This is a genomic window from Streptomyces liliiviolaceus (assembly GCF_018070025.1).
GTDB lineage: Bacteria > Actinomycetota > Actinomycetes > Streptomycetales > Streptomycetaceae > Streptomyces > Streptomyces liliiviolaceus.
In genome coordinates this window covers 344,224-401,894 of the sequence record NZ_JAGPYQ010000002.1, presented here as the reverse complement: position 1 = coordinate 401,894, position 57,671 = coordinate 344,224, and the positions used below count along the sequence as shown (strand labels likewise).

Below are 57,671 nucleotides of genomic sequence, written 5' to 3'. Positions count from 1 at the left end.
ACGGGGAGATCCTCACCCAGCTCGGTGTCCTCCAGCGGGGCCAGCTGATCGAGGCGGCCCGCGCGGATCTCGTCGGCCGCTACATCGGCCACACCGCCCAGCTCACCCGCGAGGTCTTCGAGAAGGCCCGCGGCGGTGTGCTGTTCATCGACGAGGCGTACACCCTCACCCCGCGCGGCAACGGCGCCGACTTCGGGCAGGAGGCGGTGGACACCCTGCTGAAGCTGATGGAGGACCACCGCGACGAGGTCGTGGTCATCGTCGCCGGCTACACCGACGAGATGGAACGCTTCCTCGCCTCCAACCCGGGCCTGTCCTCGCGCTTCCCGCGCCGGATCGCCTTCGCCGACTACTCCTCGGAGGAACTGGTCACCATCGTCCGCACCCAGGCCGCGAACATGGGCTACGAGTGCGGGCCCGGCACCGGTCCGCTGCTCAAGGAGTACTTCGAATCGCTGCCCCGGGACCGGTCCTTCGGCAACGCCCGCCTGGCCCGCCAGGTGGTCGAGTCGATGGTCACCCGGCAGGCGGGACGGCTCAGTTCGCTGGCCGCGCCCACCCTGGACGATCTGCGCATCCTGCTTCCCGGCGACGTCGTGGCCGTGACACCGAAGGCGGCACCCCGATGAAGACGTCCGCCCGCGGGGCCGCCCGCATGCTGTCCGGGGTCGGCTGCGTCGCCGCCCTGCTGCTGCCCACGGCCGTCACGGCCCAGGCGGCGCCCCTGGCGCGCGTTCCGGCGGCCGACGGGAAGAAGGGCCAGGAACTGCCCGGCATGCCCTCCGCGCTCGACTCGGACGCGCCCTGCACCCCCGCCTCCCGCGAGAAGGCGAAGAAGCAGGACTGGTCGCGCCAGCGCCTCGACCTGGACCGGCTGCACGGGTACAGCACCGGTGCGGGTGTGACGGTCGCCCTGATCGACACCGGTGTGGACACCGGGGCCGAGGGGCTCGACGGCCGGGTCACCTCCCAGGGCACGGCCGGTGACGACTGCGTCGGGCACGGCACCTTCCTGGCCGGGCTGATCGCCGGGGCCGGCGGGGGCGATGCGCGGCTGACCGGTGTCGCCCCCGGCGCGAAGATCCTGGCCCTGCGCGGCACCGACCAGCGCGGGCAGGCGAGTTCCGCCCTGGTCGTGGCGGCGCTGCGCGCGGCGACCGAGGCCGATGCCGACGTCATCGCGGTTTCGGTGGCTCTGCCACGCCGTGACAAGGAGCTGACGCGTGCGGTCGCCGACGCGCGGCGCGCGGGGGCGGTGGTGGTGGCCGCGGCCACGCCGGACCCGCCACGCGGGGCCGGAGCCTCCGAGGAGATCCCGCCTCGCAGCTACTGGCCGGCCGCCGAACCCGGCGTCCTGTCGGTCGCCGACATGCTTCCCGCCGGGGTCCGGCCGGACAACGCCCTGGCCACCACCGGTGTCGATCTGGTGGCGCCCGGCGCCGGGGTGGTCTCCGGCGGGCCGCGCGGCGACGGGCACTACCTCGGTGCGGGTGCGTCGGTGGCTGCCGCCTACGCGGCCGGGGCCGCCGCGGCGGTCCGCGCCGCCCGGCCCGACGACTCGGCCGACGACGTCGCCCGTCGGCTGACCGCGACCGCGTATCCGGCGGACATCCCGCAGCTCGACGCCTACGCCGCCGTCACCACGGTCCTCAGTGACTCCGCCGGGGCCGGTGGGGCGGAGCGGGCCGCCGATCCCGTGACCGTCCGCGACACGACCGCGGCGGACCGGGCGACCGACCGGGCCACGCTCTTCGTGGTCCTCGGCACGGCCGGCGTGCTTGCCGTTCTATGGGGAGCCTTCGCCCTTCCCAGGGCCCGGGCACGGGGGTGGCGGCCGGCCTCTGCTTCCGCCTCCGCGCGGCCGGTTGCCGCTGAAGCGGACGGGGACTGACGGCCGCTCGTCGTCTGCGGGCCGGTGGGGGCCGGCCGCTTAGGGCAAAAGATTGCGCCGTTCCCCGCGCCCCTGAAAAGGGGCGCGGGGAACGGCGCAATCTTTTGCCCTCAGTCCGTCTGGGGCGCAGGCTCGTCCACCAGCGCCGTCTGCATCAGACGCTCGCGACGGCGGGCGATGTGCAGCGCCCGCCCCGGCGGCAGGTTACGCGGCTTCGCGTTGCCGAAGAGGCGGCCTTCCGTGGGCGGGCAGGACAGCAGGACCGCCGGGTTGTTGGCCTCGTCCAGGCGGCGGATGAGACCGTCGCTGAGACCGCGTCCCGCGCCCATGGCACTGCGCGCGACCACCAGGTGCAGCCCCATCTCGAAGCCGAGCGTCAGATACTCGAACAGCGGCTCCATGGGGCTCTGGAAGGAGCTGCCGGACACCATGTCGTAGTCGTCGACCAGGATGAACAGGCGCGGGCCCGTCCACCAGTCGCACTTGCGCATCCGGCCCGGGGCGATGTCGGCCCCCGGCACGCGGGTCTTCATGGCCCGCGCCGCGCCCTCGATCGTCTCCTTGAGGTTGTCCAGGGAGATGACGTGCCCGATGCGGTACTCCTCCGGGACGGTGTCGATCAGGGTGCGCCGGTAGTCGACCACGATGATCTTCGCCTCGGTGGGCGAGTACCGCGTGGTGATGCCGTCCACGATGCGGCGCAGCAGGTTGGTCTTGCCGCTCTCGGTGTCGCCGACCACCACCAGGTGCGGGGTGCGGCTGAAGTCGTGCCAGACCGGTTCCAGGGCGTCCTGGTCGATACCGAGAGGCAGTCGCATGCCGTCGCCCTCGGTGGACTCGGGCGCCGGGAGTTCGGCGAGCGGGAGCCGGTGCGGCAGCATCCGGACCTGCGGGGCGGCCGCGCCGGGCCAGTGCTTGGCGACCTCGGACACCAGATGGCCGACGCCGTCCCCGAGGTCTTCGAGGGAGCCGCTGCCGTCCAGGCGGGGCAGCCCGGCCAGGAAGTGCATCTTGGTGTCCGCGGTGATGCCGCGACCACCGCTGCGCGGCACCGAACGGGCCTTGCGGGTGTCGATCTCGGAGTCCATCGGGTCACCCATCCGCAGTTCGAGACGGGTGGCGGCCTGGTCGCGGACCTGGGCGGACAGCTCCACCCAGCGGGTGGTGGTGATGAGCAGGTGGATGCCGTAGTTGAGACCGCGGGCGGCCAGCTCGTTGAACTTCTGGATCAGGTCGTCGTAGTCCTGGCGGACCGTCGACCAGCCGTCGACCACCATGAACACATCGCCGAAGGGCTCGTCGGGGAACTCCCCGGCGGCCCGGCGACGGCGGTAGGACTGCATGGAGTCGATGGTGTGGTCCACGAAGAACTGCTCGCGCCGGGCGAGGAGCGTCATGACCTCGGCGACCGCCCGGTGCACCCGCTCCGGGTTGAGCCGCGCCGCGACACCGCCGACGTGGGGGAGCGCGGCGAGCTGCGAGAGACCACCGCCACCGAAGTCGAGGCAGTAGAACTGGATCTCGGCGGGCGTGTGGGTGAGGGCGAGCGCACCGATCAGCGTGCGCATGAGGGTGGACTTGCCGCTCTGCGAGCCACCCGCGATGGCGACGTGGCCGCCGGCCCCTGAGAGGTCCACGACGAGGGGGTCGCGGCGCTGGTCGAAGGGCTTGTCCACCAGGCCGACCGGGACCCGGAGCTTGCCCGTGCCGGACCAGTTGGTCGCGGTGAGACCGCGTACCGGGTCGGGTGCGATGCCGGACAGCAGCGCGTCCAGCGGAGTGGGCTCGTCCAGCGGCGGCAGCCACACCTGGTGGGCGGCGGGGCCGGAGTCGCGCAGCCGGTCGAGGGCCACGGCGAGCAGGGTCTCCTCGTCCTCCTCGCTCTCCTCGTTCTCCGGCTCCGGTTCGGGCGCGGCCTCCAGCGTGCGGGGCACCACCCAGCCGCTGGTCCACGGCACCACCTGGCTGGCCACCCGCGCCTGGACCACCGCGCCGGTACGACGCCGGTAGGTGCCCGAGGAGTAGCCGGCCCGGAACCGGGTCAGGGCCTCCACACCGGACTTGAGGTAGCCGTTGCCGGGCGAGGCGGGGAGCTGGTAGGCGTCCGGTACACCCAGCACGCCGCGGCTCTCCATGGCGGAGAACGTACGCAGACCGATGCGGTACGAGAGATGGCTCTCCAACTGGTGCATACGGCCCTCGTCCAGACGCTGCGAGGCGAGCAGCAGATGGACTCCGAGTGAACGGCCGAGGCGGCCGATCATCACGAACAGGTCCATGAACTCGCGGTGCGTGGAGAGCAGCTCACTGAACTCGTCGACCACCACGAACAGGCTGGGCAGCGGCGCGAGGTCGGTCCCGGCGGCGCGGGCCCGCTCGTACTCCAGCGCGGAGGTGTAGTTGCCCGCGGAGCGCAGCAGCTCCTGGCGGCGCATGAGTTCGCCGTGCAGGGCGTCCTGCATACGTTCCACCAGGGCGACCTCGTCGGCGAGGTTGGTGATGACGGCGGACGTGTGCGGGAGTTCCTCCAGGCCCAGGAAGGTGGCGCCGCCCTTGAAGTCGACCAGGACGAAGTTGAGGGTCTCTGAGGAGTTGGTCAGGGCGAGGCCGAGGACCAGGGTGCGCAGCAGCTCGCTCTTGCCGGAGCCGGTGGCGCCGATGAGCATGCCGTGCGGGCCCATGCCGCCCTGCGCGGACTCCTTGATGTCGAGCTCCACCGGGCGCCCGTCCACACCGACCGCGACCGGCACACGCAGCCGGGCGGCGCCGATGTGCTTGCTGAAGAGGGTCTGCGGGTCGTGCCGGTGCAGGTCGGGGATGCCGAGCAGGGTGGTCAGCTCGACGTCAGTCTCCAGCGGCTGCGAGATGTCGGTGCCCAGGCTGATCCGGCGGGCGGTGAGCAGCCGGGCCAGCGACTCCGCGCCGAGCGGCCCGAGCCGGTCGGGACGGCCGAGCGCCACGGAACGCTCCTTGCGGCTGCGGTCGGTGCGTACCAGGCTCACCTGCTCCGGTCCGACCGTCAGCCGCAGCGTGTTGCGGCCGGGCCGCCAGCGCAGCGCCCCGGAGACGTCGAGGACCACGGCGTTGCGATAGCCCTGCCCCTCCCAGCGATGACCCTCGGGGACACTGACACCGTCCAGGACGACGACGGTGTACGGCTCGTCACGGCCGGGGCGGGCGTCCGCGTCGAAGCCGGGCCGCTCGGCGAACTCGGCGCCGAGCAGGTCGTCCAGCTCGGTGAGTTCGGCGGTGATCCGGCGGACCTGGCCCGCGCCGTCCTCCTCGTGCGGGTGCAGCGCGTGCGGCAGCCACTTGACCCATTCCCAGTCGGGCCGCCGGTCGTCACTGACACAGACCGCGATCCACAGCTCCTCCGGCGCGTGGAACACCGCGAGCTGGGCGAGCGCGGCACGCACGAGAGCACGTACGGCCTCGGCGCCGGGGCCCTCGGCCGGGGTGCCACCCTCGGCCGTGCCGTTCTCCCCCTGCGGGGGCACACCGGGTTCGGTGGGCGCCGGCTGGCCGGGAGCCTCCGCCGGGCGCACCAGCACACGGGCCGAGGAGCGCAGATAGAGACCGAGGGGCTGCTCGGGGATGGTGGAGTACGCGCGGATGAACCGGCGCAGGGCGTGCGCGCACAGCGGTTCCAGGTCCTCCACCGGCCGGGTGGAGACCGGCTGCAGGGTCAGCGCGAGCTGCTGCTCGCCGACCGCGAGCCGTGCCTCGCCGAAGTCCTCGTCGGCCGGACGCCGTTCCCACAGCCGGGAGGTGCGGGCCAGCGAGCGCAGCGAGGCCGGGTCGGGGTGGCGCCAGGCGAGCGCCCGCTGCTGCTCCGTGATGGTGGACCGGACCCGCTTGCGGGTCTGCGCCAGATAGCGGAGGTAGTCGCGGCGCTCGCCCTTCAGGCGCTGCTTGCGCTCGCTGGAGCGGCGCATCAGCTGCCCCAGCAGCATCGCACCGGCGGAGAGCGCCATGACGCCCATCGCCAGATACATGAAGACGCCGTTGCCTCCGCCGGGGCGCAGGAACATCAGCATCATCGACACCGACATCAGCGCCATCGGCAAATAGGTCCATATCGCCGAGGTGTCGGGCACGGTCTCGGCAAGGACCGGTGGCTCCTGAAGGGTCAATTGCCCCTCGGGCATCTGCGGTCCGCGTCTGCGGGCCGGCCGGCGAAACAGCACGACACTCAAGGAACAGAACCTCCGGTTTTACTGGCTTTCCGACCCGCACCGAATACCGGCGCACCCGGCAGTGGGAAAGACCGCACCGAGCCCATTCTCCGGGTTCCACGTGATCCGGGGAACGCCGGGTGAATGTTTCGAGCGGATAGCGAGGACGGTCAACTCCCGTGTTGGACAACTCCGTACCGGACAATGAGTCCGGTCCGCAGCGCGATCCGGCGGGCGTAGGCAGTAGTCTGCATTCACGGAACGCGACCTGTCCACGCGGGAGGGGCGGTCGCCGGCCGCGCGGACGAAATTCACGGGCCCGGCACCCCCCGTTCCCGACCGTGCGCGGGCCTTCCGTACTCTTCGCACATCCCTCTCCCGGGGAGGCCCTCCCACTGCCCCGGGGAAGTCCTCCTGTCAAAGCCCCCACGGAAGACGAGAGTTACGCTGATGACCGACAGCGCTGTGGCCGAACTGTGCCGCCTGACCGTACGTGCGCCGAGCGTCTCCGTCGATCTGGCCGTCCCGGCCGACGTGCCGGTCGCCGATCTGCTGCCCACGCTGCTGCGATACGTCGGCGAAGAGGCGGAGGAAGCCGGTCTCGACCACGCCGGCTGGGTCCTCCAGCAACTCGGAGACGCACCGCTCGACGAGGAGACCACCCTCGCCCACGCGGGGCTCTCCGACGGCGCCGTGCTCTATCTGCGCCCGCACACCGAGGCCCTGCCCGAGGCCCGCCTCGACGACCTCGTGGACGGCATAGCCGACACCGCCGGCCGGCGCCTGAACACCTGGCACCCCGAAGCGGCCCGCGCGCTCCTGGTGGGCACCACCGCCGCCACCGTGGTGGCCGCCCTCGCGCTGGTACTGTGGCCCGGCACACCCAACACCGGGTTCTCCCGGGTCGCCTACGCGGCCGTCACCGGCCTGCTGCTGCTCGCGGGCGCCGGCTCGGCCAGCCGCGCCGTCGGCGACCGCCTCTCCGCGACCGCGCTCGGCCTGCTGGTCGCGCCCTGCCTGGCCCTGGCCGGCTGGCTGCTGCCCGGCGGCGACCTGACCGGCGCGGACGCACGGCAGGTCATCGGCGCGCGGCTGCTCGCCGCGGGCGCCGCGGGAGCGGGCGGCGCGGTCCTCGCGCTCGCCGCCACCGCGGTCGGCGCCCCGGCCCTGTTCGCGACGGCGCTGGTCTCGGTGGCCACCGCGATCGCCGGCGGCCTCATCGGCTACACCGGCCTGGCCGTGCAGGCCTCGGTGGCGCTGGTCGCCACCGTGGTCGCGCTCGCCGCCGGAGCGGTCGCGCCGTTCGCCTTCAAACTCGCCGGCATGCGGCTGCCCTCGCTGCCCTCCTCCGCCGCCCAGCTCCAGGAGGGCATCGAGCCCTACGCGGGCGACGAGGTCGCCGAGCGCACCCTGCTCGCCGGGCGCTGGGTCACCGCGCTCTTCGCCGCCACCGGCGTCATCGCCTCGGCCGCCCTGATCGTCCTCACCCAGCACCCGAACCTGCCCGAGACGCTGACCGCCCTCGGACTGACCCTGCTGCTGCTCCTGCACTGCCGCGGCCTGGTGCACATCTCGCAGCGGCTGACCCTCGCCGTGCCCGGCGTCCTCGGCCTGCTGCTGCTCGCCCGCGCCTGGGCGGCGGACCACGACGGCACCGGACGCGCGGTCGTCTTCGCGGTGCTCCTCGGCGCCGCGGCCGCACTCGTGATCGCCGCCTGGACGGTGCCCGGCCGCCGGGTGCTGCCGTACTGGGGCCGCGCGGCCGAACTGGCGCACACCGGCTTCGCGGTGGCACTGCTGCCGCTCGCCCTCTGGGCCGCGGGGCTCTTCGGCTGGCTGCGCGGCCTGTTCGGCTGAGCACACCCGCTGAGCACACCCGCACGCCCGGCACGCAGAAGGAGTTGAGGAGAGGCCGTGCAGTCCAAAAGAGACCAGGTACACGCCCACAGTTTCATGATGGGCAGGCTCAGCTCGGGCCTGCTGATGGCCGACCCGGACGCCCCGGAGAGCCCGCTGGGGCGCACCACCCGCGGTGTGGTCTTCGGCGTCCTGGTGACCGTCCTGATCGGCGCGGGCGCCACGGTGTACGGCCTGCTGCGCCCCGGCGGGAACGACGGCTGGCGCGACGGTGAGCACCTGGTGGTCAACCGAGACACCGGCGCCCGGTATCTGTGGACCGGCACCGACGGCGTACTGCACCCGGTGCGCAACTACGCCTCGGCGAAGCTGATCGGCGGCTCCGACCTGGCGACCGCCGACGTGCACACCCCCTCCCTCCAGGGCGTCCCGGTGGGCTCCCCGGTCGGCATCCCCGGCGCCCCCGACGCCGTACCGGCCTCCGGGCAGCTCGACGACGACGCCTGGCACATGTGCGTCACCGGGCCGGACGGGGCGCTGCCCAACACCTCCGGCGTCGTGGCCACCACCGGCGTCGACAAGCCCGGAGCCACCACCGTGGCGGCCGGGATGCCGCTGGACTCGCGCGGCATCGGCCGCGACCGCGGGGTGCTGGTGAGCGGCCCGGACGACACCCAGTACCTGGTGTGGCGGGGCAGCAGGCTGCCGCTCGACCGCGCCTCCGACGCCCGCACCGCCCTCGGTTACGGCTCCGAGGAGCCGATGCCCGTCTCGGCGGCCTTCCTCGACGCGCTGGCTCCCGGCCCCGCCCTCAAGCCGCCCGCGGTGCCGGGGCGCGGTGAGAAGGGCCCCGAACTCGGCGGCGAGGCCAGTCGTATCGGCCAGCTGTTCAAGGTCAGCGTGGTCGGCGGCGGCAGCACCTACCACCTGCTGCGCAAGGACGGCCTGGTGCCGCTGACCCGGCTCGGCGCCGCCCTCGTACTGGGCGACCCGGCCACCCAGAAGGACGCCTACGAGGGGCAGTCGCCCGACGTGCGCACGGTCGGCGCGGACGCGCTGCGCGAGCACGCGGCGAAGGACGCGGACGCCGCCGCCTCCGCCGAACTGCCGGACGCGCCGCCCCTGCCGCAGTCCGCGGAGCGGGGCAGCGCGCTCTGCGCCCAGGTGGACGGCGACAACGGTGGCGTACGGATCAGGTCGGTCCTGGTCCCGCTGACCGAGCTGAGCCCGGTCGCCGTGTCGGCGGGCACCGCGCAGCCGCTGGAACCGGCCTGTGTGCCCACGGAGGCCACGGTGGTACGTCCCGGGCACGGCGCCCTGGTCCGGGCCCTGCACGCGAGTGGTGCCGCGCACGCCGGGACCACCTACCTGGTGGCGGAGAACGGTGTGAAGTACCGCGTCTCCGCGAAGGAGTCGCTGGCGGCGCTCGGGTACGAGGCCTCCGACATCGGCTCGGTCCCGGCCCCGCTGCTCGCGGCCTTCCCGACCGGTGCGGACCTCGATCCGGCCGCCGCTGCGGGCGTCACGGAACCCAAGGCCACGGCCCCCGAGTGCGGAGCCGGCGCGGAGCCGGAGAAGCGCGAGGGCGGCGGCAAGGCGGAGGCGGTGGGCGCGGCGGACGCGGTGGGTGCCGCCGCCGCTTCGCGGGGCTGACGGCGCCCTCGGTTCCGGCAGGCAACGCGCGTCACGCGGGGGAAAAGGAAAAGAAAAGGGACAGGCGCAGGGAAAAATTCGGGCCGAACTCGGCGCCGATGAAGGGAGGCAGGGAGGTCCAGGGCGTTCGGATACGAATGGGTAACCTCAAAAGAAGCTCAAATATTTCGGCGGCCCGCACGCGAAGAATCTCATGGGAACGTGCACATTGCCGAGGGCGATGCTTCTCCGTGACCGTTCGGACTCTGCGTGTGCCCGCTTTTCGCCCGCTTCGCAGGTGTCCGGGGGGCGGTTCGCGTGCTGTATCCCCGGAAGTACGGGCCCCTGTGTTCATCCGGCTGCAACGTTCGCACAACTCCGTTGCCATACAGGCGAATTCTACCGAACCGGCTGTTACTCACATCTTGCCTGCACGCGTTGCGCGGAACCCTGTTTTCTCTTTAGCCTCAGCGGGCAACGGTGCGTGAGACGCGCCTGAACGAAGGGAGCGTGACATGGCGGACAGCGCCGCAAGGAAAGCGGACTATGCCAAGGGCTTGGGGGGCGTCTCCTCTCTGGAGTCGGCCCGCAACGCGGTCGAGAAGACCCAGAACAACGTCGCCGAGATCGCGGCGCGTTCGGGAGTCGGCGGTGACGAGGGCCAGGCACTGCTGAAGCTCTTCCGCAGCTGGAACGCCGAGGCGCAGAAGGTCGTCATCCAGATCAGCACGATGATCGACGCGCTGCAGGAGAACGTGACCTCCGCCAACCGTCTGGCGAAGGAGAACCAGGACCTGACCGAGGTTCTCAACAGCAAGACCAGCCAGGGCGTCTTCGAAGCGCTGAGCTGACCCACCCGCGGTACCGGCTTCCTTCTGTGGAGCCGGACTTCGTGAGCTTCCCGGGCCAGGCGCCCGGCCTTCGAGAGGAGACGTCATGGCCGACGGCATCATCGATGTGCAATACCCCAAGGTCCAGCAGGCCATTGAAGAACTGCTGGAGCAGACCCAGGTGATCATCAACACCCTCAACAACCTGGAGGACGAGCTCAAGCCGCTCGTCAGCACCTGGGAGGGCGCGGACCAGGAGCAGTACCGCGTGGTCCAGGCGGAGTGGGACAACGCCACCAAGAACATGGCCAGGCTCCTCGGCGACAACGGCGAGCTGATCCGCACCATCCACGACAACCACTCCCGTGACGAGCGCAAGAGCGCCGACAACTGGGGCAACGTCCGGGCCCGCTAGGGTCCGAACGGCGTCCGGCCGGAGCATCCCCTCGTCGGTCCTGAGGGTGTGTGCGAGGGCCGGGCGTCGTACGCGTGCGATCGATGGCCGGTCCTGCGGACCCGGGCTCCGGGCCCGCAGGACCGGCCGCCGGCCGCACGCACCGCACCACCCGGCCCCCAGGGCCGTCCGTACCCCCGTCCGGCACCCAGCAGCAGGAGATCGTCCCATGGCCGGTGAAAAGGCCGACGTCAAGCATTTCGACCTCAAGCAGATGGAGAACTTCCGGGACAACGAGGTACAGCCGGTCTACACGGCGGCCAAGAAGCACCGCGAAGAGGGCGACGGGTCCACCATCCGCCCGCTCGGCCACCTCGTCGACGGGCACACCACCCCGGACAACCTCGACCAGAACCAGCAGCTCCTGCGCATCGGCAAGATGGCCACCGAGCCCCTGGTCTCTGGACCGAAGCTGATCGAGGGCGTCCGCACCACCGCGGAGGCCATCGACAAGCTGCTGGGCGACCAGATGGAACTCTTCAAAGAGCTGAAGGAAGCCCTCTCGGACACCATCGAGGAGGCCAACAAGACCAAGAACAAGAACCTGGACGCGATCGACGCCCAGACCCTGCTGCAGACGTTCGAAGAGGTCGACACCCTCACGGCCGGCGGCACGGAAGAAGAAGAGGACTGACCCCGCCCGTGCCGGCGGTGGCCACGACCGGCCGGCGCGCTCCGTAAGACACCCACGCTCGCGCACCCGTACTGAGACACGGTGTGCCGGTGCGGACGACAACCGACCAGAAAGGGCGCCCGGTGGCCGATCGCTACGACCCCAACTCCGGCACCAACCTGGACAAGTTCGACAATGCCGGCGACCCGTCGAGTGACGTCTGGGCCACCCTGGTCAAGCACATCACCGGTTATCCCGTGCCGGACCGCAGCACCATCTTCGACACGCTCCGCTCCGACCACGGCGGCAAGCTCTTCCGGATGGACATCAAGGAGCGCAGCCTCAGCCTGATGGTCAAGGACTCCGGGTTCCTGACCAACACCGGCGAGGACTACGACATCTTCTTCTTCGACGGCGGCAAGAAGACGAAGATCATGCAGGCCCGGATCGTGTTCGAGGGCCGCGTGAAGGCCGGCGAGGAGATCATCTTCGCCGGTCCCGGCTCCGACAACGTCAATGACGCGCAGGTCCGTGAGGGCAACGAGTTCACGGACTACAACAAGGACAAGATGTCCACCATCCCGCTCGCCCGGTACATGAACGGGCCGCGGACGGCGCTCCTGGAGCTGCTGAGGGGCGGCACCCAGAACGCCCGGTTCAGCAACCTGAGCGTGGGCGGCAGCGACGCGGTGGACCTGAGTTCCTTCAACCGGACGGGCGAGTCCTTCGACTACGCCGCCAAGTTCTTCCGGGACCACCAGGTGGTCCTGAAGGACTGGGAGGACCGTTTCAGCAAGGACGACGCCAGCTGGAAGGGCGAGGCCGCGGAAGTCTTCCGCAGCCTGCTGAAGAAGATCCGCGAGAACTACGACGCCTACATCGAGACCTTCGACTCCTCGGCCGGCACCGGCGACGAGACCGGCACCGGCAACACGGTGTACTCGCGCGCCCTGTCGCTCGGCCGCAAGTACCTGGAGGACTCCGCCAGCAAGCTGCTGGATGCCTGGCTGGCCTGGGCGAAGTCCCCGTACTACGACCCGCACCAGGTGCTGCGCTACGTCCTGGACGACCTCGCCCAGTGGGTGGACGCGAACAACGTCGCCAAGACGAACATCACGTCCACCACCACCCGCTACTCCACCACCGTCCGGCACAGCCCGCAGGGCGGCTTCACCCAGACGCACCCCGAGTACGGCGACCTGACCGACATCGCCAACTGGGCCAAGGTCGGTGACAAGGCGGTCAAGGTCTGGAGCCAGGGCGTCGAGGACTACCTGAGCAAGCCCGCCGCCACGGTGCAGTCGAACCTGAACAACCACTTCCTCGAACTCGGCGAGGACTTCGCGGACAACGTGCCCAAGCCGAAGTCGACCAGCACCGCCTCGGAGGAGTACGAGGAGAAGAAGGCGAAGGAGGAGGAAGAGGAGCTCAGGAAGCAGCGCGAGGAGGACAAGAAGTACCAGGACGAGCTGCGGGAGGAGCAGAACCGGCAGCGCGAGGAGGACAAGAAGTACCAGGAGGAACTCCGCAAGGAGCAGGAGGAGCAGCGCGAGGAGGACAAGAAGTACCAGGACGAGCTGCGGGAGGAGCAGAACCGGCAGCGCGAGGAGGACAAGAAGTACCAGGACGAACTCCGCAACGAGCAGAAGGCGGAGCAGGAGGAGGCCAAGCGCGAGGCCGAGGAACTGCGCAACGAGCAGAACCAGCAGCGCGACGAGGACAAGAAGTACGCGGACGAACTCCGCGAGGAGCAGAAGCGCGAGCAGGAAGAGGCCAAGCGCGAGGCCGAGGAGCAGGCCAAGGCCGTGCAGGAGAGCCTCGGAGGCATCAACGACCCCAACGCGGTCAACGAGCAGAACCTCGACGGCCTCGACGACCTGCTGAACCAGAAGAACGACATCACCACCGAGAGCCTCGGCGACCTCGGCGACGTGAACGGCCAGGGCAACGGCAACGGCGAGACCGACCTGGGGCCGGTCACCTCGAACCTCGGCAACCTCGGCTCGCTGAACTCCCTCAAGACCCCGACCGGCGGCAACACCCAGGCCGACGGCGGCAAGCTCACCACCGACTTCCCGGACGGCACCACCACCTCGTTCGACCCCGACACGGGGACGCTGACCACCACCTCGCCGGACGGCAATGTCACCACGCAGGATCTCGGTGACGGTCTGAAGGTGACGAACCCGGACGGTTCGGTGACGTCGCTGGGTGACGACGGGAAGCTGACGACCACGTTCCCGGACGGCACGACCCAGACCGTCGACCCGTCGACCGGCCAGGCGATCACCACCAACCCGGACGGCACCACCACCACGACCGACCTGGGCAGTCTGACCGACCTCAACGGCAGCGCCAACGGCGACGGGGTGCTCGACGGCCCGACCGGCTCCAACACCCAGCTGAACAACGCGGGCGACCTGACGACCGACTTCCCGGACGGCAGCACCAGCTCGTTCGACCCGGACACGGGGACGCTGACCAGCACCTCGCCGGACGGCAATGTCACCACGCAGGATCTGGGTGACGGTCTGAAGGTGACGAACCCGGACGGTTCGGTGACGTCGCTGGGTGACGACGGGAAGCTGACGACCACCTTCCCGGACGGCACGACCCAGACCGTCGACCCGTCGACGGGCCAGGCGACCACCGTCGACCCGGACGGCAAGACGACCACCGAGAACCTCGGCAACCTGGGCGACCTCAACAGCCAGAACAGCCTCAACGACCTGAACGATCTCAATGACCTGAACGATCTGAACGACATCACCACCGAGTCGATCGACGACCTGGGCAACCTCGGGGACCTCAACGGCGATCAGAACGGGCTGGACACCCCGACCGGCGGCAACGTCGAACTCGACGACTCGGGCGACTTCGTCACCACGTTCGCGGACGGCGGCGAGAGCTCCTTCGACCCGGACAACGGGCTGCTGACCACCACGAACGCGGACGGCACCACCACGACCACCGACCTGACCCACGGTGCGAGTTTCACCAACCCGGACGGTTCGGTCACCAGCCTGGACAACGGCCAGCTGACCACCACCTTCCCGGACGGCAGCAAGCAGGTCATCGACCCGGACACCGGTATCGCCACGGTCACCGACGCGCAGGGCAACACCGAGCGGGTCGACCTGCACGACCTCAACACGAATGCCAACAACGACAGGTCGAGCGTCCTCGACGGCCTCGGCGACCTCAACGGCATCGGCGGCGGAGGGGGTGGCGACGGCACCACCTCTCGTGACGTGCCGCTCTCCGAACTGAACCTCGGCGGCGGCGGTGGGAGCCTCGGCTCCTCCGGCGGCGGCCTCTCCGGGTCGGACGGCCTGTCCTCGGACTTCAACTCGTCCGGCAGTGTCGACCCCCTCTCGGACAGCACGTCCTCCCCGCTCGGCGCGAGCACCGCCGCGGCCGCGGCCGGGACCCCCGGCGCCCCGGGGACACCGGGCAGCCCCGGTATGCCGATGGGCGGTGGCATGGGCGGTATGGGCGCCGGTGGCGAGAAGGGCAACGGCGAGCGGGTGCGTTCCGTCCTGGTCGACGCGGCCGAGGAGAGCGAGCGCCGCAACCGCCGCAGGCGCACCCCGTGGAACCGGCAGGAGGACAGCGACACCTTCCTGGCCCCGGCCTCCCGGGTCAACACCACCGGCGGCGGTGGCGAGTCCACCGAGGAGGAGTCGGAGCCGGGCCGCAGGGCCACCAGCTCCGACTACCTGGAGGAGGACGCGGACGTGTGGGGCACCGAGGAGGGCGGTACGCCGGCCGTGATCGGGCGGTGAGCACGGTGAGGGTCCGCTGCGACGTACGCGGGGACCGGTCCGGCGCCCGTGGGGGCCGGACCGGCCGCCACGGGAACGGGGGAGAGACGAACACCACCCTTCCCGGACTTCCGCGAAGGGGCCCTCACCAGGCAAGATCAGCAGGTCAGTTGCCGACGAGAAGGGCGGGGCGGGCGTGACGGAACCGCTGGAGAAGCGGCTGGAGAAGGCCATGGCCGAACTCCAGGCTGCCCAGGAGGCGGTCGCGCGCACCGAGCGCGAGCTGCGCCAGGCGTCGTTCGCGGTGCTCTCCTCCGACCGCGCGGTCCGCGCCACGGTGGGACCGCAGGGTGAACTGACCGGGATCGAGTTCCTGGAGAACAAGTACCGCGACATGTCCCACCAGGAGCTGGCCGCGAGCGTCCTGGAGGCGGCGAACGCGGCGCGCCTGAAGATGAACAAGCACGTGATGAAGGCGATGGCACCCTTCGCCGAGCCCAGCAGTGACGTGCCGGAGCTGAAGGGCTTCGAGCTGGACTGGGAGCGCATCTTCGGTCCCGAGGTGCTGCAGGACGACGACGAGGACACCGCACGCGACGCCGAGACAGCCCCCGGCTGGCGGGACGCGCTCGGCGACGACGGGGAGGACTGACGATGGGACAGCGGTACTACGTAGACCCGCAGCGCATCGAGGCCCTGGCGGGGCAGCTGGAGGAGATCGGCACTCTGGCGAGGAGCATGACCGAGGAGTTCCTCGACGAGCTGGCCCCCACCGTCAAGTGGCCCGGCACGGAGGGCGAGTTCGCCGAGAAGGCCAAGCCGCAGGAGCAGAAGGAGCGGCAGACCACCAAGGAGACGATGATGTCCATCCGTGACGCCCTGGTGGGCATCACGGACGCCACGGTGAGCCAGGTCCGGCTGATGAAGACCACCCGTGACGGCAACATCGAGGCGATCGAGCAGAACAACCGTGAGCTCGACACCAACGGGCTGGACGGCAACGGCGGCCCGGGCGGGCATGGCCGCCGCTGATCCGCGCGCCGTCGGCCGCTCCCGCCTCGTGCCGGGAGCGGCCGTCCCGTCATGCCCGCATGACGTCCGGGGTGGCGCCCGATGAGCATGATGGCCTCGCCCGAGGTCAACGCGATGCTCTTCATCCTCACCGGTGAGAAGCTCATCGACGCCGACGAGGACCTCGCCTACGACAGCCGCCAGCCGTACTCCGGCCTGGGCCGCAAGCTCAACAGGATGTCCTCGCTGATCGAGAAGTCGATCCACGACATCGCCCAGGTCATGCCCGACGACCTCTCGAAGTCGTACGGCAAGGCGATGGGCATGCTCATCGACGACGGCGGCAAGAACTACCTGCGCGAGTTCTCCGAGCAGCTCGACAAGATCGCCGAGGGCCGGCGCAAGACCTCCATGGACATCATGGAGTCCAAGTGGCAGGTCATCGCCGAGGTCATCCGGCTGCTCATCGAGATCGCCATCTATCTGGCGATGTCCTTCTTCACCGGCGGCGCCTCCGCCAGCCAGATCATGATGGCCAAGCTGCGCAGCCGGTTCATGATCCTCACCACGCTCACGCATCTGCTCCAGCGGCTGCACCTGGCGCCCTCGCTGACCGAGGCGTTCGCCGAGGCGTTCACCACCTTCGCGGTGCGCCTCGCGATGATGAACTTCGCCCCGAACGGCCGCCGCCCCGACGGCTTCGACTGGAACGACATCCTCAAGTCCGCCGCGTTCGGCGCCGCGGCCGGCTTTTTCACCAGCATCTTCGACAAGTTCGCGAAGGACATCGTCAAGGCCTTCGACAGCAACTTCCTGAAGAAAGGACCGGATCTCGACTTCAAGAACGGTCCCAACTTCAAGAACCCCCCGAAGCTCGACTTCGACAACACGCCGAGCCCCAAGCCGAAGCCCGACCCCGGTCCCGGCCCCGGCTCCAAGAACGACAATCCGCCGAGCAACAGCCCCGGTCCCAACCCGAACCTGAACAGTCCCAACCTCACGAACAAGAACTCGTTCTCGTTCCGGTTCAACCCGAACTCCTTCAAGAACAACACCAGCCTGTGGCGCAACAACCAGATCCTGAAGCACAACGCCGACCGTCCGGGCGCGCTCGCCGGGCACTACGGCCTCAAGGGCACCGCCGACTTCATCGCCGCCGGAGCAGGTGAGGGGCTCGGGGAGATCCTGATCAAGGGCGCCTTCGACGGCGACTGGTCCACCAGCTGGTCGACGTTCGTCGGCGCGGGCGTCAGCAGCGCGGTCGAGGGCGGCCTGTCGTCCACCGCCATCAACAGCGGCGCCGAACTGCGCAACAGCATCGAGAAGTTGCGCAACCAGCCGCCCCCCACCATCTCCAGCGGCAACACCGACACCGACACACGGGACTCCGGCGACTCCACGCGCTCCCGCGGCGACTCCGACAGCGCCGACGGCCCCTCGGACACGGACACCTCGGGTCCCTCGGGCTCGTCCAACTCCACGGGCGGCGGGTCCACCCGCAACTCGCCCCCGCCTTACTCCCAGCAGAACACCGGTACGGGAGACTTCACCGGGGACTACACCGGGACCGACCTGCCTCCGCCCTACTCGGTCGGCGAGCCGCCCCCGTACATCGGTGTGAACCCGCCGGCGTACACGCCGGGTCCGATGCCCGTGACCGCCGCGGAGAACGAGCTGTGGCAGCAGGTCCACAACGGACCCGCCGAGGTCCGCGCGCAGGCACTGCAGGACCTCGCCGCGCTGCGCGGCTCCCAGCAGCCCGGCAGCACCGAGATCGGCGTACGCGACAACCTGCACGGCAATCTGTCGCAGCTGCCCGAGGTCAGGGTGGTCCCGGCCGGGAACAGCCCCGCCGCCCAGATCGACGCCGACGAGGTCCGCCGCGCCCTCGACAGCTTCGGCACCCCGGTCACGGTGGACACCCCGCTCGGCACGGACGGGTTCGGCAACGACATCTCCGGCAACTCCGTTGTCGAGCAGGGCGGTTCCAACGCTGCGCAGGGCAATCCGGACGTGGGCTCCGAGCAGGCGAACGGCGGTCCCGTCCCGTCCAACGGCCTGACCAACTCGACTGCGACGAACACCGGTACGGGGACCAATACCGGCACGGGCACGGGGACGAACACCGGCACGGGTACCGGTACGAACACAGGTGCTCGGACGGGTGGCACCCCCGCCGCCGGAACGAACCAGTCTTCCTCGAACTCCTCGAACTCCTCGAATTCCTCGAACTCTTCGACCTCCTCGGAGACGCAGTCCCAGGAATCCAGCGACCTGGATCTCACGAACCCGGCGGACGGTTCGCAGACCACGACGGATGACGCCGCGCAGACCGCGGAGACGACGACAGACCCGCAGACCACTGTCTCCCCGGACAGCACCATCTCCCCGGAGACGGTCAACTCCACTGACACGTCCGTCACTTCGGACCCCGCCGAGAGCACCCCCGCGCCGGACACCGACGTCGCCGCGGCGCCCCCGAAGGTGAACACCACCGGCTCGTACGCCGACACCGGTGACGTCCGTGACACCGGTGACGTAGGCGATACTGGCGACGTACGTGACACCGACGACGTACGTAACATCACCGGCCCGAGTGACGTGAAGGCAGGGCCCACCGCCCTCGCGAGCCCCGAGGTCACCAAGGCGCCGCCGCTGACGATCGTGGTCTCGGAGGCGCCGCCGCCGGGAGAGGGGTCGCCGGAGGCGGCCGAGCTGCTGGACGGTGCCGGCGTCGACCGGGCCGTGGTGCTCGGTCCCGCGGTCACGCCGGACGGATCGAGCCGTCCGGTACGCGCCGCCGTCGAGCTGACCCGTGAGGGGCCGGGCGCCCCGGTCCGGGTCCGCACGCTCGCCGGGCCCCCGCCCGCCATGACGACGGACGGCACCTCGGACACCGCGGTCACTTCGGATACCTCGGACGTCTCGAACACCTCGGACACCGACTTCCCCGGCGCGAACGTGCTGCTGCCGCTCGCCGACGCCTTCGGTTACACCCCCTCCACGACCTCGGACCCCGCCCCGCAGGCCGACGTGACGACCGACAGCGACCCGGCCGACGCCCCGGCCCCGCGCCCGAAGCTGGTGTCGGACGTGACGACGGGCCTGAACGGCACCGGAGTCGCTCCGACCTCCACCGACATCGGCGCCCCTGTCACGGCCAAGCTCGCCGACCTGTCCCGTCCCTGGACCGAGACGGCCACCGAGCTGCACCTGGAGTCGGGCGACAGCGTCGCGACCGGCGGCCGGACCTCCGACCTCGGCGGCGGACGCGGGCCCGGCGACGGCGGCACCCCGCCGCCGCTTTCCCCCACCACGTCCCCGGACACCTCGTCCGACACGTCACCCGAAACATCGGACAGCACCCCCGCGCCACCCCCGGTGACGCCCCCGCCCACCGGACGGATCGTCGTCCGGCCCACGGGCGGTCCGGTCGTCACCACCCTGGACGGCCACACCGTGCCCGTCGCACAGCTGCGGCGCCTCGTGCCGGACTCGACGGTGAAGCCCCAACCGGGCCGTGCAATACAGACGTTGACCATCTCGCAGGGCCCGGCCGAGGACGGCACGGCGCACAGCGCGGGGCGGCGCGCGCTGCTCGGCCAGGACACCTTCCGTGGCGTGCGCACCACCTCCGTCTCCCCGACTCCGGAGACCGCAGGGGATCCGCCGGTCCGCCGTACCGTGTTCACCGGCCCGCCGACCGCGCTGCCCGGCTCGGGCACCGAGCGCGGCGCCGACTACTTCGCGGGACACGGCACCCCCCGTACCGTCACCCTCGGCACCGACGACGCGGCCCACCCCACCGTGAAGGTCAGCGGTGTGCAGCTCGGTGAAGTGCTCAACTCCTGGGCGCAGGACGGCGATCAGGACCGGCCGCTGGTGCTGTTCTCCTGCGAGACCGGACGGCAGCCGGAGATCGCAGGACTGCCGGTGGCCCAGCACGTGGCGAACCGCACCGGGCGACAGGTGTACGCGCCGACCACCGAGGTGGGCACGGCCCGGGACGGGGACGGCAACGTCCGCGCGGTGCTCACCGAGGGCCCGGACGGGCCGGGAGGGTGGCGGCTCTTCACCCCGGAGCCCAGCGGCACCGATCTGGACGGGCTGGCCCGCGACGCCGGACTGCACGCGGGCCCGGGACCGGCCGACGCCTTCGCCAGGGCCCGTACCCTTCAGCAGATCCGCACCCTGCGCGGCGCTCTCGGCCCGGACGCCGAACAGCAGCCGGAGAACAGGGAGTTGCTCGCCGGACTCGCCTTCGTGGACAACCTGCGCTGGGCCGGCCAGGACACCGCGGCCCGCTACGGCGACGGCCGGATGACTCCGGACCTGCTGCGCCGGATGACCGTCGACCGGCGCGGTGCGACAGGCGACACGGGCACCGATCCCGCGGCCGACCCCACGGTCGAGCAGTACACCGAATTCCTGCGTGCCGCGGCCGAGTTGCGTGCCACCGCCGGGCCCGACACCACGCTCGACACCCTGCTGCCCCCGCCGCCGCCCGCGCTCCCGCCCACCACCATGGTCTCGCCGGAGGACGTACGCGGGCTGTCCTACGCGCCCGCCGCGCAGATCACCTGGTCGCTCGCCGGCACTCCGCTGCCGCTGTCCGAGCTGAAGCTGAGTGCCGAGGACACCGCCGAACTCGCCCGCCGCAGACCCGATCTGGTGCCCACACCGAGCCGGCCGGAGAGCCTCGCCGAGGACCTGGCCCTCCTCAGCAAGAGCAAGTCCGGTTCGGTGGGCATCGTGCGCGCGAGCGGCCGGGTCTTCCGGCGGCTGGACACCCCGGGCGGCGGGAACTGCCTCTTCCGGTCGGCGCTCGACAGCGCCCGCAGCCAGACCGTCCCGCCCGCGTGGGCCTCGCGGAACGTCGCCGGACTGCGTACCCAGTTGCGTGACCGGATCACCGGTACCGAACTGGGCGACAACATGCACCTCGCGATCCCGGACCCGGTGCTCGCCGTGGTGGACGATCTGCGGATGCGCGCCCTCGCCGGGGTGCAGAACACGGCGCGGCGGGACCGGATCACCCGGCGGTGGAACCGGATCGCGCAGGACGTCGTCACCAATGCCGACCCCGCCGAGTGGCAGCGGATCATCGGGGGGAGCGACTACGCGCAGCTCGCCGTCGTGGCCCCGACCCCCGCCGCCGCGCGGCTCCTCGGAGCCAGGGGGCTGGTCGCCGCGGCGGCCGAGCACTCCGACCTGTGGGCCTCTCCCTTCGCCGACCTGCTCCCGGAGGCGCTGGCGCACACCCTCGACCTGGACCTGCGGCTCGTCCAGCCCGACCCGAGGGCCTCGGGGACCACCTTCGTCAACACCCTCAACCCGGGCGGCAAGGGCGGCACCCTGCACCTCTCCTACAACGGCACCGACCACTTCGACGCGCTGATTCCGGCCTCGGCGCCGCTCACCCCCGTACCGGACCTGACCACGCCCAAGCCGGACCCGAACGCGACCAAGGACCCGGCCACGCAGGATCCCGTCACCGAGGATCCGGGTGCCGAGGGGGTCTTCGGGGAGTGGCTGCGCAGCATGGGCGGGGTCACCGACCTCGACAGCCCCGCCTCCGAGACCCCCGACCGGGGCGACCCGGTACCGCTGGAGACCCAGCTCGAACGGTACCGCCCGGCACGGCTGCTGACCGGCGTGGACGCCCGTCTGCCGGGTCCCGCGCCGCGGACCGTCACCTTCGAGGACGGCAGCAGGCTGCCCACGGTCCTGATCGACCCGGACGCCGATCCCGGCGACGACCCGGGGGACGGCACGCCGCCCGGCGGCAAGACCGGGAAGACCGGGAAGAGTGGCAAGGGCGGGAAGACTCCGCCCCGTCCCCGGACCGGGCTCTTCACCGGCCTGGGCAAGACCACCCTGCGCTCGCCCGAGCAGGTGGCCGAGGAGATCCTGAGCAAGCTTCCGCCGAAGCTGCGCTCCCAGTTCGACGAGGCGGAGCTGCTACGGCTGCTGACCCAGCAGCCGGACGCCTTCACCGCCCCGCGCGGTGCGCGCTTCGTCGGCCGCGAGAAGTCCGGGGTCGGCCACGAGATGACGGTCGAGGCCATCCCGTACCACCGCTGGGAGCGCTTCTCCAACGTGGGCGACGCCACCGTCAGGGTGGACACCATGCGGCGCGGCCAGGCCGGTACGGGCGGCGGGCGCAGTGTCGGCTTCGGGCGGCGGATCGCCGGCGGTCTGAGCATGGGGCCCCCGCTCAACTGGCTGCTGAAGATCGGCTTCTCGCTGGGCTGGACGCGCCGGACCGACTACGCGCAGGGCACCCAGGCGTACAACCAGTCCGAGTGGCGCAACTGGGAGGGCTCGCACCTTCACCTGGACGACGTCCATTACCGGGTACGGGTGGACCGCGTCACGGAGGGGCCGAAGACACCCCCGACCACCAGCGCCCCCACGACCACCGCCACGACGACGACCACCCCGAGCACCACCACCACGACCGCCGCCCCGGCCGCTCGGCCGACTCCGCCGCCGCCGACGTCGGGCTGGCAGCGCACCCAGGTGCACAGCGCGCAGTTCGCGATGCGCGACGGACTGAGCTGGCGGCTGCCGGACGACCTCACCGTGCCCTACAAGGGGCCCCAGCGGGCACCGAAGACGCTCACCTTCCCGGACGGCATCGAGCCGCGGATGACCGACACCACCGGGTTGCATCTGACGGACTCGCCGGAGGACATGGCGATCGCCATCTCCGGTGCCAGGCCCGGGAGTTCGGCGCACCGCACCCTGGTCTCGTACGTCCGGCCGGGGCGGCTGCTCGCGCTCTTCGGCCGGTTCTCCGGGTCGGTCACGGGGCCCGAGCTGACCCGGGGCAGCGGACAGCACCCGCTGGGGCACCTGATCGTGGAGCGGTCGGTGCCGCACCGGGCCACCCTGGTCACCGAGTCGGTCAAGGCGGAGCTGCGCGACCTCACCCAGACCACGTACCAGAACGAGCGCGGGCACGTCCGTGACACCCGCCTGGGCATCCAGGTCACCGCGGGGCCCAACTACACTCTCGCCGGTCTGGAGACCGACGTACGCCTCCAGGGCGGCCCCCTCGTCCGCGCGGACCTCTCCACCGGGCGCGGCCACTACCTCGGCGTCGACGCGGCCCGCAAGACCACCGGCCGGATCCGTAACCAACCCGTCGCGCTCTACCGGGTCGAGCGCACCCTGATGGTGCGCAAGCCCGGCGAACCGCCGTCCGCCGCCCGGCCGGTGCGGGTGGTCAGCCTGGACTGGATCTCCACCCAGGACGCGCGCCGCCTCGCGGGCTGGGACAGCCGTACGCCCGGCCAGGCGGGCCCCAACCCGGACGCCGAGCCGCCGGTGCCGTGGTACCTCACCCGGGAGGACCCGGTCCACCTCAGCGGCCAGGTCCGCGCCGAGGGGTTCCGCCCGGTCGCGCCCCCGCCGACCCAGACGCCGCCCCCGCCGCCCCCGGTACAGACCCAGACCCAGCCCTCGACCCAGCCTCAGACCCAGCCCTCGACCCAGACGCCGCCGCCCGCCCCCCAGGACCCCATGCACGCGTTCACGGACGCGGTCCTGGACACGCTGCACCAGTCGTATCCGTCGCTGTTCGTGCCGCCGTTCATGCTGCGGCATCCGCGACTGGCCAAGTTCTGGTACGGCGACGGGCGGATGCGGACCGCGCTGCACAACGACCGCCAGGTGCGCGAGGCGCTGAACAGGCCCAGCCTGGCGCAGAGCCTGGACGACCTGTCCACCACGGGTGTGCCCGTCACCCTCACCGAGGACGGCAAGGTACGCCGCGGCCACCACACGCTCGTCCTCAAGGCACGCCTGACCGACCGGCGGTTCGAGACCACCATGAGCGAGCGCTCGCTGCGCAACGCGGTGATCGGCACCGAGGTCTCCGGCCAGGGACAGCAGGCGGCCGTCACCCTGTCCGGCGGTGTCGAGATGGGTGTCGGGCCACGCGACCACGACAAGGTGCCCGAGGTCGGACTGCCCCGCCAGGCGGGCAGCGTGGCCGTCGGACTCCGGCACGCGCGCACCGCCCAGAAGGCCACCAGGAACACGGTCGCGGTCGTCCACGACCACCTGATGTTCCAGACCGGCGCCGACCTCTACAGCTACCAGGTGGAACTCGGCGCCACCTTCGAGGGCCACCGCCGCCCCCGCGGCTGGGCGAGGCTCGCCTCCGTCGGCCTCCTCGGCGCCGGCGTCTTCGTCAGCAAGGTCGAGGAGCGGCCCCTGTTCACCCGGGGCAACGAGACCGTCGGCCGGGTCGAACTGGCCGTACCGGCCGCACACGGCTCCGACCGGCACGCCCCGGCCGACCCGCCCCCGACCGGCACGGTGACCGCGCCCGCGACCACACCCGCCCCGACACAGCTCTCCGCCGACGCGGCCGACCAACTCCTCGACGGCACGCGCCCGTCGCCCGCCACGGAGACGCCCGACCAGCAGCTCACCAAGAAGCTGCTGCGCGCCCCGCACGTGGTGCTCAGCGCCGAGGGCGGCCCGCAGCGCCAGCAGCTCATGCAGGACACCGCCGACCGCGCCTCGGGCGCCTCCTGGCACGTCAGCGCCCCCGGCGCCCCGGTGCGCACCGCACTGCGCCGCGCCATGGCGAACCTCAGCGTGGCCGGCCAACTCGGCCAGTACCTCGGCCCGTTCGGCTCCCGTATCGCCGGACTGAACGGCGCCGGACCCTTCAGGACCCACTACCTCAAGGGAGCCGTCCGCGGCGAACTGAGCAACTTCCGGGTCAGGAGCGATCCGAAACCGGCCAGCTCCGAGACGACCGTCGGCAACGAACACCGCGTCAACGGCAGCGCGAGCACCGGCTCGCGCACCACCCTCGGCCTCCAGGGCGCCGACACCCCCGTGCAGCAGGCCCCGGGCGGGCCGCCGGTGGTCGGCTCCTACTCGGCCGCCCTCCAGTACGCCTGGGGCAAGGGCCGCAGCGTCTCGCAGACCCTCACCCGGGGGCGCAACACCACCCTCACCTACGCCGGCCGGATGTACCTGGTCGTCGCCGACACCGCCGAGACCATCGCCGTACGGGACCGGTGGACGGCCGCGATGGGCGCGATCGGCACCCGCGCCGGGGCGGGCATCAGCTCCGCCGCCGGACTCGTCTCCGACCGCCTCGGCAACAGCCTCGCCCCGCGCAGGGCCGCCGCCGCCCTCCAGCGCATCCGCGACGCCGTGATGTTCCACCTGCCGATGCAGGACGTCATCGAGGCGGGCCTCGCCCCGGACGGCCTGGGCGACAAGACCCCGCACAACCTCGGCCGCGGCTACCGGGTGCCCCCCTACCTGCGGTTCCGCCGCTTCCCCACTCACCCCAGCGGCCAGCTCGACGCAAGCCCCGTGGCACGCCAGCTGCTCCAGCAACTGGCCCGGATGGGAGTGCCCTCGCACGACCGGGAGCAGGTCCTCCAGCGGCTCTCCCCGGACTTCCTCGCCGCGCACCTGCACGAGCTGACGACCGACGGGATGACCCTGCCGGTCCGCTACCGCACCTGGTCGAACATGTTCCACCTGCCCGTCAACGGCAGCCCCGGACAGCTCAAGTTCACCCTGACACCGATCACCACCACCGTGGACCGGCTGCGCACCGGTTACGAGCTGGAGGACTACCGCACCACCGCCCGCGACGAGGCCGGCGGCACCTCACAGGACCGCGGCGCCGACGTGACGCTCAGCGGCGGCCAGCGCGCCGCCGAGGACGGCATCCTCATCGCCAACCCCTCGCTCCAGGGCACCGCGGCCAAGCAGCGGGCCAGCGTCCGGACCCAGACCGCCGGCACCACCGCGATGCCGAACATCGCCACCACCCAGGCCCACGCCGAGGTGATCACCAGCTACGCCCTCACCGTCACCATGACGGACTCGACCGGGGACGCCCTCGCCCCCGGCGTCTCCGCCGTCCCTGTCGGCACGCTCAACGAAGTACTCCCCGCCAGCCTGCTCACCCCGGACGGCGAAGGCTCCGACGGCGCGCTCACCGAGCAGGACGTACCGGACCCCGAGCGCGCGGTACGCGTACTGACGGCCGCCCAGGCCCGCCCCGAGGGCATCGCCGCCTGGCGCACCTCCGCCGCCGGTGACCCCGGCGGCAGCCCCGACCCGGACGTACTGCCCTTCGACGACACCATCGGCTCCGGCATCCTCGCCGTGGACATCCGCGGCGCCGGCAACGTCCACGACGCCCTCACCATCGCCACCGCCCGCGCCGACGGCCTCGGCGACGGAGACCTCGGCCGCCGGCACACCGGCGTCCACCTCGCGAGCCGCGTACGCATGGCCCACCTCACCTCGCTCACGGGCGTCGGCACCGCGCCCGCCCAGGCGCAACAGGAGGCCACCACACAGGTCGGCCTGACCGGCGGCTTTCGCGAGGCGCTCGGCGCGAACGGCGCGGCCCTGCCCACCCAGGCGTCCTCCCACCTCCTCGGCCAGTCGCACACCGCCGACTCCCGCCTCTACGCGAAGATGCACCGCCGCGGCGCGCGGCTCCTCGCCGTGGAGAACAAGCCCCGCATGGAGGCCATGCAGCGGGCGAAGACCTCCGACGCGCTGGAAGCGGGCATCACCGACAACGTCGAGGGCGCCGTGGGCACCGCGCCGCTGGCCGGAACCAGCAACGCCGGTGTCACCAACCCGGGCGCCACGGTCCCCATCGGCGGCACGAACGACGGCACCACCCTCAAGGGCACCGCGGACACCACCCTCGGCACCCACCTCAAGGTCGTCACCGACCGGAGCATGCTCTTCGCGATCCCGGTGAGCTGGCTCTCGGTGGCCGAGGTGGACCACAAGTTCACCGACAGCCGCCCGCTGCACGCCCTCGGCAAGGCCAAGCGCGGGCCGCGCGCCGCCGAGGCCGAGACCACCGCCCTCGTTTGGCTGCGCGAGGACCTCGCCCGCGACTACGGACTCCTCGACGAGACCTCGTACACCGACGACGTCGCCGCGGCCTGGGACGCCCAGGCCAAGGCCGCCGCCGACCTCGCCACGGCCGAGAAGAACTACTACGACGCCCGCGCGCGGGCCCGGGAGACCTGGCTCGACCTGAGCGACGAGGACCGGGCCGCACTCGGCGACGACAACTCCGGAGAGCCGACCGACCTGCCGCCGGACGTCTTCTACTCCCCGCCCGTCGCCGCCTGGCAGGCCGCCCGCGAGGAGGTCCACCGCTGGCAGCTGCGCACCGACGCCGCCGCCGACGACCACCACCGGCTGCAACTCGCCGCCTCCCGCCTCACCGCCCACCACCAGGGCTCGGCCACGGTCACGGCGCCGGACGCGCCGCAGACGTACACCGCGCCCGACTGGCGTTCCGAGGCACCCGAGCCGTACACCGTCACCGACGCCACCGACTCCGCGCCGCGCACCATCACCTCGCCGGACGGCGTCACGGTGCGCGAAGTGCACGACATGCCGCACGACGGCGCCTCGTTCTTCCACGCGCTGCTCGCCACCGCCGACACCTCGGGCCGCCTGCCGTACCTCCTCGGCGACGACCTCGCCGACCGGTTCACCGCCGACCCGGGCGATCCGGCGGTCACCGCGGAGGCCGTCGAGGCCGCCCGCCACCGTCTCGCCTGGGCACTGGGCGCGGACGGCAACCAGGACCTGCTCGACGCCCTCGCCCTGGACGCCGCGGACACCTTCACCCAGGCCGAACTCGACGCGGCCGGCGTGGTGCTCACCCCCGCGCAACAGGCCGAGTTCGACGCCTTCGGCCGCCTCCCGCAGACCTACTGGCCCACCCCCGACCAGCGGGTGGCGCTCGCTTCGCTGGCCCTGTCCCGCCCGTTCGCGAGCGAGCCGCTGCCGGACGCCGGCACGGGGACCGCCGACGGCGCACCGAAACCGCCCGAGCGCCGCGCCGGTGACCACGGCGGAGCCGACCTGCTGCCCGCCCTCGCCGCCCGGGTCCTGGGCACCCCGCTCACGGTGGTGACCGGCGAGGGCCGCGACCAGCTGTTCCTCCCGCACGGCGTCGACCCGGCGTCCGTCGACCCGGCCGCCGACCCCGTCCTCTTCGCCACCGACGGCTTCTTCCACGCCGCGCTCCCCACCGGCACCCCGGCCCCGGTCGCCACCGCCCTGCCGCCGAGCACGACCGGTTCGGGTACGACGACCGACACCTCCGCCGCCGGCACCACGCGCCCCACCCCCGAGCAGCCGCCCGCGCACCGCAGCCACACCACCGCGCCCTGGCTGCCGCCCGCCGACAGCACCGGCCCCCGCTACCGCATGGACCGCGACGGCGTCCTCACCGCGCCCGACGGCGCCACCTACACCCAGGGCACGCCCACCGGCCGCGGCAACGGCTTCTTCGGCGCGCTCTCCACGGCCGTGCTCCAGGCCTCGCGACAGCCCGGACTCGCCGGCCCGGAGGCGACACGCCTGCGCAGGCGCGCCGCGGCGCCGGCCACCGAACTGATGCGCCGGTACGGCCTCCCCGGCGACCGGACGACGCGCGACACGCTCTTCACGCCCCCGCCGCTCCCTGCCGGCCGCCGCGGCGATCCGGAGCCGAGCCGGCTCACGCTCGACGGCAATCTGCGCCGCCATCTCGCCGAGGCCCCGTGGGGTCCCGACGCCGACCGCGCGCTGGCCGAGTGGGCCGCCGCGGCGACCGGCACGACCGTCACCCTGATCGAGGAGAACGGCACCGCCCACACCTACGCGGGCCCGTCTGGCGACAGAGGCTCGCACATCCGGCTCCGCCGCCGGGGTGGGGACTTCGTCCCGCTGACCCTGCACACGCCGGCGCCGGCGCCCGCGCCGAAGACTCCGGATCCGAAGGACTCGAAGGACCCGAAGGATCCGAAGACGTCCGAGTCCCCCAAGGACACGAAGGCTCCCGCACCCAAGGACACGAAGGGTACGAAGACGGAGGTCCTCACGGGGGCCGATGTGGAGGGCTCGACGCCGGTCGACACGGTGCCGCCGGTTCCGCCGGTGCCACCGGTCCTGCTGGTTCCGCCGGTGCCGGATCCCGCGCTGACGACCCCGGTCCCGCAGGATGCGATCACCGCTCCGCTGCCCCCGTCGCCGACCGGCAGCGACCTCCCGGGCGTCGTGGAGGAGGAGGCGTACGAGCTGCACACGTTGTCCGGCACCGACGACGGCACCGGCACCGACGCCCCGACGAACCCTGCCCCCGCGCCGGAGCCGACCCTCCGTCCCTTCAAGCTGGGGAACTTCGAGTTCACCAACCTGAACCAGACGGAGAGGTACGTCGACAAGGCGGTCCGGATCATCGAACTGCTCGACGAGCACCGCACCATCAAGAGCTACGTCGGCGACCGTCCCGTACGGATCACGCTGCACCTGCGTACGACGGAAACCCCCGCCGACGTACGCGACCTGGGCGACGACGGTGTCCAGATCAACCTCGCGAGCTACTACTTCGAGAAGTACGACACCGGCTACATCATGGGCATGCTGGCCCACGAGATCGGCCTGCACCCCCTCGCCTCCCGCAACGCGGAGATTCCCGAGCAGGAGGAGGCGTACCGGGGGATGCCCCTGACGGTGCCGGGGCTGAGCGACCTCCGGACTCCGCGCACCATGAACACCGAGGGCGCGGGCCAGGCCGACCACATCATGGCCGCCTACCCGAGGACCATCCGGTACGCCACCTACCGCGACATCGTCGTAGAGATGGCCAGGGTGCTCGCGCAGCGCGCGCGGGTCGGCGTGCCGGGAGCCAAGCCGCAGGACGTCACCGACCTGTTCGAGACCTACCTGATGGACCTCGCCTCCATCGCGGTCACCAACGACTACCGGATCAACGCGGTCAAGGAGCCCAACTACACGGCGAGGGTCTACAACGCCTACAAGGACCTGCTGCACACCGAGTTGGCGGGGAACACCGCGCTCCAGGGCCTCCTGCCCTCGAACAAGACCCTGTTCGGCGTCGCACGGTCCTTCACCCAACTCGCCAGCAGCATCGCGACCAACAATCGCGGTGACAGCATCCAACAGCCCGTTGCCGAGGCTCCGGCGCAGACCGCGGACAACACCACCGGTGAGGTACGCCCGAGACTTCCCCAGGCCGACACGGGCACCGACACCGGTACCGACACCGACACAGTGCGGCCCAGGGGTCCCCGCGACACCCGCCCCCGGTTCGTGGTGCGCTCCGGCTTCGACGCCCGGCGGTTCTCGTACCAGGGCGAGCCGGTCACCGAGCTGACCGTCCGTGTCGCGCTGCGCGGCACGGACGAGCAGGCCAACCGGGTGTTCGACCAGCTCAAGGCGGGGGTGGACGAGTTCCTGAACGACCCGGCCCACCGCCTCCTCAACGGCGACCGGCTGCACGTGACCGTCGAGCACGTCGACCTCCCGGACGTCTCGCGTGCCCCGGGCGCCCAGGACGCTCCGCACCTGACCGTGAACCTGGCGGGCCGGGACCAGGCGATGGACCAGACCACCTGGTGGGCCGACGCGGCCCCGGTCCAACTGGTGCACGAACTCACCCACCAGCTCGGTCTGCGGGACGAGTACCGCGACGCCGATTCCCCGCACCGCCCCCACGTCCTGGGCAGCCTGCTGGGCGACCTCGACGCGGCGCCGGAGGACTCCTCGCTCGCCCCCGCCGGCTTGCGCGACCGGCATCTGGCCCTGCTCGGGGCGCTCATCGGAGAGGTCACCCCGGCGCCTTCGCAGAACGGCGACCGGCCCGAGCAGAGCTGGGCGGAGGCCCGAAAGGGCGCCACCGCGGAGCTTCGCGAGGCCATCTGGGTCGACCCGGTCTCCCTGCCCCGACCGTCCACAGATGACACGACGACTACCGAGGTCCCGGCTCGTACGCCGCAGGATCCGAACGCGGCGCCCGCCACCGCCGTCGAGCCGACGCTCACTGCATTCAAGTTGGGGAACTTTGAGTTTACGAACTTGAATCAGACGGACAGGTACGTGGACAAGGCGGTTCGGATCGTCGAGTTGTTGGACGAGCACGGCACGATCAAGAGTTTCGTCAATGGTCGTCCTGTTCGGATCACTCTGCATGTGCGGACGACGGAGACTCCGGCGGATGTGCGTGACCTGGGTGATGCCGGGGTCGAGATCAATCTGGCGAGTTACTACTTCGAGAAGTACGACATCGGTTACATCATGGGGATGTTGTCCCATGAGATCGGTCTGCATCCTCTGGCTTCGAGTAATTCGAAGATTCCTGAGGAGGAGGAGCTGTATCAGGGGATGCCCCTGTTGGTTCCGGGGCTGGAGACCCTGAGTACTCCTCGCTTTATGAATACGGAGGGTGCGGGTCAGGCGGATCATGTGATGGCGGCGTTCCCGCACACGATTCGGCATGGCATCTATCGGGATATCGTGCGGGAGATGGCCGAGGTGCTTGCGCAACACGCGCGGGTGGGTGTGGCGGGTGCGAAGGCGAAGGACGTCACCGATCTGATCGACACCTATCTGATGGACTTGGCTTCGATCGCGGTCACGAACGATCATCGGGCGCGGGCGGTGCGGGATCCGGCCTATACGGCGAGGGTCTATAACGCGTATAAGGCTCAGTTCGCCGAGCAGTTGGCGCAGGACAGTCCCGTCCGTGCCTTGCTGCCGGGGGACAAGGGCCGGTTTGGTGTTCTGGGTGACTTCGCGGCGCTTGCCGCCAGCGTGGGGACCAACAACCGCGGTGACAGCATCCAGCGGCCTGTTGCTCCTGAACCGGCCACGGAACCCACCCCCGAGGTCAATCCCGGAGAAGCGCGCCCCAGGCTGCCCCAGTCCGACACCGACGCGACGTCGACTCCGGCCCCGACGCCTGCCACCGCCGTCGAGCCGACGCTTACTGCATTCAAGTTGGGGAATTTCGAGTTCACGAATTTGAATCAGACGGACAGGTACGTCGACAAGGCGGTTCGGATCGTCGAGTTGCTGGATGAGCACGGCACGATCAAGAGTTTCGTCAATGGTCGTCCTGTTCGGATCACCTTGCATGTGCGGACGACGGAGACTCCGGCGGATGTGCGTGACCTTGGTGATGCCGGGGTTGAGATCAACCTGGCGAGTTACTACTTTGAGAAGTACGACATCGGTTACATCATGGGGATGTTGTCCCATGAGATCGGCTTGCACCCCCTCGCTTCGAGTAACACGAAGATTCCCGAGGAGGAGGGGCTGTATCGAGGCATGCCCCTGTTGGTTCCGGGGCTGGAGACCCTTTCGACGCCGCGTTTTATGAATACGGAGGGTGCGGGTCAGGCGGATCATGTGATGGCGGCGTTCCCGCACACGATTCGGCATGGCATCTATCGCGACATCGTGCTGGAGATGGCGGAGGTGCTGGCGCAGCACGCGCGGGTGGGGGTCGCGAATGCCAAGGCGAAGGACGTCACGGACCTGATCGACACGTACCTCATGGACCTTGCCTCCATCGCGGTCACCAACGACCATCGGGCGCGTGCGGTGCGGGATCCGGCGTACACGGCGAGGGTCTACAACGCGTATAAGGCTCAGTTCGCCGAGCAGTTGGCGCAGGACAGTCCCGTCCGTGCCCTGCTGCCAGGGGACAAGGGCCGGTTCGGCGTCCTGGGTGACTTCGCGGCGCTCGCGACCAGCGTGGGAACCAACAACCGCGGCGACAGCATCCAGCGGCCTGTTGCGCCAGCACCGGCCACGGAATCCGCCTCGGAGGCCAATCCCGGCGAAGCGCGCCCCAGGCTGCCCCAGAGCAACACCGATGAGACGCCGGCCACCGCTGTCGAGCCGACCCTGACCCCCTTCAAGTCGGGGAACTTCGAGTTCACCAATCTGAAGCACACGAATGAGGTGTACCGCGACAAGGCGGTGCGGATCATTGAGCTGCTGCGTAAGCACGACACGATTCGTGACTACGTCAACGGTCGCCCCGTGCGGATCACTCTGCATCTGCGGACGAGGGAGACCCCGGCCGATGTGACGGACCGCGGTGATGCCGGTGTCGAGATCAATCTTGCGAGTTACTACTTCGAGAAGTACGACATCGGTTATGTCATGGGGATGCTGGCTCATGAGATCGGCCTGCATCCGCTTGCGTCCCAGGACACGAACATTCCCGATGAGGAGTCGATGTTCGCGGGGGTGCCGCTGGCTGTTCCGGGTCTGGCCGATCTGAAGACGCCGCGCACGATGAGTACCGAGGGTGCGGGTCAGGCCGACCACATCATGGCGGCGTTCCCGAGCAGTACGAGGCACAAGATCTATCGGGACATTGTGCTGGGCATGGCCAACGATCTGGCGGAGGAGGCGCGGACGGGTGAGGAGGGTGCGAAGGCGAAGGACGTCACGGACCTGGTCGACACCTACCTCATGGATCTGGCGACGATTGCGCTGACCAATGACAAGCGTAAGGACGCGGCGTGGGAGCCGCGCTATACCGCCAAGGTCTACAACGCGTACAAGGAGCAGTTCGCCGCGCAGCTTGCGCAGGACAGTCCCGTTCGGAGTCTGCTTCCGGCGGACAAGAGCTGGTACAACGTTACGAGCAACTTCCTGGGCCTGGGCAGCAGCGTCGCCTTCAACAACCAGGGTGACAGCATCCAGACCGTCGCCCCTGCGTCGAGCAGTACCGAGACCGGCGAAGCGCGCCCGCGGCTGACCGGCAGGGGCACGGATGCGGCGCCGCACACGGGACCGGCCGGCTCGCCGCGTGCCACGCGTCCGCGGGACAAGCGGCCCCGATTCGTCGTGCGGTCCGACTTTGATGCGCGGCGGTTCACTTACGACGGTGATTCGGTCACCGACCTCACGGTCCGTATCGCCATGCGCGGTGGCAAGGACGGACAGAACGCCCGTACCTTCGCGCAACTCAGCGAAGGCGTCCACGAGTTCCTGAACAACCCCGGCCACCGGCTTCCCAACGGTGACCTGCTGCACGTGACCGTCGAGCTGGTCGATCCCTCGAAGTCCCCGCATCTGACCGTGGACTTGACCGGTCGTGACCGGGTGATGGATCAGGTCACGTGGTGGGCGGACGCCGACCCCGTACAGCTGGTGCATGAGTTGACCCATCAGCTGGGTCTGCGGGACGAGTACCGCGACGCGGATTCCCCGCATCGTCCGCATATCGCGGGCAGTCTGCTGGGTGACCTGAACGCGGCTCCGGAGGACTCCTCGCTTGCTGCCGGCGGGCTGCGCGGGCGGCACCTGGCCCTGCTGGGTGCCCTGATCGGGGACGTGACCCCGCGGCCCTCGGAGCCAGGCGCGCAGGAGGACACCGAGCAGACCTGGGACCAGGTGCGCCAGGACGCCGAGAAGGTGCGTCGTGAAGCGGTCTGGGTCGACCCGGTCTCCCTGCCGAGCCCGACGGACGGTACCGAGAACACCGCGTCCACCGGGGTTCCGGCACACATGCTGCAGAACACGAACACGACACCTGACACCGCTGCCGCGCCCGCTCCCGGACCCTTCGTGATGGAGAACTTCGAGTTCACCAATCTGAAGAGTTCGGACGAGCGGTATCGGGCCAAGGCGACCCGGGTCATCGAACTGCTGCGGGACCATCCGACGATCAGCGCGTACGTCGGCGACCGTCCCGTCCGGATCACCTTGCACGTTCGGACGACCGAGCCTCCGGCGGACGTACGCGACCTGGGCGACGACGGCGTTCAGATCAACCTGGCCAGTTACTACTTCGAGAAGTACGACATCGGTTACGTCATGGGGATGCTGGCCCATGAGATCGGCCTGCATCCGCTCGCGTCCCGGGACACGAACATCCCCGACGAAGAGGAGATGTTCGCAGGGGTGCCCTTGGCCGTTCCGGGGCTGTCGAACCTGACGCCGCCGCGCACGATGAACACGGTCGGCGCGGGTCAGGCCGACCACATCATGGCCGCCTACACCAGCAGCACCAGGCATGGGATCTACCGCGACATCGTGCTGAAGATGGCGGAGATGATGGCGGAGTTCGCACAGGCACAGGTGCCGGGAGCCAAGCTCCAGGACGCCACGGACCTGATGGACTCCTACCTCATGGACCTGGCCTCCATCGCGATCACCAGCGACCACCGTCTGAGAGCCGCGAAGGAACCGGGTAACACGGCCAGGGTCTACAACGAGTACAAGACGTTGCTCGCCGCGCGCATGGCCGCGAACAGTCCCGCCCGAGCCCTGCTGCCCGCCGACAAGGGAATGTTCGGCGTCGTACGGGACTTCGCGACACTGACCGCCAGTGTGGTCACCAACAATCGCGGTGACAGCATCCAGCCGCCCGCGCCTACGCCTCCGTCCACGTCCACGCCTCCGTCCACGGATGAGGCCCGCCCCCGGCTCCCCCAAGCCACCGACAACGCTCGACCGACTGAGGAGAGCATCGAACAAGCTCCCTCCACCGCAGGGCAGCTGAGAGGCTCACGCGACAGTCGGCCGCGGTTCGTGGTGCGGTCGGGCTTCGATGCGCGGCGGTTCACCTATGACGGTGATTCGGTCACCGACCTCACGGTCCGTATCGCGATGCGCGGAGCGGCGGAGCAGACGCCACGAGTGTTCGGTCAACTCAGCGCGGGTGTAAGCGAGTTCCTGAACACTCCCGGCCACCGGCTCCCGAACGGTGACCTGCTGCATGTGACCGTCGAGTTGGTCGATCCTTCCGAGTCTCCGCATCTGACTGTGGACTTGGTGGGTCGGGATCAGGCGATGGATCAGGTCACGTGGTGGGCGGACGCTGATCCCGTGCAGCTGGTGCATGAGCTGACCCATCAGCTGGGTCTGCGGGACGAGTACCGGGATGCCGATTCCCCGCATCGTCCGCATATCGCGGGCAGTCTGCTGGGTGACCTGAACGCTGCCCCCGAGGACTCCTCGCTGGCTGCCGGCGGGCTGCGCGGGCGGCATCTGGCCCTGCTGGGTGCGCTGATCGGGGATGTGACTCCGCGTTCCTCGGAGCGGGACGTGCAGGAGGACACCGAGCAGACCTGGGACCAGGTGCGCCAGGACGCCGAGAAGGTCCGCCGCGTGGCCATCTGGGTCGACCCGGTCTCCCTGCCCCGACCGTCCACCGGTGACACGACGGCCACCGACGTCCCGGTTCGCACGCTGCAGGACGCGAACGCGGCGCCGACCACCGCCGTCGAGCCGACGCTTACTGCGTTCAAGTTGGGGAATTTCGAGTTTACGAACTTGAATCAGACGGACAGGTACGTCGACAAGGCGGTTCGGATCGTCGAGTTGCTGGACGAGCACGGCACGATCAAGAGTTTCGTTAATGGTCGTCCTGTCCGTATCACTCTGCATGTGCGGACGACGGAGACTCCGGCGGATGTGCGTGACCTGGGTGATGCCGGTGTCGAGATCAATCTTGCGAGTTACTACTTCGAGAAGTACGACATCGGTTACATCATGGGGATGTTGTCCCATGAGATCGGCTTGCACCCCCTCGCTTCGAGTAATTCGAAGATTCCTGAGGAGGAGGAGCTGTATCGGGGCATGCCCTTGTCTGTTCCGGGGCTGGAGACCCTTTCGACGCCGCGTTTTATGAATACGGAGGGTGCGGGGCAGGCGGATCATGTGATGGCGGCGTTCCCGCACACGATTCGGCATGGCATTTATCGCGACATCGTGCTGGAGATGGCCGAGGTGCTGGCGCAGCACGCGCGGGTGGGGGTCGCGAATGCCAAGGCGAAGGACGTCACGGACCTGATCGACACGTACCTCATGGACCTCGCCTCCATTGCGGTCACGAACGACCATCGGGCTCGGGCGGTCCGGGATCCGGCGTACACGGCGAGGGTCTATAACGCGTACAAGGCTCAGTTCGCCGAGCAGTTGGCGCAGGACAGTCCCGTCCGGGCCCTGCTGCCGGGGGACAAGGGCCGGTTCGGTGTCCTGGGTGACTTCGCGGCGCTCGCGACCAGCGTGGGGACCAACAACCGCGGCGACAGCATCCAGCGGCCTATTGCTCCGGAACCGATCCCGGAGGCCGATCCCGGAGAAGCGCGGCCCAGGCTGCCCCAGAGCAACACTGATGACACGTCGGCCACCGCCGTCGAGCCGACGCTCACTGCATTCAAGTTGGGGAACTTTGAATTTACGAATTTGAATCAGACGGACAGGTACGTCGACAAGGCGGTTCGGATCGTCGAGTTGCTGGATGAGCACAGCACGATCAAGAGTTTCGTCAATGGTCGTCCTGTTCGGATCACCTTGCATGTGCGGACGACCGAAACGCCCGCCGATGTGCGTGACCTGGGTGATGCCGGTGTCGAGATCAACCTGGCGAGTTACTACTTCGAGAAGTACGACATCGGCTACATCATGGGGATGCTGTCCCATGAGATCGGCTTGCACCCCCTCGCTTCGAGTAACACGAAGATTCCCGAGGAGGAGGAGCTGTATCAGGGAATGCCCCTGCTGGTTCCTGGGCTGGAGAACCTGAGCACCCCGCGCTTCATGAATACCGAGGGTGCGGGGCAGGCCGACCATGTCATGGCAGCGTTCCCGCACACGATTCGGCACGGCATCTATCGCGACATCGTGCTGGAGATGGCCGAGGTGCTCGCCCAGCACGTCCGCGTGGGGGTCGCGAACGCCAAGGCGAAGGACGTCACCGACCTGATCGACACCTACCTCATGGACCTCGCCTCCATCGCGGTTACGAACGACCATCGGGCGCGGGCGGTGCGGGATCCGGCGTACACGGCGCGGGTCTACAACGCGTACAAGGCTCAGTTCGCCGAGCAGTTGGCACAGGACAGTCCCGTCCGGGCCCTGCTGCCGGGGGACAAGGGCCGGTTCGGTGTTCTGGGTGACTTCGCTGCTCTTGCCACCAGTGTGGGGACCAACAACCGCGGTGACAGCATCCAGCGGCCTGTTGCTCCGGAACCGACCCCGGAACCCACCTCGGAGGCCAATCCCGGAGAAGCGCGCCCCAGGCTGCCCCAGTCCAACACCGACACCGACACCGGCACCGACACGGGCACCGGCGCGACCCCGACCCCGGCCCCGACGCCTGCCACCGCCGTCGAGCCGACCCTGACCCCCTTCAAGTCGGGGAACTTCGAGTTCACCAACCTGAAGCACACGAACGAGGCGTACCGCGACAAGGCGGTCCGCATCATTGAGTTGCTGCGTAAGCACGACACGATCCGTAACTACGTCAACGGTCGCCCCGTCCGGATCACTCTGCATCTGCGGACGAGGGAGACCCCGGCCGATGTGACGGACCGCGGTGATGCCGGTGTCGAGATCAACCTGGCGAGTTACTACTTCGAGAAGTACGACATCGGTTACGTCATGGGGATGCTGGCCCATGAGATCGGTCTCCACCCCCTGGCCTCCCAGGACACGAACATCCCGGATGAGGAGTCGATGTTCGCCGGGGTGCCGTTGACCGTTCCGGGTCTGGCGCACCTGACGCCGCCAAGAACCATGAACACGGTCGGTTCAGGTCAGGCCGACCACATCATGGCCGCGTTCCCCAGCAGTACTCGCCACCGGATCTACCGGGACATCGTGCTCGGCATGGCCCATGACCTGGCGGAGGAGGCGCGGACGGGTGAGGAGGGTGCCAAGGCGAAGGACGTCACGGACCTGATCGACACGTACCTGATGGACCTGGCGACGATCGCGCTGACCAATGACAAGCGTAAGGACGCGGCGTGGGAGCCGCGTTACACGGCGAAGGTGTACAACGCGTACAAGGAGCAGTTTGTCGCGCAGTTGGCGCAGGACAGTCCTGTTCGGAGTCTGCTTCCGGCTGACAAGAGCTGGTACAACGTCACGAGCAACTTCCTGGGCCTGGGCAGCAGCGTCGCCTTCAACAACCAGGGCGACAGCATCCAGACCGTCGCCCCTGCGTCGAGCAGTACCGAGACCGGCGAGACGCGCCCGCGGCTTTCGCCGGGCGGTGTCGAGCCCGGGGCGCGGAGCGAGCCGTCCGACACCACCTCGTCGAAGGGGCCGCGCGCCACCCGTCCACGCGACAAGCGGCCTCGGTTCGTCGTGCGGTCCGATTTCGATGCGCGGCGGTTCACCTACGACGGCGATTCGGTCACCGACCTCACGGTTCGTATCGCGATGCGTGGCGGCGAGGGCGGGCAGAACGCTCGTACCTTCGCGCAACTCAGCGAAGGTGTCCATGAGTTCCTGAACAGCCCCGGCCACCGGCTGCCCAACGGCGACCTGCTGCATGTGACCGTCGAGTTGGTCGATCCTTCCGAGTCTCCGCATCTGACTGTGGACTTGGTGGGTCGGGATCAGGCGATGGATCAGGTCACGTGGTGGGCGGATGCCGACCCCGTACAGCTGGTGCACGAGCTGACCCATCAGCTGGGTCTGCGGGACGAGCACCGCGACGCGGATTCCCCGCATCGTCCGCATATCGCGGGCAGCTTGTTGGGCGACCTGAACGTTGCCCCCGAGGACTCCTCGCTGGCTGCCGGCGGGCTCCGCGGGCGGCACCTGGCGTTGATGGGGGCCTTGATCGGGGATGTGACTCCGCAGTCCTCGGAGCCGGGTGCGCAGGAGGACACCGAGCAGACCTGGGACCAAGTGCGCGAGGACGCCAAGAAGGTCCGTCGCGAGGCCATCTGGGTCGACCCGGTCTCCCTGCCCCGGTCTGCCGACGACACGACGGCTACCGAAGTTCCGGCTCGTACGCCGCAGGATCCGAATGCGACGCCCGCCGCGCCGGAGCCTGTCCTCCGCCCGTTCAAGTTGGGGAATTTCGAGTTCACGAATTTGAATCAGACGGACAGGTACGTCGATAAGGCGGTTCGGATCGTCGAGTTGTTGGACGAGCACGGCACGATCAAGAGTTTTGTCAATGGTCGTCCTGTTCGGATCACTCTGCATGTGCGGACGACGGAGACTCCGGCGGATGTGCGTGACTTGGGTGATGCCGGTGTCGAGATCAACCTCGCGAGTTATTACTTCGAGAAGTACGACATCGGCTACATCATGGGCATGCTGTCCCATGAGATCGGCCTGCATCCTCTGGCTTCGAGTAATTCGAAGATTCCTGAGGAGGAGGAGCTGTATCAGGGGATGCCCCTGCTGGTTCCGGGGCTGGAGACCCTGAGCACCCCTCGCTTCATGAATACCGAGGGTGCGGGGCAGGCCGACCATGTCATGGCGGCTTTCCCGCACACGATTCGGCACGGCATTTATCGCGACATCGTGCGGGAGATGGCCGAGGTTCTCGCCCAGCACGCCCGGGTGGGTGTGGCGGGTGCGAAGCCGAAGGACGTCACCGATCTGATCGATACCTATCTGATGGACTTGGCTTCGATCGCGGTCACGAATGACCATCGGGCACGTGCGGTCCGGGACCCGGCTTATACGGCGCGGGCGTACAACGCCTATAAGGCTCAGTTCGCCGAGCAACTCGCTGAAGACAGTCCCGTACGTCCGCTGTTGCCGGGGGAGAAGGGCCGGTTCGGTGTTCTCGGTGACTTCGCTGCCCTTGCCACCAGTGTGGGGACCAACAATCGCGGTGACAGCATCCAGCGGCCGGCGGTCCCGGAGCCGACCCCGGAGGCCAATCCCGCAGAGGCGCGGCCCAGGCTGCCCCAGAGCAACACTGATGACACGTCGGCCACCGCCGTCGAGCCGACGCTCACTGCATTCAAGTTGGGGAACTTTGAGTTCACGAACTTGAATCAGACGGACAGGTACGTCGATAAGGCGGTTCGGATCGTCGAGTTGTTGGACGAGCACGGCACGATCAAGAGTTTCGTCAATGGTCGTCCTGTCCGTATCACTCTGCATGTGCGGACGACGGAGACTCCGGCGGATGTGCGTGACCTGGGTGATGCCGGTGTTGAGATCAACCTGGCGAGTTACTACTTCGAGAAGTACGACATCGGTTACATCATGGGCATGCTGTCCCACGAGATCGGTCTGCACCCCCTCGCTTCGAGTAATTCGAAGATTCCCGAGGAGGAGGAGCTGTATCAGGGGATGCCCCTGTTGGTTCCGGGGCTGGAGAACCTGAGCACCCCTCGCTTTATGAATACCGAGGGTGCGGGGCAGGCCGACCATGTCATGGCGGCGTTCCCGCACACGATTCGGCATGGCATCTATCGCGACATCGTGCTGGAGATGGCCGAGGTGCTCGCCCAGCACGTCCGGGTGGGGGTCGCGAACGCCAAGGCGAAGGACGTCACCGATCTGATCGACACCTATCTGATGGACTTGGCTTCGATCGCGGTCACGAACGACCATCGGGCACGTGCAGTCCGGGACCCGGCCTATACAGCGCGGGCGTACAACGCCTACAAGGCTCAGTTCGCCGAGCAACTCGCTGAAGACAGTCCCGTCCGTCCGCTGTTGCCGGGAGAGAAGGGCCGGTTCGGTGTTCTCGGTGACTTCGCTGCCCTTGCCACCAGTGTGGGGACCAACAACCGCGGTGACAGCATCCAGCGGCCGGCTGTTCCTGAACCGGCCACGGAATCCGCCTCGGAGGTCAATCCCGGAGAAGCGCGGCCCAGGCTGCCCCAGTCCGACACCGACGCGACGTCGACTCCGGCCCCGACGCCTGCCACCGCTGTCGAGCCGACCCTGACCCCCTTCAAGTCGGGGAACTTCGAGTTCACCAACCTGAAGCACACGAACGAGGCGTACCGCGACAAGGCGGTCCGCATCATTGAGCTGCTGCGTAAGCACGACACGATCCGTGACTACGTCGGGGGCCGTCCGGTCCGGATCACCCTTCACGTGCGGACGACCGAGACCCCGGCCGATGTGACGGACCGCGGTGATGCCGGCGTCGACATCAACCTGGCGAGTTACTACTTCGAGAAGTACGACATCGGTTATGTCATGGGGATGTTGGCCCATGAGATCGGTCTCCACCCCCTCGCCTCCAAGGACACGAACATCCCTGATGAGGAGTCGATGTTCGCGGGGGCGCCGCTGGCTGTTCCGGGGCTGGCCGATCTGAAGACGCCGCGCACGATGAGTACCGAGGGTGCGGGTCAGGCCGACCACATCATGGCGGCGTTCCCGAGCAGTACGAGGCACAAGATCTATCGGGACATTGTGCTGGGCATGGCCAACGATCTGGCGGAGGAGGCGCGGACGGGTGAGGAGGGTGCGAAGGCGAAGGACGTCACGGACCTGATCGACACCTACCTCATGGACTTGGCCACGATCGCGCTGACCAATGACAAGCGCAAGGACGCGGCCTGGGAGCCGCGCTATACCGCCAAGGTGTACAACGCGTACAAGGAGCAGTTCGCCGCGCAGCTGGCGCAGGACAGTCCTGTTCGGAGTCGGCTTCCGGCTGACAAGAGCTGGTACAACGTCACGAGCAACTTCCTGGGCCTGGGCAGCAGCGTCGCGTTCAACAACCAGGGCGACAGCATCCAGACGGCCACGCCTGCGTCGAGCAGTACCGAGGCCGGCGAAGCGCGCCCGCGGCTGACCGGCAGGGGCACGGATGCGGCGCCGCACACCGGACCGGTTGGCTCGCCGCGTGCCATGCGTCCGCGGGACAAGCGGCCTCGGTTCGTCGTGCGGTCCGACTTTGATGCGCGGCGGTTCACCTATGACGGCGATCCGGTCACCGACCTCACGGTCCGTATCGCGATGCGCGGCGGCAAGGACAGGCAGAACGCCCGTACTTTCATGCAACTCCACCAAGGCGTGCATCAGTTCCTCAACAACCCCGGTCACCGGCTCCCCAACGGCGACCTGCTGCACGTGACCGTCGAGTTGGTCGATCCTTCCGAATCTCCGCACCTGACCGTGGATCTGGTGGGCCGGGACCAGGCGATGGATCAGGTCACGTGGTGGGCGGATGCCGATCCCGTGCAGTTGGTGCATGAGCTGACCCATCAGCTGGGTCTGCGGGACGAGTACCGCGACGCCGACGCTCCCCACCGGCCGCACATCGCGGGCAGCTTGCTGGGTGACCTGAACGCTGCCCCCGAGGACTCCTCGCTGGCCGCTGGCGGGCTCCGCGGGCGGCACCTGGCGTTGATGGGCGCGCTGATCGGGGACGTGACTCCGCGGCCCTCGGAGCCAGGCGCGCAGGAGGACACCGAGCAGACCTGGGACCAGGTGCGCCAGGACGCCGAGAAGGTCCGCCGCGAGGCCATCTGGGTCGACCCGGTCTCCCTGCCCCGATCCTCCTCAGGTGACACGACGGCCACCGAGGTTCCGGCCCGCACGCCGCAGGATCCGAATGCGACGCCCGCCGCGCCGGAGCCGGTCCTCCGCCCGTTCAAGTTGGGGAATTTCGAGTTCACGAACTTGAATCAGACGGACAGGTATGTGGACAAGGCGGTTCGGATCGTCGAGTTGCTGGACGAGCACAGCACGATCAAGAGTTTCGTCAATGGTCGTCCTGTTCGGATCACTCTGCATGTGCGGACGACCGAAACGCCCGCCGATGTACGCGACCTGGGTGACGCCGGTGTCGAGATCAACCTCGCGAGTTACTACTTCGAGAAGTACGACATCGGCTACATCATGGGCATGCTGTCCCACGAGATCGGCTTGCACCCCCTCGCTTCGAGTAACACGAAGATTCCCGAGGAGGAGGAGCTGTATCAGGGAATGCCCTTGCTGGTTCCTGGGCTGGAGAACCTGAGCACCCCGCGCTTCATGAATACCGAGGGTGCGGGGCAGGCCGACCATGTCATGGCAGCGTTCCCGCACACGATTCGGCACGGCATCTATCGCGACATCGTGCTGGAGATGGCCGAGGTGCTCGCCCAGCACGTCCGCGTGGGGGTCGCGAACGCCAAGGCGAAGGACGTCACCGACCTGATCGACACCTACCTCATGGACCTCGCCTCCATTGCGGTCACCAACGACCATCGGGCGCGCGCGGTCCGGGACCCGGCTTACACGGCGAGGGTCTACAACGCGTACAAGAGCCAGTTCGCCGAGCACCTCGCTGAAGACAGTCCTGTCCGCGCTCTCCTGCCGGGGGACAAGGGCCGGTTCGGGGTTCTCGGTGACTTCGCTGCCCTTGCCGCCAGCGTGGGGACCAACAACCGCGGCGACAGCATCCAGCGGCCTATTGCTCCTGAACCGGCCACGGGGCCCGCCCTGGAACCCACCCCGGCGGCCAATCCCGGAGAAGCGCGCCCCAGGCTGCCCCAGTCCAACACCGACACGGGCACGGGCACCGGCGCGACCCCGACCCCGACCCCGACCCCGACCCCGGCCTCGACCCCAACCCCCGCCACCCCCACCGAACCGCCCCTCACCCCCTTCAGGTCGGGGAAGTTCGAGTTCACCAACCTGAAGCACACGGAGGCGAAGTACCGGGACAAGGCCGTCCGTATCATCGAGCTGCTCCGGGACCACCCGACGATCAGCGCGTACGTCGGCGACCGTCCCGTGCGGATCACCCTGCACGTGCGGACGACCGAGACCCCGGCGGACGTACGTGACCTCGGCGACGCCGGTGTCCAGATCAACCTCGCGAGTTACTACTTCGAGAAGTACGACATCGGTTACATGATGGGGATGCTGGCCCACGAGATCGGCCTGCACCCGCTCGCCTCGCGCAGTGGGGACATCCCCGACGAGGAGTCGATGTTCCGAGGTATTCCGCTGCCTGTCCCGGGGCTGGGCGACCTGCGGACCCCGCGCACCATGAACACCGACAGCGCGGGTCAGGCCGACCACATCATGGCCGCGTTCCCCAGCAGTACCCGGCACGGGATCTACCGTGACATCGTGCTGAAGATGGCCGACATGCTGGCCGAGGCAGCTCAGGCCGGCGTGGAGGGCGCCAAGCCCAAGGACGTCACGGACCTGATCGACACCTACCTCATGGACCTGGCCTCCATCGCGATCACCAGCGACTACCGGATGAACGCGGCCAAGGAGCCCGGTAACACGGCGAAGGTCTACAACGCCTACAAGGCGCTGTTCGCCGCCCGTATGGCCCCGGACAGCCCGGCCCGTGGTCTGCTCCCCGCCGACAAGGGGATGTTCGGTGTCGTACGGGACTTCGCCACCCTGGCCGCCAACCTCGCGACGAACAACCGCGGTGACAGCATCCAGCAGCCTCTCCCTACCGGTGAGGCCCGCCCCCGGCTCCCGCAAGCCACCAACACCCCGCTGGGCATCAGCGAGAGCATCGAACAAGCCCTGGCCGGTACACCGAAGCTGGTGGGCCCGCGCGACAGCCGCCCCCGCTTCGTGGTGCGGTCCGGCTTCGACGTCCGGCGGCTCTCGTACCAGGGAGAACGGGTCACGGACCTCACGGTGCGCATCCGGATGCGCGGTACGGACTCGGAGGCGGCGCACGCCTTCGAGCAACTCTCCGCCGGAGTGCACGAGTTCCTCAACGAGCCCGGTCATCGGCTCCCGAACGGTGACCTGCTGCACGTGACCGTCGAACTGGTCGATGCTTCCGAGTCCCCGCACCTGAGTGTGGACTTGACGGGCCGGGACCAGGCGATGGATCAGGTCACGTGGTGGGCGGACGCCGATCCCGTGCAACTGGTGCATGAGTTGACCCATCAGCTGGGTCTGCGGGACGAGTACCGGGATGCCGATTCCCCGCATCGTCCGCATATCGCGGGCAGTCTGCTGGGTGACCTGAACGCCGCTCCCGAGGACTCCTCGCTGGCCGCCGGTGGGCTGCGCGGGCGGCACCTGGCCCTGCTGGGCGCGCTGATCGGAGACGTGAGCCCCGAGCCCGAGCGGCCTCAGCCGGGTGAGCAGGACAGCCTGCAGACCTGGGAGGAGGCCCGCAAGGGGATCGACGGGATCCCCCGTGAGGCGGTCTGGGTGGACCCGGTCTCCCTGCCCCGCACGGCCGACGGCACCGACCACACGGACGGCGCCGAGGTCCCGGCCCGTATGCAGCAGGACCAGAACGACCCGAACGACACGAGCGAACCGAACACGGCGGTCGGCCAAGCGGCGGCCCAACCGGCAACGCTCTACGCCCCCTTCTCCTCGGGGAAGTTCGAGTTCACCAACCTGAAGCACACGAACGAGGCGTACCGCGACAAGGCCGTCCGCATCATCGACCTGCTCAGGAAGCACGACACCATCAAGGAGTACGTCGGTGACCGCCGCGTCCGGGTCACCCTGCACGTGCGGACGACGGAGACCCCCGCCGACGTGACGGACCGCGGTGACGCCGGTGTCGACATCAACCTGGCCAGCTACTACTTCGAGAAGTACGGCATCGGCCACATCATGGGCATGCTCGCCCACGAGATCGGTCTGCACCCCCTCGCTTCCCGGAACCGGGACATCCCCGACGAGGAGGAGATGTTCCAGAACGTCCCGCTGGCGGTACCTGGGCTGGGCGATCTGACGACTCCGCGCACCATGAGCACCGTGGGTGCGGGTCAGGCCGACCACATCATGGCCGCCTATCCCAGCAGCACCCGGCACCGGATCTACCGCGACATCGTCCTGAAGATGGCCGGTGTCATGGCGGAGGACGCCCGCGTCGGAGAGGACGGGGCCCGGGCCCAGGACGTCACGGACCTGATCGACTGCTATCTGATGGACCTGGCCTCCATCGCGCTCACCAACGACTACCGGATGAACGCGGCGAAGGAGCCCAACTACACGGCGAGGGTCTACAACGCCTACAAGGAGATGCTGATGGCCCGGTTGGCCGACGACGCCTCCGTCCGGGCGCTCCTGCCGTCCAACAAGACCATGTTCGGCGTGATGAACGACTTCCGGCGCATCGGCACGTACATCGCCATCGGCAACAGCGGCGACAGCATTCAGCAGGCCAACGCGACCTGAGCGCGCCCCTGTTCGCTGAGGGGTGTCGGGTCAGTTCCGGGTGTGGTCCGCGGTGTGGGAGTTCGCGAAGTCCCAGACCACCGGCAGGAGTTGCTCCGGCGTCTCGGACTGGGGCATGTGGCCCGTGCCCTCCAGCAGGCGGAACTCCGCGCCGGGAATGGCCTGCGCGTACGCGCGTCCGTAGGCGGAGTCCACGACCTTGTCGCTCGCACCCCAGGCGACCAGGGTCGGATGACCGATCCCGGCCAGGCGGTCGGTCAGTGTGGGGTCGGCCATGCCGTGCGGGCCCGAGTAGACCTGGAGCGCGGCACGGTTGGTCCCCATGACCGCGCGCTGCTCCTCGGAGAGCGCGTTCGGGTCGAAGCGGAACTTCGAGAGGTCGTGGAACGAGAGGCGGGCCAACTCGGGGGGCGTGAGCGAGAAGGTGTCGGCTATCGGATGGCCCTGGACGCGTACGCCGACCGCGTTGACGAGGGTGACGCTGCTGATCCGCTCGCTGCCCAGGGCCGCCAGCTCGGCGGCGATCCAGCCGCCGATGGAGTTGCCCACCACGGCCACGTCCCGCAGGTCCAGATCCTCAAGCAGCCGGGCGTACACCTGGGCCAGGGTCGGGACGTCGGTCAGCCACTCGGGGCGGACCGTGCCGCCGAAGCCCGGGTGGAAAGGGGTGAAGACCCTCGCGGGCCGCTGCCCGGCCAGGAAGCCGGCGAACGGGGTGACGGTCTGCGGACCGCCTCCTCCGTGCAGCAGCAGGAAGGGGCGTCCCTCCTGTCCCTGCAGGTCGACGGTGACGTCGACGGTGCCCTGGGCGAGCTTGATCGTGCGTGTGGTGCTGGCCATGCGATGCTCCTCAAGTGTGCGCTCTCGTCGTGAGAGCTGACTCTCAGGAGCTTATGGAGGTCAAGTGCCGTCTTGCAAGTGAACTCTCATGTCGAGAACCCGCTGTTATCGTGTAGGTGACTGTGACTGTGACTGTGACTGTGACTGCAGTGCGACTGCGACTGCTGCCGCGTGCGAGTGTCGACGAGAGGGAGTGCGGGGATGGCGACCCAGGCCGGTGCGGGCCGCACCAACCAGAAGCAGCGCACGCGGACGGCGATCCTGGCGGCCGCACGGGAGTTGATCGATGCGGGCTCCGAGGTCACCATGCCCGCGATCGCCCGCGCCGCCCTCGTCTCCGAGGCCACCGCCTACCGGTACTTCCCCGACCTTCCCTCACTGATCAGTGAGGCGCTGGCCGGTGCCTGGCCGCCTCCCGAGGAGGCGCTCGCCCCGGTGGCGGGCTCCGTCGATCCCGTCGAGCGCATCGCGTTCGCCTGTGCCTATCTGCTCCGCGGCATCCTCGCCAGGCAGGGTTCGGTGCGCGCGATGATCGCGGCCACCGTCACCCGTCCCGAGACGGTGGCCGCCCGCCCCGGCATCCGCTTCGGGCTCATCGACCAGGCGCTCCTCCCGTTGGAGGACACGCTCGGTGCGGCCGACCCGGAGGCGTTCGCTCAGCTCAAGCGGGGTCTGGCGGTCGTGGTGAGCGCCGAGGCCCTCTTCGTACTCACGGACCTGTGCGGGCTCGCAGCGGACGAGGCCGTCGCCAGTGCCGTGCGGACCGCGGTCTCGCTCACCCGCACCGCGACCCAACCGGTGGCATGACGACCCACCCGGTGGCACGACCCCCCACCCGGTGGCATGACGGCCGAGCCGATTGGTGTGACGGCCGAGCCGTTCAGCGACGCGCGACCACGGCCCGCGGTGCTTAGCCCTCGGCGCGCGGCCCCGCATAGCCCACCGTGCCGAGGCTGAGCAGGACGTGCCGCTCGGCGACCTCCTCGGCGGTCAACGGGCCGTCCGCGCGGTACCAGTTGGCGACCCCCTGGCACATGATGAGGATCGCGCGCACGGCGTCGGCCGGGATCGGGGTGGTGAACGCGCCCTCGCGGACGCCGGCCCGGACGGTGTCCAACAGCATGTGCTGCAGATAGTCGCGCAGCGCCACGTACCGCGCGCGGTTCTCGGGCTCCAGGCTGCGGATCTCCGTGTCCAGGAAGGCCATGCCCTTGCGGTTGGCCATGTAGAGCACGATCGACTCCACCATGCCGCAGAAGCGCGGCAGCGGATCGTCGCCCGCCTCTGCGGCAGCGGCCCGGCAGCGGTCCAGGACGTCCTTCATGGACGTCTCCAGCAACGTGGTGAGCAGGGCCTGCTTGTTCTCGTAGTGGTAGTACAGCGCGGGCACGGTGACGCCGACCCGGGCGGCTATGTCCCGCACCGAAGTGCCGTGATAGCCGTGCTCGTTGAAGGCCTCCATGGCGTGCAGGAGGATGGGGTGCAGATCGAGCGGACCGTACGAGCGCCAGTGCTGCGCGGGGGCGACGGCGGCCCGGCTCGGTTCGCTGCTCAACTGCGCTCCTCGGATGGCTCGGTGGCGAGTGACATCGTATGTCGGTGGGACGCCGTGCGCGGGAAACGGCCGCTTATCGATCGATCAGCTGAGTAGGTCGGGCCCGTGTCGAGAGTGGTCACTCCCGGGGCGTTGACCGTTCCCCCCACTCCTCCTACTGTCTTAGCGAACGATCAGTAGGTAGATGTGACGCCCGTGAGACCCGAACCCGCCCGTCTGGTGGAGAGCGCGTCAAGGAGTGGCTGTGACAACCGAACTCCCCGCACAACCCCCGGCCGAACAGACCCTGCCGCTGCTGCTGGAACGCAACACGCGTCTGTACGCCGAACTGCCCGCCCTCTCCTGGCAGGGGCCGAGCGGCACCGGCCTCGACGGCACCGGTCGGAGTAGCACCGGGCTGGACGGCCCCGATCGCGTCGGCCCCGATCGAGTCGGCGGTGAACCGCATGACGACGGCTGGGTGACGCTGACCTGGGCGCAGGTCAGGGAACACACCACCCGCCTCGCGGCGGGCTACGCGGCGCTCGGCGTGGGCCGCGGCGACCACGTACTGCTCATGATGGCCAACCGGCCCGAACACTGGCTCTCCGACCTGGCGTTGGTGCGCCTAGGTGCCGTACCCGTCACCGTCTACGGCACCTCCGCCCCCGAACAGGTCACCCACATCGCCCGCAACTGCCGGGCCCGGGTCGCCGTGGTGGAGGGAGCCGCGCAAGTGGCCCTCTGGGAGCCGCTGTCGGCGGATGCCGGTGTCCCGCTGGAGCGGATCGTCGTCGTCGAGCCCGGCGCGGAGGGCGGCCACTTCCCCTATGCCGCCCTCGGCCGCGAGCCGGTCCCGGAGCGGTTCGAGAAGACCCTGGACGCCGCACGACCCGAAGACCCCCTGACGGTCGTCTACACCTCGGGCACCACCGGTGAACCCAAGGGTGTCGTCCTCAACCACCGCCATGTGCTGGCGAACGCGTCGGCGCTGGACGAGGTGGTCGAACTGCCGCCGCACGTCGAGCACATCTGCTACCTCCCCTTCGCGCACATCGCCGAACGGATGCTCGGCATCTACCTGCCCGTCCATCGCGCCTCGCACGTCCATCTGTGCGCCGACCCGACGGGCGTGGCCGCGATCGTGCGCAAGGTGCGTCCGGCCCAGTTCTTCGGGGTACCGCGCGTCTGGGAGAAGCTCGCGGCCGCCGTCCGGGCCGTACTGTCGCTCCTGCCGGCGGAACAGCAGGCGGTGATCGAGGAGGCCGCGCGGGTGGCCCGGGAGCATGTCGGGTACCGGGAGCGGGGTGAGCGCCCGCCCGCCGAACTCGAAGAGGCGTACGCCCGGCAACGGGCCGAGGTGCTGCTGCCGTTGCTGGCCGCGGGCGGCCTGGACCGGATCAGCTGGGCGGCCAGCGCCTCGGCTCCCATGTCCATCGAGGTGGTGCGGTTCTGGGCCGGATTCGGCATCGTGATCATGGACGCGTGGGGGCTCACGGAGACCACCGGAGTGGCGACCACCAACAGCCCGCGCACCGGGTTCCGGCTGGGTTCGGTGGGGCGCCCCGTCTCGTCCGTGGAGGTCCGCGTCGCCGGGGACGGCGAGATCGAGGTGCGCGGCTCGACCGTGTTCTCCGGCTATCTGCGCGAGGACGGCACGGTGGGAACGGCGGTGGACGAGGAGGGCTGGCTGCGCACCGGTGACATCGGCCGTCTCGACGACGACGGCTTTCTGTGGCTCACCGACCGCAAGAAGGAAATGATCGTCACGTCGACGGGCAAGAACGTGTCTCCGGCGCTGGTGGAGAACGCTCTCAAGGAACACCCGCTCATCGGTCAGGCCCTGGTGCACGGCGACAACCGTTCCTACCTCGTGGCCCTGCTGGTGCTCGACGCGGAGACGGCCCCCGCCTGGGCCGAGGCCCACGGCATCGACAAGGACACCGGCCCCGGGGTCATGGCGTCCCTGGCCGCGCATCCGGTCGTACGGGAGGAGGTGGACCGGGCCGTGACGGCGGCCAACGCGCGCCTGAACCGCACCGAGCAGGTCAAGCGGTACCGGCTCCTCGCCCAGGAGTGGGGACCGGCCACTGGGGAGCTGACCCCGTCGCTGAAGATGAAGCGCCGGGTCATCCGTGACAAGTACGCCGTCGCGCTGGGGGAGTTGTACGAGGACTGACCGCCGGAGCCGCTGTGCGTGACGGCGGGCGCCCCACTCCGTGCGAGGGGTGGGGCGCCCGCCGTGTGCTCACCGGCTACAGCCCGTAGGTCTTGCCGATCACGTCCCGCTGGATCTCGCTCGTCCCGCCGTAGACGGTGGAGACGACCGCGGCGCGCAGATGGCGTTCCATGTCGTACTCGGTGGCGTAGCCGTAGCCGCCCATCATCTGCATACCCTCCAGGGCCGCCCGCTTGGCGGTCTCGGTGGCCTTGAGCTTGGCCATGGACGCCTCGCGCGGGAACGACCGCTCCGGTTCGGCGTCGCAGTCCAGGGCCACCTCGCGCACCAGCAGCCGGGTGCACTCGATCTCCGTGGCGAGGTCGGCGATCCGGTGCCGCAGGGCCTGGAAGGAGCCGACGGGACGGCCGAACTGCTCACGCTCGCGTACGTATCCGACGGCGTCGTCGAACGCGCGGCGGGCCAGACCGAGCATGGTGGCGGCCAGGAAGAGCCGCTCGTGGTCGAGGCCGGCCATCAACTGCCGCCAGCCGTCGTCGACCTCCCCGACGACCGCGTCGGCGGGCAGCCGGACGCCGGTGAGGTGGACGTCGTTCACCTCGCGCCCGCCCATGGTCTCGATGCCCCGGATCTCCACGCCCGGTGTGCCGGCCGGGACATGGAACATGGTGAGCCCCGCGTGCTTGGCCGCGGAGGTCCGGGCCACGAGCAGGATGCTCTCCGCGATATGGGCGTTGGAGATCCACGTCTTCTGACCGTCGATCAGCCAGTCGCCGTCGGGACCGCGCCGCGCACGGCACGTGAGCGCCCCCACGTCGGAGCCGGCGCCGGGCTCGGACATCGCGATCGAGAGGACCCTGCCCCGCGCGACCCCCGTGAGCACCTCCCGCTTCTGCCGTTCGGTGCCGAACCGTTCGTACGCCTTGGCGGTGATGACGCTGGTGACGAAACCGCCCGCCGGGACCATCCCGTACGACGTCTCCTCAAGGAACAGACAGGCGTCGGCCACCCCGCCGCCGGAACCGCCGTACTCCTCGGGCAGACACACCCCGAGCCAGCCGAGTCCGGCGAGCCTGCCGTAGAGGCCGGGGTGGTGCCGGTCGCGGCCGGCCCCGGTCAGCTCGTCCCGCTGCTCGCGCGTGCCGCACTCGCGCTTGGCGAAGTCGCGGACCGCCGCGACGAAGTCGGACTGTTCCGGGGTGAGACGACTGCCCATGAGATCCTCCGGGTTCCGGATGGTTACAAAGAAATGGTAGTTGTTTCATCGTCTCTTCGGTGGATCTCGGGCGGTATCGTGAGGAGCACCATGACGACTTCTGCGAACGACTCCCTCCTCGCCCGGGCCATCGACCGGCCCGAGACGGAGGAAAAGGTGGCGCGGCGCATCCTGGACGCCGCACTGGAACAGTTCACGACGTTCGGTCTGCGCCGCTCCTCCATGGACGACGTCGCCAAGCTGGCCGGCGTCTCCAGGGTCACGGTCTATCGCCGCTTCCAGACCAAGGACGGACTGGTCGAGGCGTGCCTGCTGCGCGAGGGCAGCAGGTTCTTCCAGACGCTCGACACGGCGGTGGCGGGTCTGCCGACCATGCAGGAGCGGGTCGTCGAAGGCTTCGTGGTGGCCCTGCGGCACACCAGGGCACACCCTCTCTTCGGTGGTCTGCTGCGCCTCGAACCCGAGGTGGTGCTGCCCTATCTGACCGTCCAGGGAGGCCCCTCGCTGGAGGCCACCTGCGACTATCTGACGGCACATCTGCTCCGTGCCCAGCAGGTGGAAGGGCGCGGTGACTCCGACCCCCGGCCGGTCGCCGAACTCATGATCCGTGTCGCCGTCTCCTTCCTGCTGAACCCGTCGAGCTGCATCGAGATGGAGGACGAGGACCAGGCCCGCGCCTTCGCCCGCCGCTACCTCGCCCCGCTCCTCGACGCCTGACGCCCGCCCCGCTCCTGGACGCCTGACGGCCTGCCCCGCGCCTGGACGCCTGACGGCCCGCACCGCCAGGGTCTCCCGGGCGGGCCGTCAGCGGTGCAGGTGCAGCCACTTCGCCGCCGCGACCGCGCGTTCCCGGGCGGCCGCGGGAGTGCTGAAGGAGGTCAGGTTCACCGGCGGGGCGAAGCGCTGCACGGTGACCGACTGGGGCGCGGTGAACGCCCGCAGCCCGTCCGCGCCGTGGATGCGTCCGAAGCCGGACTCCCCGGAGCCGCCGAACGGCAGAGCGGGGACACCGGCGAAGCCGAGCACGGAGTTCACGGACACCGCTCCGGCCCGCAGCCGCGCGGCGATCGCCGCACCGGCCCGCCGGTCACGGCAGAACACCGAGGCGGCCAGCGCGTACGGCGAGGCATTGGCGCGCCGCACCGCCTCGTCCGTGCTCTCCACCGCGTTGATCGCCACGACCGGACCGAACGTCTCCTCGGTCATCGCCGGGGAGTCCTCCGGCACATCGGCCAGGACGACCGGGGTGACGAACGCCCCGGAGGCGGAGGCCGAGGCCGAGATCGACGCCGCGTCGCCGAGCAGCGCACGCGCTCCGTCCGCCAGCGCCTGCTCCACGTGCCGCCGCACGACGGCCGTCTGGGCGGGCATCGTCATCGGACCGTAGACGGCGTCCGGTACGGGACCGGCCCGCAGCGCACCGGCCCGCTCGACCACCTTGCGGCACAGCGGGGCATGCACCTCCCGTACGGCGTAGACGCGTTCGACGCCCGCGCAGGTCTGCCCGGCGTTGCTCATCGCGCCCCACACGACGGCGTCGGCCGCCGCGTCGAGGTCCGCGTCGGCCGTGACGATCGTCGCGTCCTTGCCACCGCACTCGGCGAGGAACGGCGTCAGCGACCGCGCGCACACCGCCATGACCTTGCGCGCGGTCCCGGGGGACCCGGTGAACGCCACCTTGTCGACGCCCGAGCGGGCCAGCGCCTCGCCCGTCGCCGCCGCACCGGTCACGGTGGTGAGCAGACCGGCGTGCTCGGGCAGCGCCGAGGCCAGGAGTTCGGCCAGCAGTACGCCCGTACCGGGGGTGTGCTCGGACGGCTTGAACACCACGGCGTTGCCGGCGGCCAGCGCGTAACCGATCGAGCCCATGGGCGTGTAGAGGGGGTAGTTCCAGGGGCCGATCACCCCGATCACGCCGAGCGGCCGATGGACCACGGAGGACCGCTGGTTGGCTGCCAGGAGGCCGCTTCGTACGCGCCGCCGTCGCAGTACGCGATCGGCGTTGCGGGCCGCCCAGTTCAGGTGCTCCAGGGTGAGGACGACTTCGAGCACCGCGTCGCCGTGCGGCTTGCCCGTCTCCGCCGCGATCGTCCCCGCGACGGTGTCGAGCGACGACGCGAGCGTGTGCTTCCACCGCAGCAGGTGTGCGCGTCGGTCCGCCGCGGGGAGCGCGGCCCATCCGGCCGCGGCGGTCCGGGCCCGTTCCACGGCGCGCGCCACCTCCTCCGGGCCGTGGACGGGGTGCTCGCCGACGGGATCGCCGGTGGCGGGGGAGCGGACGGTGAAGGTGTCGGCGGGGCGGGTCGCCGCGTCCTGGTCCGTGCCGGTCATCGAAGCTCCTGGTGTGTGGGGCCGCCACCGGCCGGTGGGGTGCGGTGTCCGTTCGTGTCGGAGGAGGAGCGACCGCCGTCCTCGTCCGGCAGCGGTCGCAGCGGCCTGGAGTGGGCCCAGTGCGGACCGAGTTCGTCCATCGTCCAGCCGAAGGGGTACGTACGGGGCTTGGGCCGGTACGGGTGCCAGGTGGGCCGGGGCGGCAGCCGGCGCACCAGGGCGGCCCGGGCCCGTAACGCGCGGTGGGTGGCGGTGCGTACCCGGCGCGGCTGCGGCCTGAAGCCCAGCGCGGTGAGCAGCGGGTCGTCGAGTACGGCGAGGGAGGCGCGCGCCACCAACGGCCGCAGCCAGTGGGGGTACCACCCGGTGACGACCCTCAACGTGGCCGCCGCGACCCGCCGGTTGGCCGGGTCGTAGGCGAACATCCGCTGTTCGTAGGCGTCGTGCAGGCGGGCGAAGTCCGCGTAGTCGCCGGGCAGTTCGGCTATACCCATCAACTCGCCCAGGCGCCGCCCGACGAGTGCGAGACTCTCGGTCTCCTGCGGTGACAACGGCCGCCAGCCGAAGCGGTCGATCCATCGCTTGGGGCCCACGACGGTGGTGGCCAGTACGTAGAGGTAGTCCTCGTTGGCTATGCGGTAGCGGCCGTGGATGCGGTTGAGGTGGCGGGCCGCCGCCCTGCCGTGCTCGGAGTCCATGCCGTCGCGCACGATCTCGTGGGCGATCAGTACGGTGTCGTCGTACCGCTTCTGTCCGGCGCGCTCGAACTCCTGCGTGTGGTCGAGGAGTCGGGATATCCGGGGCACGCCGTAGTCGCGCAGGAAGGCGACCGAGACGCCCTGGAGGTAGTCCCAGGGGAACTCATACTCGGTGATGAGGCGGAAGATCTCTTCGTAGTCCTGCTGCGGGTCCATCTGTTCGATGCGGCGGAGCCGGCTGTAGCGGCCCATGGGGAGTCCCTTTCTCAGGGCCTGACGACGGTGAGTCGAAGATACAAAAACTATCGACTTGTTTCACGAGTCGCGTCAATACTCCCGACACGCCTACCGGGCGACACGCCGCCTCGGCGCATCCCCCAGCCGTGACGGTGCAGCCCTGACGGTTCAGCCGTGACGGTTCAGATCAGCCCGGCCCGTATCGCATAGGACACGGCGTGCGCGCGGTTGCGGGTCCGGGTGCGCTTCATGGCGCCGTACAGGATGTAGCGCACCGTGCGTTCGGAGTAGGAGAGCTCGACCGCGATCTCGTCGATCTGCTTTCCCTCCGCGATGAGGCGCAGGACGTCCACCTCGCGGGAGTTCAGCCTGGGTGCGTGCGGGGGCTCGGCCGTGTGCGGGAGCGTGGGAGCGCTCCCGTCGCCGCCCGCGACCGCCCGCACGGTCCGGGCGAAGACGTCCGGGCTGCAGAAGTCCCACCACACGACGGCGCGTACGCCCCGCTCCCGTGCCGCTGACAGGTCGGCCCGCCACTGCTTGCCCACGACCACCAGGAAGCGTGCGTCGGGTTCGTCGCTCAGACGGGGGAGCAGGTCCAGTGCGGAGGTGTCCGCGACCTCCATGGCGACCACGATCGCGTCGGCCTCGCGGATCCTGTCCCGGGGCAGCTCGTGCAGCCGGGGGTCCAGGGCGACGAAACCGGCCAGTCCGGCACGTACCAAGGGCGCGGGCGCGTGGATCGCCACGCGCACGGTCTCGGTGAGTACCTGCTGGGGCATGGGCCCTCCTGCCTCGCGCCAGTGATCGCCCATGAGGAATGCGGTCGTCCAGATGGTTCCGGGAGCCGATGCTGCCACCTGCGGAGATCGGACAGCCGCGCCGAAGGGCCCCGGGCCCACAACCGAGGGAAACCTGGCGCGAGTGTCCGGCCGCCCTGCCGCCCTGCCGAAGGTGGCCCGGTGTGCGACGGCTCCGTGTGCGACGGCTCCTTGGACCGACGGCTCCGTGCAAGGCGGCTCGGCCGGAGGCGCGCGAGAACTTCCTGTACGGAACGGCAAAGTTCGCGATCACCGCTTCACCGGGGGAGCCGGCCGCACAACGATGGGACGAGAGCGCGTTCCGACGCACTCCGGTTGCCGGAGCGTGCGTGCGGGATGCCGTGCGGCCCGTGACCACTCCTGGCCGCTCCAGGCAACTCCCCGCGTCCTCCTGGCACTTCTAGCAACAAAGGTAGTCCCATGATCGTGTCCCTTGTCCTGTTCGCGGTGCTCGGCCTGGTGCTGCTCGCAGCCGCCGCCGCACTGACCCGGCGGAAACGCGGTTCCTCCTCCGGACAGGCCCGTACCGCGGGGCCGGGCGCCGACCGGAAGGTACTGGAGACCGTCGCCCTGGGACTGCAGGCACTGGCCGAGGGACGCGCGAGGGACGCGCGCCGACTGCCCGACGTGCAGACGGTCGTCCACTCGGGACAGCGGCTCACCGTGCAGCTCGGACAGGCCGACGCGGCGGCGCCCGCACCGTGGACGTCGGACGTCTCGGGCAAGGAGTGGTCGCTGGACCCGGCGACCCTGCGGGCGGCAGGCACCTCCGGCGGCGGGCCCACGCATCCGTACTCCCTGACCGTCACCCTCGGCCTGCACAGGGGGGACCGGGTGCTGGTGGACCTCGCGCAGTTGCCGGGGCCGATCGCCCTGACAGGTGACGACCACGAGGTGCTGCGCCTGGCGCAGGCGG

Annotated in this window: 22 protein-coding genes (2 of these 22 only partly in view); 15 read left to right on the top strand and 7 right to left on the bottom strand. The window is 69.8% G+C overall.

The annotated features are described in order from the left end of the window. Nucleotides 1-629, top strand: the end of a protein-coding gene (locus tag J8N05_RS37215) for a right-handed parallel beta-helix repeat-containing protein (protein ID WP_210891048.1). 2,689 nt of this gene lie to the left of the window's left edge; the window shows 629 of its 3,318 coding nt (coding positions 2,690-3,318); its start codon lies beyond the left edge, outside the window; it ends in the stop codon at nucleotides 627-629. Then, complete coding sequence (locus J8N05_RS37210; RefSeq protein ID WP_210891046.1) at nucleotides 626-1,891, top strand: S8 family serine peptidase; 1,266 nt, start codon at nucleotides 626-628, stop codon at nucleotides 1,889-1,891. Before J8N05_RS37215 ends, J8N05_RS37210 begins: the two co-directional genes overlap by 4 nt. A 110-nt stretch (nucleotides 1,892-2,001) precedes the next feature. Here the strand turns inward: J8N05_RS37210 and eccCa are convergent, their stop codons facing one another. Then, complete coding sequence (gene eccCa / locus J8N05_RS37205; RefSeq protein WP_210891044.1) at nucleotides 2,002-6,039, bottom strand: type VII secretion protein EccCa; 4,038 nt, start codon at nucleotides 6,037-6,039, stop codon at nucleotides 2,002-2,004. A gap of 477 nt (nucleotides 6,040-6,516) precedes the next feature. Between eccCa and eccD the strand changes: the two genes are divergently transcribed. The 9 genes from eccD (at nucleotide 6,517) to J8N05_RS37160 (ending at nucleotide 46,902) form a co-directional block, all read left to right on the top strand. After that, nucleotides 6,517-7,923 (top strand): type VII secretion integral membrane protein EccD, encoded by a 1,407-nt coding sequence (eccD, locus tag J8N05_RS37200; RefSeq protein ID WP_210891042.1) that lies wholly within the window; start codon nucleotides 6,517-6,519, stop codon nucleotides 7,921-7,923. Between the two features lie 57 nt (nucleotides 7,924-7,980). Beyond that, nucleotides 7,981-9,576 (top strand): type VII secretion protein EccB, encoded by a 1,596-nt coding sequence (gene eccB, locus J8N05_RS37195; RefSeq protein ID WP_210891040.1) that lies wholly within the window; start codon nucleotides 7,981-7,983, stop codon nucleotides 9,574-9,576. 494 nt (nucleotides 9,577-10,070) lie between these two features. Then, nucleotides 10,071-10,406 carry a hypothetical protein gene (locus J8N05_RS37190; protein WP_210891038.1) on the top strand — a complete coding sequence of 112 codons (336 nt, stop codon included), beginning with the start codon at nucleotides 10,071-10,073 and terminating at the stop codon, nucleotides 10,404-10,406. Nucleotides 10,407-10,491: 85 nt separating this feature from the next. Next, a complete protein-coding gene (locus tag J8N05_RS37185) occupies nucleotides 10,492-10,800 on the top strand; it encodes a WXG100 family type VII secretion target (protein ID WP_107018902.1) in 309 nt (102 codons plus the stop codon). Between the two features lie 208 nt (nucleotides 10,801-11,008). After that, nucleotides 11,009-11,473 (top strand): type VII secretion system-associated protein, encoded by a 465-nt coding sequence (locus J8N05_RS37180; protein WP_210891036.1) that lies wholly within the window; start codon nucleotides 11,009-11,011, stop codon nucleotides 11,471-11,473. Between the two features lie 122 nt (nucleotides 11,474-11,595). Further along, a complete protein-coding gene (locus tag J8N05_RS37175; RefSeq protein ID WP_210894079.1) occupies nucleotides 11,596-15,237 on the top strand; it encodes an AAWKG family protein in 3,642 nt (1,213 codons plus the stop codon). A 175-nt stretch (nucleotides 15,238-15,412) separates the two neighbouring features. Then, nucleotides 15,413-15,868, top strand: coding sequence for a YbaB/EbfC family nucleoid-associated protein (locus tag J8N05_RS37170; RefSeq protein ID WP_210891034.1), 456 nt, complete (start codon nucleotides 15,413-15,415; stop codon nucleotides 15,866-15,868). 2 nt (nucleotides 15,869-15,870) lie between these two features. After that, nucleotides 15,871-16,248 carry a hypothetical protein gene (locus J8N05_RS37165; RefSeq protein WP_210891033.1) on the top strand — a complete coding sequence of 126 codons (378 nt, stop codon included), beginning with the start codon at nucleotides 15,871-15,873 and terminating at the stop codon, nucleotides 16,246-16,248. Nucleotides 16,249-16,329: 81 nt separating this feature from the next. After that, the gene (locus J8N05_RS37160) at nucleotides 16,330-46,902 is read left to right on the top strand and encodes a hypothetical protein (RefSeq protein ID WP_210894434.1); all 30,573 of its coding nucleotides are present in this window, start codon (nucleotides 16,330-16,332) and stop codon (nucleotides 46,900-46,902) included. A gap of 30 nt (nucleotides 46,903-46,932) precedes the next feature. On the opposite strand, the gene J8N05_RS37155 is transcribed toward J8N05_RS37160, so the two are convergent. Continuing rightward, nucleotides 46,933-47,742, bottom strand: coding sequence for an alpha/beta fold hydrolase (locus tag J8N05_RS37155; protein ID WP_210891031.1), 810 nt, complete (start codon nucleotides 47,740-47,742; stop codon nucleotides 46,933-46,935). A 201-nt stretch (nucleotides 47,743-47,943) separates the two neighbouring features. On the opposite strand from J8N05_RS37155, the gene J8N05_RS37150 reads away from it, so the two are divergent. Continuing rightward, nucleotides 47,944-48,549 carry a TetR/AcrR family transcriptional regulator gene (locus J8N05_RS37150; protein WP_210891029.1) on the top strand — a complete coding sequence of 202 codons (606 nt, stop codon included), beginning with the start codon at nucleotides 47,944-47,946 and terminating at the stop codon, nucleotides 48,547-48,549. A 103-nt stretch (nucleotides 48,550-48,652) separates the two neighbouring features. Here J8N05_RS37150 and J8N05_RS37145 read toward each other — a convergent pair whose 3' ends face one another. Next, nucleotides 48,653-49,297, bottom strand: a complete 645-nt coding sequence (locus J8N05_RS37145) for a TetR/AcrR family transcriptional regulator (protein WP_210891026.1) — start codon at nucleotides 49,295-49,297, stop codon at nucleotides 48,653-48,655. Between the two features lie 238 nt (nucleotides 49,298-49,535). Here J8N05_RS37145 and J8N05_RS37140 point away from each other — a divergent pair, with 238 nt between their 5' ends. Beyond that, a complete protein-coding gene (locus J8N05_RS37140) occupies nucleotides 49,536-51,455 on the top strand; it encodes an AMP-dependent synthetase/ligase (protein WP_407699997.1) in 1,920 nt (639 codons plus the stop codon). A gap of 76 nt (nucleotides 51,456-51,531) precedes the next feature. Here J8N05_RS37140 and J8N05_RS37135 read toward each other — a convergent pair whose 3' ends face one another. Then, nucleotides 51,532-52,671, bottom strand: coding sequence for an acyl-CoA dehydrogenase family protein (locus J8N05_RS37135; RefSeq protein WP_210891024.1), 1,140 nt, complete (start codon nucleotides 52,669-52,671; stop codon nucleotides 51,532-51,534). Between the two features lie 90 nt (nucleotides 52,672-52,761). On the opposite strand from J8N05_RS37135, the gene J8N05_RS37130 reads away from it, so the two are divergent. Continuing rightward, nucleotides 52,762-53,388, top strand: a complete 627-nt coding sequence (locus J8N05_RS37130; RefSeq protein ID WP_210891023.1) for a TetR/AcrR family transcriptional regulator — start codon at nucleotides 52,762-52,764, stop codon at nucleotides 53,386-53,388. Between the two features lie 87 nt (nucleotides 53,389-53,475). On the opposite strand, the gene J8N05_RS37125 is transcribed toward J8N05_RS37130, so the two are convergent. From J8N05_RS37125 to J8N05_RS37115, 3 genes are all read right to left on the bottom strand, one after another. Continuing rightward, a complete protein-coding gene (locus J8N05_RS37125; protein ID WP_210891022.1) occupies nucleotides 53,476-55,002 on the bottom strand; it encodes an aldehyde dehydrogenase family protein in 1,527 nt (508 codons plus the stop codon). Next, nucleotides 54,999-55,952: an oxygenase MpaB family protein gene (locus J8N05_RS37120; RefSeq protein ID WP_210891021.1), complete on the bottom strand. Its 954-nt coding sequence runs from the start codon at nucleotides 55,950-55,952 to the stop codon at nucleotides 54,999-55,001. Before J8N05_RS37120 ends, J8N05_RS37125 begins: the two co-directional genes overlap by 4 nt. Nucleotides 55,953-56,119: 167 nt before the next feature. Continuing rightward, on the bottom strand, nucleotides 56,120-56,716 hold the full coding sequence (locus tag J8N05_RS37115; RefSeq protein ID WP_247706842.1) for a helix-turn-helix transcriptional regulator: 597 nt from the start codon (nucleotides 56,714-56,716) through the stop codon (nucleotides 56,120-56,122). A gap of 459 nt (nucleotides 56,717-57,175) precedes the next feature. Here J8N05_RS37115 and J8N05_RS37110 point away from each other — a divergent pair, with 459 nt between their 5' ends. After that, on the top strand, nucleotides 57,176-57,671 hold the 5' portion of the coding sequence (locus tag J8N05_RS37110) for a hypothetical protein (RefSeq protein ID WP_210891020.1). Its footprint extends 413 nt past the window's final position; the window shows 496 of its 909 coding nt (coding positions 1-496); its start codon is at nucleotides 57,176-57,178; the stop codon falls past the right edge of the window.

Bases quoted from the DNA above. Each gene is read 5' to 3' on its own strand.
- J8N05_RS37210 (WP_210891046.1), top strand. From the start codon at position 626: ATGAAGACGTCCGCCCGCGGGGCCGCCCGCATGCTGTCCGGGGTCGGC.
- eccCa (WP_210891044.1), bottom strand. From the start codon at position 6,039: ATGCCCGAGGGGCAATTGACCCTTCAGGAGCCACCGGTCCTTGCCGAG.
- eccD (WP_210891042.1), top strand. From the start codon at position 6,517: ATGACCGACAGCGCTGTGGCCGAACTGTGCCGCCTGACCGTACGTGCG.
- J8N05_RS37190 (WP_210891038.1), top strand. From the start codon at position 10,071: ATGGCGGACAGCGCCGCAAGGAAAGCGGACTATGCCAAGGGCTTGGGG.
- J8N05_RS37185 (WP_107018902.1), top strand. From the start codon at position 10,492: ATGGCCGACGGCATCATCGATGTGCAATACCCCAAGGTCCAGCAGGCC.
- J8N05_RS37180 (WP_210891036.1), top strand. From the start codon at position 11,009: ATGGCCGGTGAAAAGGCCGACGTCAAGCATTTCGACCTCAAGCAGATG.
- J8N05_RS37165 (WP_210891033.1), top strand. From the start codon at position 15,871: ATGGGACAGCGGTACTACGTAGACCCGCAGCGCATCGAGGCCCTGGCG.
- J8N05_RS37160 (WP_210894434.1), top strand. From the start codon at position 16,330: ATGAGCATGATGGCCTCGCCCGAGGTCAACGCGATGCTCTTCATCCTC.
- J8N05_RS37155 (WP_210891031.1), bottom strand. From the start codon at position 47,742: ATGGCCAGCACCACACGCACGATCAAGCTCGCCCAGGGCACCGTCGAC.
- J8N05_RS37150 (WP_210891029.1), top strand. From the start codon at position 47,944: ATGGCGACCCAGGCCGGTGCGGGCCGCACCAACCAGAAGCAGCGCACG.
- J8N05_RS37135 (WP_210891024.1), bottom strand. From the start codon at position 52,671: ATGGGCAGTCGTCTCACCCCGGAACAGTCCGACTTCGTCGCGGCGGTC.
- J8N05_RS37130 (WP_210891023.1), top strand. From the start codon at position 52,762: ATGACGACTTCTGCGAACGACTCCCTCCTCGCCCGGGCCATCGACCGG.
- J8N05_RS37125 (WP_210891022.1), bottom strand. From the start codon at position 55,002: ATGACCGGCACGGACCAGGACGCGGCGACCCGCCCCGCCGACACCTTC.
- J8N05_RS37120 (WP_210891021.1), bottom strand. From the start codon at position 55,952: ATGGGCCGCTACAGCCGGCTCCGCCGCATCGAACAGATGGACCCGCAG.
- J8N05_RS37115 (WP_247706842.1), bottom strand. From the start codon at position 56,716: ATGCCCCAGCAGGTACTCACCGAGACCGTGCGCGTGGCGATCCACGCG.